This window comes from uncultured Clostridium sp. (assembly GCF_947036855.1).
Taxonomy (GTDB): Bacteria; Bacillota; Clostridia; order Clostridiales; family Clostridiaceae; genus Sarcina.
In genome coordinates, this window is record NZ_CAMQRY010000007.1 from 1 (window position 1) to 42,163 (window position 42,163).

At 27.6% G+C, this 42,163-nt stretch carries 36 protein-coding genes, 1 pseudogene and 1 other annotated feature; of the genes and pseudogenes, 29 read left to right on the forward strand and 8 right to left on the reverse strand.

Annotated features, from left to right (window positions below; translation table 11 throughout):
- The 4 genes from Q0V15_RS02075 to Q0V15_RS02090 form a co-directional block, all read left to right on the forward strand.
- A partial coding sequence (locus Q0V15_RS02075; RefSeq protein WP_297435513.1) for a hypothetical protein occupies window positions 1-231 on the forward strand: 231 nt, incomplete at its 5' end.
- A 446-nt stretch (window positions 232-677) separates the two neighbouring features.
- Complete coding sequence (locus Q0V15_RS02080; protein ID WP_297435515.1) at window positions 678-2,006, forward strand: recombinase family protein; 1,329 nt, start codon at window positions 678-680, stop codon at window positions 2,004-2,006.
- A 135-nt stretch (window positions 2,007-2,141) separates the two neighbouring features.
- Window positions 2,142-2,774 carry a hypothetical protein gene (locus tag Q0V15_RS02085; RefSeq protein ID WP_297435517.1) on the forward strand — a complete coding sequence of 211 codons (633 nt, stop codon included), beginning with the start codon at window positions 2,142-2,144 and terminating at the stop codon, window positions 2,772-2,774.
- Between the two features lie 263 nt (window positions 2,775-3,037).
- Window positions 3,038-3,925 (forward strand): DMT family transporter, encoded by an 888-nt coding sequence (locus Q0V15_RS02090; protein WP_297435519.1) that lies wholly within the window; start codon window positions 3,038-3,040, stop codon window positions 3,923-3,925.
- A gap of 109 nt (window positions 3,926-4,034) precedes the next feature.
- Here Q0V15_RS02090 and Q0V15_RS02095 read toward each other — a convergent pair whose 3' ends face one another.
- On the reverse strand, window positions 4,035-4,439 hold the full coding sequence (locus tag Q0V15_RS02095) for a hypothetical protein (RefSeq protein WP_297435521.1): 405 nt from the start codon (window positions 4,437-4,439) through the stop codon (window positions 4,035-4,037).
- A gap of 192 nt (window positions 4,440-4,631) precedes the next feature.
- Here Q0V15_RS02095 and Q0V15_RS02100 point away from each other — a divergent pair, with 192 nt between their 5' ends.
- From Q0V15_RS02100 to Q0V15_RS02120, 5 genes and pseudogenes are all read left to right on the forward strand, one after another.
- Window positions 4,632-5,309, forward strand: a complete 678-nt coding sequence (locus Q0V15_RS02100) for a 5'-methylthioadenosine/S-adenosylhomocysteine nucleosidase (protein WP_297435522.1) — start codon at window positions 4,632-4,634, stop codon at window positions 5,307-5,309.
- Window positions 5,310-5,582: 273 nt separating this feature from the next.
- Complete coding sequence (locus Q0V15_RS02105) at window positions 5,583-8,837, forward strand: hypothetical protein (protein ID WP_297435524.1); 3,255 nt, start codon at window positions 5,583-5,585, stop codon at window positions 8,835-8,837.
- Between the two features lie 384 nt (window positions 8,838-9,221).
- Window positions 9,222-10,223 (forward strand): phosphate acetyltransferase, encoded by a 1,002-nt coding sequence (gene pta / locus Q0V15_RS02110; RefSeq protein ID WP_297435526.1) that lies wholly within the window; start codon window positions 9,222-9,224, stop codon window positions 10,221-10,223.
- A gap of 100 nt (window positions 10,224-10,323) precedes the next feature.
- A pseudogene (locus Q0V15_RS02115) lies at window positions 10,324-11,286 on the forward strand (PhoH family protein); the annotation flags it as partial.
- Between the two features lie 87 nt (window positions 11,287-11,373).
- Window positions 11,374-12,051, forward strand: a complete 678-nt coding sequence (locus Q0V15_RS02120; RefSeq protein WP_297435528.1) for a site-2 protease family protein — start codon at window positions 11,374-11,376, stop codon at window positions 12,049-12,051.
- Between the two features lie 45 nt (window positions 12,052-12,096).
- Here the strand turns inward: Q0V15_RS02120 and Q0V15_RS02125 are convergent, their stop codons facing one another.
- Window positions 12,097-13,611: a Ppx/GppA phosphatase family protein gene (locus Q0V15_RS02125; RefSeq protein ID WP_297435530.1), complete on the reverse strand. Its 1,515-nt coding sequence runs from the start codon at window positions 13,609-13,611 to the stop codon at window positions 12,097-12,099.
- A 138-nt stretch (window positions 13,612-13,749) separates the two neighbouring features.
- Window positions 13,750-13,964: a binding site (T-box leader), on the forward strand.
- Window positions 13,965-14,036: 72 nt separating this feature from the next.
- Here Q0V15_RS02125 and argS point away from each other — a divergent pair.
- The gene (argS, locus tag Q0V15_RS02130) at window positions 14,037-15,728 is read left to right on the forward strand and encodes an arginine--tRNA ligase (protein ID WP_297435532.1); all 1,692 of its coding nucleotides are present in this window, start codon (window positions 14,037-14,039) and stop codon (window positions 15,726-15,728) included.
- A 56-nt stretch (window positions 15,729-15,784) separates the two neighbouring features.
- Here argS and Q0V15_RS02135 read toward each other — a convergent pair whose 3' ends face one another.
- Genes Q0V15_RS02135 through Q0V15_RS02145 form a run of 3 tightly spaced genes read right to left on the reverse strand, consistent with a single transcriptional unit; the run spans window position 15,785 to window position 18,020 of the window.
- Window positions 15,785-15,976, reverse strand: a complete 192-nt coding sequence (locus Q0V15_RS02135; RefSeq protein ID WP_297435534.1) for a FeoB-associated Cys-rich membrane protein — start codon at window positions 15,974-15,976, stop codon at window positions 15,785-15,787.
- Window positions 15,977-15,999: 23 nt separating this feature from the next.
- Window positions 16,000-17,766, reverse strand: a complete 1,767-nt coding sequence (gene feoB, locus Q0V15_RS02140) for a ferrous iron transport protein B (protein ID WP_297435536.1) — start codon at window positions 17,764-17,766, stop codon at window positions 16,000-16,002.
- Between the two features lie 32 nt (window positions 17,767-17,798).
- On the reverse strand, window positions 17,799-18,020 hold the full coding sequence (locus tag Q0V15_RS02145) for a ferrous iron transport protein A (protein WP_297435538.1): 222 nt from the start codon (window positions 18,018-18,020) through the stop codon (window positions 17,799-17,801).
- A 261-nt stretch (window positions 18,021-18,281) separates the two neighbouring features.
- On the opposite strand from Q0V15_RS02145, the gene Q0V15_RS02150 reads away from it, so the two are divergent.
- Window positions 18,282-19,046 (forward strand): ribonuclease H-like domain-containing protein, encoded by a 765-nt coding sequence (locus Q0V15_RS02150; protein WP_297435540.1) that lies wholly within the window; start codon window positions 18,282-18,284, stop codon window positions 19,044-19,046.
- 7 nt (window positions 19,047-19,053) lie between these two features.
- Here Q0V15_RS02150 and Q0V15_RS02155 read toward each other — a convergent pair whose 3' ends face one another.
- On the reverse strand, window positions 19,054-19,884 hold the full coding sequence (locus Q0V15_RS02155; RefSeq protein WP_297435542.1) for a ComEC/Rec2 family competence protein: 831 nt from the start codon (window positions 19,882-19,884) through the stop codon (window positions 19,054-19,056).
- Between the two features lie 126 nt (window positions 19,885-20,010).
- On the opposite strand from Q0V15_RS02155, the gene Q0V15_RS02160 reads away from it, so the two are divergent.
- Both Q0V15_RS02160 and Q0V15_RS02165 read left to right on the forward strand, forming a co-directional pair.
- Window positions 20,011-20,742 carry a 1-acyl-sn-glycerol-3-phosphate acyltransferase gene (locus tag Q0V15_RS02160; protein WP_297435544.1) on the forward strand — a complete coding sequence of 244 codons (732 nt, stop codon included), beginning with the start codon at window positions 20,011-20,013 and terminating at the stop codon, window positions 20,740-20,742.
- A 303-nt stretch (window positions 20,743-21,045) separates the two neighbouring features.
- Window positions 21,046-22,788: a phosphoenolpyruvate carboxykinase gene (locus Q0V15_RS02165; protein WP_297435546.1), complete on the forward strand. Its 1,743-nt coding sequence runs from the start codon at window positions 21,046-21,048 to the stop codon at window positions 22,786-22,788.
- A 127-nt stretch (window positions 22,789-22,915) separates the two neighbouring features.
- Here the strand turns inward: Q0V15_RS02165 and Q0V15_RS02170 are convergent, their stop codons facing one another.
- Window positions 22,916-23,383: an Lrp/AsnC ligand binding domain-containing protein gene (locus tag Q0V15_RS02170; RefSeq protein ID WP_297435548.1), complete on the reverse strand. Its 468-nt coding sequence runs from the start codon at window positions 23,381-23,383 to the stop codon at window positions 22,916-22,918.
- 235 nt (window positions 23,384-23,618) lie between these two features.
- Here Q0V15_RS02170 and Q0V15_RS02175 point away from each other — a divergent pair, with 235 nt between their 5' ends.
- From Q0V15_RS02175 to Q0V15_RS02185, 3 genes are all read left to right on the forward strand, one after another.
- The gene (locus Q0V15_RS02175) at window positions 23,619-23,960 is read left to right on the forward strand and encodes a hypothetical protein (protein ID WP_297435549.1); all 342 of its coding nucleotides are present in this window, start codon (window positions 23,619-23,621) and stop codon (window positions 23,958-23,960) included.
- Between the two features lie 68 nt (window positions 23,961-24,028).
- Window positions 24,029-24,838: a GTP pyrophosphokinase gene (locus Q0V15_RS02180; protein ID WP_297435551.1), complete on the forward strand. Its 810-nt coding sequence runs from the start codon at window positions 24,029-24,031 to the stop codon at window positions 24,836-24,838.
- 148 nt (window positions 24,839-24,986) lie between these two features.
- Window positions 24,987-25,616, forward strand: a complete 630-nt coding sequence (locus Q0V15_RS02185) for a TerD family protein (protein WP_297435553.1) — start codon at window positions 24,987-24,989, stop codon at window positions 25,614-25,616.
- 93 nt (window positions 25,617-25,709) lie between these two features.
- Here Q0V15_RS02185 and Q0V15_RS02190 read toward each other — a convergent pair whose 3' ends face one another.
- Window positions 25,710-26,714, reverse strand: a complete 1,005-nt coding sequence (locus Q0V15_RS02190; RefSeq protein WP_297435555.1) for a CehA/McbA family metallohydrolase — start codon at window positions 26,712-26,714, stop codon at window positions 25,710-25,712.
- A gap of 195 nt (window positions 26,715-26,909) precedes the next feature.
- Here Q0V15_RS02190 and Q0V15_RS02195 point away from each other — a divergent pair, with 195 nt between their 5' ends.
- From Q0V15_RS02195 to Q0V15_RS02255, 13 genes are all read left to right on the forward strand, one after another.
- Window positions 26,910-27,776 (forward strand): S1 RNA-binding domain-containing protein, encoded by an 867-nt coding sequence (locus tag Q0V15_RS02195; protein ID WP_297435559.1) that lies wholly within the window; start codon window positions 26,910-26,912, stop codon window positions 27,774-27,776.
- Window positions 27,777-27,864: 88 nt separating this feature from the next.
- The gene (locus Q0V15_RS02200) at window positions 27,865-28,293 is read left to right on the forward strand and encodes a YaaR family protein (RefSeq protein ID WP_297435561.1); all 429 of its coding nucleotides are present in this window, start codon (window positions 27,865-27,867) and stop codon (window positions 28,291-28,293) included.
- A 59-nt stretch (window positions 28,294-28,352) separates the two neighbouring features.
- Complete coding sequence (locus tag Q0V15_RS02205) at window positions 28,353-28,784, forward strand: hypothetical protein (RefSeq protein ID WP_297435563.1); 432 nt, start codon at window positions 28,353-28,355, stop codon at window positions 28,782-28,784.
- A 265-nt stretch (window positions 28,785-29,049) separates the two neighbouring features.
- Complete coding sequence (alr, locus tag Q0V15_RS02210; protein ID WP_297435565.1) at window positions 29,050-30,096, forward strand: alanine racemase; 1,047 nt, start codon at window positions 29,050-29,052, stop codon at window positions 30,094-30,096.
- A gap of 165 nt (window positions 30,097-30,261) precedes the next feature.
- The gene (locus Q0V15_RS02215) at window positions 30,262-33,993 is read left to right on the forward strand and encodes a phosphoribosylformylglycinamidine synthase (protein ID WP_297435567.1); all 3,732 of its coding nucleotides are present in this window, start codon (window positions 30,262-30,264) and stop codon (window positions 33,991-33,993) included.
- A 97-nt stretch (window positions 33,994-34,090) separates the two neighbouring features.
- A complete protein-coding gene (gene purE, locus Q0V15_RS02220; RefSeq protein ID WP_297435568.1) occupies window positions 34,091-34,570 on the forward strand; it encodes a 5-(carboxyamino)imidazole ribonucleotide mutase in 480 nt (159 codons plus the stop codon).
- The gene (purC, locus tag Q0V15_RS02225) at window positions 34,570-35,274 is read left to right on the forward strand and encodes a phosphoribosylaminoimidazolesuccinocarboxamide synthase (protein WP_297435570.1); all 705 of its coding nucleotides are present in this window, start codon (window positions 34,570-34,572) and stop codon (window positions 35,272-35,274) included. The genes purE and purC overlap by 1 nt, the downstream gene beginning before the upstream one ends.
- A gap of 48 nt (window positions 35,275-35,322) precedes the next feature.
- Window positions 35,323-36,738, forward strand: a complete 1,416-nt coding sequence (gene purF, locus Q0V15_RS02230) for an amidophosphoribosyltransferase (protein ID WP_297435573.1) — start codon at window positions 35,323-35,325, stop codon at window positions 36,736-36,738.
- Between the two features lie 19 nt (window positions 36,739-36,757).
- Window positions 36,758-37,759: a phosphoribosylformylglycinamidine cyclo-ligase gene (gene purM, locus Q0V15_RS02235; protein WP_297435575.1), complete on the forward strand. Its 1,002-nt coding sequence runs from the start codon at window positions 36,758-36,760 to the stop codon at window positions 37,757-37,759.
- Window positions 37,747-38,355 carry a phosphoribosylglycinamide formyltransferase gene (purN, locus tag Q0V15_RS02240; protein WP_297435576.1) on the forward strand — a complete coding sequence of 203 codons (609 nt, stop codon included), beginning with the start codon at window positions 37,747-37,749 and terminating at the stop codon, window positions 38,353-38,355. The genes purM and purN overlap by 13 nt, the downstream gene beginning before the upstream one ends.
- 19 nt (window positions 38,356-38,374) lie before the next feature.
- Window positions 38,375-39,874 (forward strand): bifunctional phosphoribosylaminoimidazolecarboxamide formyltransferase/IMP cyclohydrolase, encoded by a 1,500-nt coding sequence (gene purH / locus Q0V15_RS02245; RefSeq protein WP_297435578.1) that lies wholly within the window; start codon window positions 38,375-38,377, stop codon window positions 39,872-39,874.
- A 59-nt stretch (window positions 39,875-39,933) separates the two neighbouring features.
- Window positions 39,934-41,178, forward strand: a complete 1,245-nt coding sequence (gene purD, locus Q0V15_RS02250; protein ID WP_297435580.1) for a phosphoribosylamine--glycine ligase — start codon at window positions 39,934-39,936, stop codon at window positions 41,176-41,178.
- A gap of 218 nt (window positions 41,179-41,396) precedes the next feature.
- Window positions 41,397-42,137 carry an MBL fold metallo-hydrolase gene (locus Q0V15_RS02255; protein WP_297435581.1) on the forward strand — a complete coding sequence of 247 codons (741 nt, stop codon included), beginning with the start codon at window positions 41,397-41,399 and terminating at the stop codon, window positions 42,135-42,137.
- Window positions 42,138-42,163: the final 26 nt, after the last annotated feature.

The following is a 42,163-nucleotide window of genomic DNA, read 5'->3' on the forward strand; positions in this document are numbered from 1 at the left end:
AGTTTAGTTAGTAGGATAAGTGATGTTTTAGAACTTGATATTTATTCTGTATGTGGAAATAGCTTTTATAATAATAAATACAGTTATAAAGACTATGATAAGTTTTTTGAGAATATATTAGATTTTCTTAAGACTAACAGAACTGATATAAATAGTATTTTTATAGAGAAAGTAGAAGCAGAAATAAAAACTATAAATAGTGTGAAAAAGGTGATTAGTAATAACAACTAATCATCTTTTTTTGTTTTTATTTAATTCAGATGCCCGAAGAGTATATTATTCTGAATAACAATTAAATTATTGCGCATACTAAATTTGAAATAACTGGGATATAAGATATAATCTGCAAGGTGGTTTTGAATAAGTTTTGTAAAGGAGGCAATTGACATATGGAGAGCAAAGAAAAGATAAGTAAAGAAGCTGTTGATGAGTTTATCAAAGAAATAGCAAAGTTATATAGTAAATACATATCTCCAAAATAGAATAAAACAATCCCTTATTTAATAATTATTATATTAAGTAGTAATTATTAAATAAGGAATATTGTTATGAGTGAAAAGAAAGTAAATGAACCTAGTAAAGAGGCAATAGCCAACTTTACTAAAGAAATTTTAAGACTTTTTTATAAATACAAGTCAATTAAACAAAATGAAGAATGATGTGAGTAGGTGTATAAGGTGAAAAAGGTTGCTATTTATTTAAGAAAAAGTAGAGGAACACTAGAAGATTTACAAAAGCATGAAGAACAATTAATATCACTATGCGAAGGTTATGACTACACATATGATATATACAGAGAGATTGCAAGTTCGGATACAATGGAAAGGGCAGAACTTACAAGGCTTTTAGAGAATATAAAGGATTATAGTGGTATTGTAATTACAGCAATTGATAGACTTTCTAGAAATGAGTATCATCAAGCCTTGATTACTCAAATGTTAAAAGAAAATAATATTGAGATTATAACTCCAAGTAGGAATTATAATTTTTCAAATGAAACAGATATTATTACAAGTGATTTTGAAAAACTTCTTGCTAGGCAGGAGTTTAGAATTATAAAAAATCGTCTAAGGGTTGGTAAGTTACATAGCTTTAATCAAGGTAATTGTATAACAACACCACCTTTTCCGTATAAGTATAACTCTAAAACTAAGAGTTTAGATATAGAGGAGGAGAGTTATGAAAAGTATAGATATATTGTGAAACTTGCAGTAGAAGGAAATTCACCAGCTTATATAGGTGAGAAAGTTGGTATGAAGACTTTAAGGGTAAGGAGAATGCTTTGTAATAAGGTTCATAGAGGATATGTAAGATATGCTGATGAATATGTTAAAGGGAAACATAAGCCTGTAATAACAGAGGAAGAGTTTCAGATTATTGAAAAATATAAATATGGAAGGTTATGTGGAAGACGAAAAAGAAGTAAGCATCTTTTTAGCTTATCAGGTATTGTAAAATGTCATACTTGTGGCTACACAAGAGGTGTTAAAGTTAGAACTGATAGAAAAATAGCAGAATCTATTCCAAAATGTCAGTATTGTGGTGATGGTGGTTTTGTAACAACAGGTGTTCATAAAGAAATAAAGGTAAGATTACAGAAGTATATAGAGAAAATAGAAGTTGGATTAAGTAGCTTTGATTTTGTTTTGAAGAAAGATGAGTTAGAACGGGATTTAAAAGTAAATAATAATGAAATAGTACGGTTTGAAAAACAATTAGAAAAACTTAAAGAGATGATATTAAATGATATTATATCTATCGAAGATGGGAAAAAGAAAGATAAAGAAATAAAAGCTATAATTGAGCGTAAAGTTGAATATCAAAAAGAATTAGAAACTGATATAAGAAGTTTGGGAAATATAAAAGTTGATAAGGTTTCGCTTGGGAAAACTTTAGAAATTTTAGAGTTTAATATAACATCTGAAGAGTTGAATGGATTATATAGAACAATCATAAATAAAATTACTGTTAAAGATAAAGCAGTAATTGATATTGAATGGAAGTAGGCAAAAGAGCTTACTTCTATTTTTTTGAGGTATTTTTAAAAAACATTAAGTTTATAATTTTTAGATAATAAAAAGGATTATAGATAGTAGTAAAGAATATAAATAGTAGTAAACATAGGCAAATGGGGGAGTTATATGATTGATGAAATGATTTTAGAAACAGAACGAGATAGGAAATATATTATGAATAGAGTTAAGAATATTGCAGCAGGATATGCAACTTTAGAAACAAGTGAGGGAATAACTCAAGGTGGGGATACAATAACATCAAAAATATCAGATGTTGGGAAAGTGCATTTAATAAAAACTAAGATTCCAAATGAATTTGGAAAGTTAGTTGGTGCTTATACAATACTTTTGCAGGATAAACTTGATAGAGTAGCTTTAGAAAAATTAGAGTTATATGGTGAAGATGTTAAAGAAAAGTATTTAAAAGAAAAAAGTCTAAGGGTTTTAGATAAGATAGAGATTAGCTCTACAAATTTTGAGTATTCAAATAAAGCTAGTACACTAGGCTTTATTTTAGTTATAATATCATTTTTTATACCAACATCTATTAATAAAACTCAGGTAAGTTTTAAGATTATATATATTGTAATAGCATTTATTATATATAAAATCGTAAAGATGGATGAAGAAGGAAATGCAAATCAAAGTATTAGAGATTATTTTGATAAGTTAGAAAGCGCACTTGAAAGATATACTGAAGATTATTGCTATACATATGAAAAAAATATGATGAGAATATTAGAACGTATAGAAAATTAGAATATGAAATATATATTTTAAAAGGTTAATAGCATATTCTATATGTAAAAAAATGAGCGTTTATATATAAAATTGTATTTATATATGGTATCAAACAATGAAATTTTTATAAGGTATTTTACCAATTAAATAAAAATAAACCTAAATAGTTATTTAATATATATATTTAAAAAATATAGTGAAAAAAGTATTGTTTTTACTTAAATATACTAATATAATCTAGTCGTTTAAGAAAAAAATAAATAAAGTGAGGGTCAAAACAAATGAAGAATAGTCGAACTAAAGGTATTATACTTATATTATTTATGGCACTTAGTTTCTCTATAACGGGAGCATTTATAAAAGGTGTACATGGAGTACCAGAGCAAGAAGAAGTTTTTTATAGAAACTTAGTTATTTTTGCAACATCAATTATTATGATCCTTAAGAGTAAAGCACCAGCTTTCGGAAATAAGGGAAATAGACTCGCACTTATCGGTAGAGGTGCTTTTGGGACACTTGGAGCATTCGCAAGTTATTATGCAATAACACATATGATATTACCAAATGCGGTTATCATAAGTAATCTTTGTCCATTCTTTATAATAATATTCTCAGCAATATTCCTTAAAGAAAAATTAAAATCAGTACAAGTTATAGCAGTTTTAATAGCACTTAGTGGAATGATATTTATTGTTAATCCAGGTGGAAAACTTGCTCTTATACCAGCAGGAGTAGCACTTCTTGGAGCTATCTTTAATGGGATTTCATATGTACTTGTTAGACATCTTGGGCATAAAGAAAAACCAGAAACAATTATACTTGTTATGGCAATAACATCACTATTCTTCACAGTACCAAGTATGGTGGCTCACTATGTACCACTATCTACAAAAGATTTATTATTACTACTTGGAGCTGGAGTAGCTTACTCAGTTGCAGAAGTTTTAGGAGTCCTTGCATATAAATGTGCACCTGCAAGAGAAATATCAGTATTCAGTTACTCTGATGCAATATTCTCAGCTGGATTATCATTCTTATTATTTGGACAACTTCCACATCATATTCAATACATTGGATATGTATTAATAATAATCGGAGCAATTATATTATATGGATTTAATACTAAAAAACAGATACCAGTAGAAGATAATGAAGTGGTAATAAATTAATTAGATGTATTCCTATTTAAGGGATAGATAAAATTTTTTTTACCCAAATGCAAAAAGGTTGATTATAGGCAGCACTTAGAAGTGCTATATATAATCAACCTTTTTTTATTTATAAGTAAGAGATATCTCTTGTAGATATAACTTCATTTAAAATTTCTAAGTTAGATTTGAATTTTTCAAACATACTATCAGACAAATAGTAAAGGTTATACCCAAAAGCAATTCTATTTCCACTTGATATACTAACAATGGAAATGATATTTTTAAGTTCTTTTGCAAGTTTCATACTACCATCAAAAGCATCTAATATAATTATAGTATCAGCTATAACATTTCCAGTGAAATCAATATTAATTTTTAGAGTTTTTAAATATATCATGTCAGATGGTCGATAAATTTTAGGCTTATTTTTATTCAAAGAAATAAATTTATCAATTTTTTCAAATAGTAAATCCATTTTAATAAGCATATCTATATTAGCATTATTTTCAAAAAAATTTATTCTAGTTTTCATTAGTTTATCCTTTACTCAAGTAATTTAAGCGATAAGCGATAATAGTAACTATTAAAGTTATTATCACACAATAGTTTACTATAAAAGATATAGTAAATAGCAAAGAAAATATGTCATTTAATAAATATTTTAGGGAAATGATAAATTGAATTATAATTAAAAATAAAAAAATAGAGGGAGGTAATACGGAAAATGAAGAATATAGGAATGATTGTAGCAGTTGAAATAGAGGCAGCATTAAATGAATTTGGAATACCAATTGAAGAGTTGAAATTTATAGGATATTCAGTATATCAATATAAGCTAGGAGAACATAATTTATTTGTTATTGATAGTGGTGCTGGGGAAATTGCAGCGGCTATGACAACTCAGTTTTTAATAACGAAGTTTAATGTAGATTTGATTGTGAATTTTGGTGTTGTAGGTGGATTGACAGATGAAATGAAATTAGCAAAAACATGTATTGTTGAAAGTGTTGTTCATTATGATTTTGATACTTCTGAGGCTGATGGGTGTGAAGTTGGAAGATATATAAATTATCCAAGTCTTTATATAAATGCAACAAAAGAAATTGTGAGTAAAGCTATTGAAATTGAGCCGACATTAAAAAAGGTTATTTGTGCTTCAGGTGATAAATTTATTGCTAAAAAAGATAAAAAAGAAGAGTTACACAACCTTTATAATGCAGATATTTGTGAAATGGAGGCTGCTGGGATTATACTAACATGCAATAAAAATAATATTCCTTGTTTATTGATAAAAACTGTATCTGATAGTCTTACTGGTGGCGTAAATGAATTTAAAAAATCTACTAATGAATTAGCGAGGATTTGTATAGAGATAACAAATAAAATCCTTAATAATATATAAAATCAGATAAAGAATATAGAATAAAGGTAAAAAGTTTAAATGTGGAATTTTGTGGAAACAATAAGACTGGAGTAGAAAATACTTTGGTCTTTTTAGTGTTTATGTGAGTATAAATATAAACATTCATTAACAAAACAAAATTTTTGCTTAATTTATAAAGCTAAAAGGATTTTATTATAGTAATAAAGAATTTAATGCAAGTAAGAGAGTTTTGAAAAATAGAATTTAAGGTGAATAAATATTTTGAAGAGAGTATGTAACAAGGAGGTAGTTATGGAAGGAGATTTAAAAGCATTATTAAGAGAACAACAAGAACTTACTATGAAAATTAATAAAGAACTGATTAATTCAACAAATTTAAATTTAGAAATTTTAAAGGCATCAACTAGTAATACAATATTTAATTCTGAAGCATTAGAAAATAACATAGCTAGAATATATGCACTGTTAACTGACAAATCAAAGTCGTTTAGTAAAGAACAAAGAACAAATCTTTTTGATTGTCGAATGGAACTTATTGCACTAAGAGCTAGATTAAATTTGCTTTTATCTAAGAGTCAAGATTTTATAAATAAAGCAGAAAAGTCTAGTCAAGGGAGTATATCTAAAGTTGAAGATATAAGAGGAATAACTAAAAACTCTCATGTTGAAATGCAGGATATTAGCAAAATAGATAAAAGTAGTGAAATAATATCTAATGCTAATGAAATTAAAAAATTATCTGAAATTAAGGATCCAGATAAAATAGTAGTAGATGAAAGAAAGTGTGTTATTAAAGAAAATATCAATCCTGTTATTGATAATAGGATAAAGAATACTCATAATATTCCACGCCAAAAGCGTGAAAAGAGTGCAATAGTAAAGAAAATAGAAGCTAATCTAGGATTATATTTTATGATAGCTATTGGAACTTTGCTTTGTTTATTTGGAATTTCAGTATTTGGAAAGTATGTTTATGTAAATATGCTTGGAGATGCTGGAAAAGGCATACTAATGTATATAATATCAGGGATAGTACTATTTATAGGGCAGTTTATACTTAAAAAGGTTAAAGATATTGTTATCGTCAATGAATCAGTTATAGGGCTAGGACTTGGATTACTATATCTGAGTACAATAGTGAATTTTATGGTGTTAGATAATCTGAGTTATATTATTACACATTGTTTACTAATTGTTATATCCTTATATGCTTTGTATTTAAGCCGTAATAGTGATTTTGATATTATTAGGATAGTTGGGGTGGTTGGAATTTATATTGCATTAATTCCTGTTACTGCACCAACACTTGGAAGTTCAATATATATTTTATCATTAGGATATCTTTTCACAATTCTAAATATGGTTGTACCACTTAAGAACTCTAAATATTTTGAAGTTTTAAATATAGCAGCAATTATTATATTTAGTATTTTAGTTAATATATATACTTCTATTTTAATTGTAAATGTATTAAATTCTTTAATTGCAGTTGCTTTAAATTTATATATATACCATAAAAGTACTGTTAAATCAGCAGAGTTATATTTATTTTCTTTTGCTGCAAACATTATAATTCTTGCGAGAGTAGTAAGTGATTCTGAAATATTATCGATATTAATTGCGGTAGTAGTGATATGTTATATACCACTGTTAAATGATATTAGTGATATGAAAAAACAGATTAGATATAAGATGGTTGCACTTGGAATAAGTACATTATTGTTATTTGGAAGTGTAGAAAGTGAAATATTATTGATATTACTGCTAAATGTAATATACTTTTTTAATATTTACTACTCCATATTATCAAAGAATATTTATGAGCATAAGTTTGAATTTATATCATTAACACTTTTTAATTTTGTTTTAATATTAAGTGATTCATTACCACTAATATACTTAGCATCGGGATTAATACCAAGTATATATACGCTAGCTAGGTGTAATTATAGAAAAGATATTAATTATATAATAGCTTTTGGTCTTGAGATACTTTCATTTAAAATATTTTTTAATGCTTTTGATATAGATAGTGTATATATGATAGATATGCTTACGCTTATATATGCTGTATGCATGGCATTATATAATTTAGTTATATTCAAAGATAGCAAAACAAGAAAAATTAATATAGCAATATTCTTCTTGTTTTCAATAATATTATTTAAAAGTTTTATATTTATTTCAATAATATTAATATTATTGGTAGTTATTTTATTCAAGCGAAATATTTCAAGCAATATGACAGTGTATATCACAATGCTCTCTATATTAAAATTGTCCCTTATATTTTATTTTTCAATTGGAAATAGCTATGATATAGGACTGTTTATGATAACAGTATTCTTAGCATTTATTTATATATATAAATATTATATTGATTCTCAAGATGTAAATATATTAATAGCTTTAGTAATGAGTTTTGTAATTGTTAGCTTTGTGATTGAATCACCGATATTGATAGTTATATTAACTATTGCTATTCAAGGAGTATTTTATAAAAGGTCAAAGTCATTAGTAGATATGCTTATCATATGTATTACAACTGCATTTGTCGTAATTTCTAGTTATGATAATTCATATATGATTTATGTCTTACTAATCACATTATTTATAATTATAAGTCTTTTAAAATGGAGTGAGGTAGAAGTATTTAATATTACTTACTATATAGTAGCTATTTGTATCACTGGGATGGCTTTATGGAACTCTGAAAAGTGGTTTGTATTTATATTTATAGCCATTAATATATTACTATCACATCCTACGTTAAAGAGTTTAGAAAAATATTTTAAAATAGGAGATTATGCTTATTTAGTATTTTCAATAATAGGCTTAGCTATATTTGGATTTGTTTTAAAAGATATTTACCTTGTATATGCTTTAACTATATTTTATATAGGGTGTATAGTAGCTTGTAGTGAAGAAGATTCAGAACTTATATCTATGGTCTTAATAATTGCATTTATTACACTAGTATTGAATGTATCAGTATATATGATACCAGTATTTTTAATAGTTAGTTTAAATTATAAGAAGTTAATTACTTCAAAAAACATAGATTATATTATAGTAGTATTTTTAGCTTTAAGTATAGTAAAGGCTGCTATTTACAAAAATCCAGTAGTATTTATTTTAGCTATACTAATTACTTGTACATCAAGATATATTTATAATATAAGTTTTATAAATGAAAATGCTTATAAAGAGTATAAATATTTTAAGGTTACAGAGCTTACACTTATTTGTGGGCTAAGTATAATTGTTAGAATGTTTATCTATATTTATTCATTTGATAATCTTATTGGAATATTTATATATGCTATAATTTCTAGCTTTGGAATCATTGTAATAGGATTTTATATAAAATCTACTTGGTTTAGAAAAATAGGTCTAGGTACTGCTATGGCAACTTGTGCTTCTATATTAATTTTTATAAATGGAATGAACACAATTCAAAAAACATTTATTTCTTGTGGTGTAGGTATTACATGTATTGCAATTGCGATTGTATATTCTAAACTTGAGAAAAAATATATAAAATAAAGATAGCAAAATAAAAAATCCTCTATGATATATAGATACTTCTAAAACTATATATCATAGGGGATATTATTTTCTATTAAAATATAATATTTTGGCATTAAAAATCTTTATAAAAAAATATATTTACAATAAAAAGAGAGTTATAGAATTATGAACATCAATAAATAAACATCTTATTAAATAATAAGATAATTTAGATATTTGCAAATGTTTTATTATTATAATATGCTTTTAATTGTAAACGTTTATGAATTGTTTTCACTTTGCTTTTTTTATCAGTGCACTTTTAGAAGAAATGTATAAGAGTATACTGATAAAAAAAGAAGATGTAGTTAGAAATGTTATGAATAGTTTATATTAAAAGAAATATAGGAGGAATGAAAAATGCAACTTATGAAACAAATATGGGAAGCAGCAAAAACTAATAATAAAAGAATAGTATTACCAGAAGGTGATGAAGAGAGAACTTTAGTAGCAGCTGCTAAAATAGTAAAAGAAAAATTAGCTAAGGTAATTTTAGTTGGGGATAAAGATAAAATAGAAAGTAAAGCGAAAAAATTAAATGTTAATTTAAATGGAGTTGAAATAGAAGATTCAAATAAATCTGATAAGTTAGCAAGTTATGTAGAAGAATTTTATAATTTAAGAAAAAATAAAGGTATGACAATGGAAAAGGCAGATTTGATAGTTAGAGATCCATTGTATTTTGCAACAATGATGGTAAAACTAAATGATGCAGATGGAATGGTATCAGGAGCTGTTCATACAACTGGTGATCTTTTAAGACCAGGTCTTCAAATAATAAAGACAGCACCAGGAGTATCTGTTGTTTCAAGTTTCTTTATTATGATGGTACCTAATTCAAAGTATGGAGAAGAAGGATTACTATTATTTGCAGACTGTGCTGTAAATCCAAACCCTTCAGCTAGTCAATTAGCAGCAATAGCAATAGCTACAGCTGATACAGCTAAGAAATTATGCAAGGTTGAAGCAAAAGTAGCAATGTTATCATTCTCAACAATGGGAAGTGCTAGTCATGAAATGGTTTCAAAAGTTACAGAAGCAACAGAAATTGCTAAAAATTTAAGACCAGACCTTGATATAGATGGAGAATTACAATTAGATGCGGCTATAGTTCCAAGTGTTGCTAGTCAAAAAGCACCAAATAGTAAAGTAGCAGGAAAAGCTAATGTTTTAGTTTTCCCAGATTTACAAGCAGGAAATATAGGGTATAAATTAGTTCAAAGATTTGCTAATGCAGATGCAATTGGACCTATTTGTCAGGGCTTTGCAAAACCTATAAATGATTTATCAAGAGGATGCAATTCAGATGATATAGTTAATGTTGTGGCATTAACAGCAGTTCAAGCACAATCTAATGATTAGAATTAAATTAAATAGATAGAAACAAGAGAACTCATGTGAATTAAGCATGGGTTCTTTGTTTTAGGTGTATGATACTTGGAACAAAATAGTATCATTACACTTTTATGAAGAGGAAGTACCAAAATTTGAAGAGCAGTATACAGCAAGAAGAGATGTTTATACATCAAATGAAAATTTAGAAAAATTCTTTAAAAATAAGCATTTAGAGTTAAATGATGTATTATATTATGATGAAAGTAAAGAAGAGTATATAATTCCAAATTTAGAAGTTAATGAATTTTTGATTATACATTCTAATGATAATAATAAACAGACTGGACTTGGTAGATTTGATGGCAAAAAAGTATGTCCACTTTATTATGGTAAAAGCTATAATGTTATGGGGATATCACCAAGGAATGTTGGACAGAAATTTATGCTTGAATGTTTAAGTATTGAGGCAAAGAAAGCACCGCTTGTAATTATTAAAGGACCAGCAGGAACAGCTAAAACTCTATTCTCACTAGCTGTTGGACTTCAAAAAATATTAGAAGAGGATAAGGGGGAGTATAGGAAAATATTGGTATGTAGACCGAATGTAACAATGGATGAAGAAATAGGTTTTTTACCAGGAACAGAGCAAGAAAAGATAGCTCCATTTATGCGTCCTATATATGATAATTTAGAAATACTTGTAGATTCAGATGAAACTTCAAGATATAATAATGAACTTGAACTTCATGATAAAATCGAGGAATTATTTGAAAGGAAAATTTTGACAACTGAAGCTGTGGCATATTTAAGAGGTAGGAGTATTGCAAAGTCTTGGGTTATTATAGATGAAGCTCAAAATTTAACTCCAAAACAAGTAAAATCAATAGTAACAAGAGCAGGTGAAGGTTCTAAGATAATTTTAATTGGTGACCCAGAGCAGATAGACCATGCTTTTTTAACAGCTAGAAGTAATGGCTTATGCTATGCTTCAGAGAAAATGAAGGGTAGCTCATTATGCTATCAAGTTACACTTGAGTATTCAGAGTGTGAGAGAAGTGACTTAGCTTACGAAGCAGCTAAAAGATTGTAAATATTTTGATAAACCTTGTGAATAAGCAAGGTTTATCATATTTTCCCCATAATTATGTGATATAATAACATTATTAATTTTAGGAGGATGAGATTATTGGGTATAGGTATGGGCTTCTCAAGTATGGATATATTAGGAATGTTTTTAAGTATTCCAGCAATTCTGATAGTATTTACTGCTAAAGAATATATTAGAGCTAGAATGGCATATAAACTGGGGGATAAAGCACAAAAGTTACAAGGTAGAATGACACTTGATCCATTTGCACATATAGATATAATGGGATTTATATTGATAATAGTAACTGGATTTGGATGGTCTAAACCTGCATATGTAAATAGAAATGCATTTAAAAAACCTAAAGAAGATAGTGTAAAAGTAACACTTGCAGCATTTTCATCATATTTGATAGTTGCTATAATGGGTGTAATATTAAAAGTTATATTAATATTTGTAGTTGTAAACTTTGGAGTTACTGGATTGATAATGGAAGCTTTAGGCTTAGTTATAAATTATATAATAAGTGTTAGTATAAGTTTATTTGTATTTAATCTTATACCAATGCCAGGTCTTGAGATGCATAATTTACTTAAAGAACTTGCACCAGGATTTGCATATAGAGCAGCAGAAATAACAGCTCAGTATAATTTTATAATACTTTTAGCTATAGTTATAGGAGCAAGATTTATAATAAGTCCACCAGTGGGAATGATTTTACATTGGTTAGATAAGTTAACATTTTTATTAGTTAATATAATTTTATAAAATAAAAAGGAGTAGAATTTACAAAATTCTACTCCTTTTTTAGTATTAATTTATTCTGGTTATAACTAAATTCTTTTTATAGAAAGTCTTAAAGGCATCAGCTGATCTATAAGCTTCTTGAAGTTCAAGATCAATATTTTTATCTGATTTTAAGACAATTTCTACTGTTTCATCATTTATTCTTACATCAGAAATTGATACTGCACTACATAAACTTCTATCAAGTCCTTCTGCAATTCTAATAATTACTCCAATATGCTCAATATGTTTAGCATCTAATGTGTTTATTATAGATGAATATTTAGCAACTGGAATAGAGAATAAATTATTTCTATGCATAGCAGCGGCAAAGGCACTCATTAATAACTCTTTATGACTAAGTCCATTAATATTAGCATTAAGTATTACGTAAAAAGAATGCAAGTGATGATTATAATGACGAATACTATCACCAGAATCATGTAGTAATGCTGCTGTTTTTAAAATTCTTCTAAAGTTTGGAGTATTTATTTTGTGTAAACTCTCTAAACCTTCAAAAAGTTTAAGTGATAAATCTAGTACTTGATTTGCATGTTTTTCATCAATATTTAAATTATCCATAACGCCAAGTAAACTTGATGATAAAATATCTTTTTGAGTTTCAAAATGTGTTTCAAGATAATCAAATAAAACTCCCTCACGAAGTCCATTTCCACATAAATCTATTTCAGCAGTATCTGTAAAATTAGATATAAGCTTTAAGATAGATGTAGATGCAAGGATAGAAGATACTGATTCTTCAGGTAGTCCTGCAATTTTTTTTCTGTTATCTAGATTTTTACTTTTAAGTAAATTATAAATTTCTTTTACATCCTCAATATAAAATTTATAACCATGTGAAACATGAATAGGATATTTTTTTCTAGATCTATCAATTTTACCAAGTGATAATATAGAATCTCCAATACCTATTATAGAATCGAATTTTATATTTTTTAGCCATTCATATTCAGATAATCCTTCTTCAACAAAAATTTTAAGGTTATCAAATGTTTTAAATTCAATATTATTATTCAAGTCAAATTGCTTAGAAATATCAGTAAAACCAAATGGTAAGAATGCTTTTTCTTTTAATATATTATTTTCTATAAAGGCAATGTTAGTTGAATAAGCATTGATTGATACAAGGAGAGATTTTTCTATAAACATAGAATTTTTAGCTCCAAGATAGCTATAGTATAAGTCATCATCACTTGATAAAATTTTATAATCAGTATCTAAAACTTGTGTTAATTTATTTCTAAAATTTATTTGGTTTTTAGATTCTCTAATTTCTTCAGAAGCAACAACTATTAAGTCTGTAACTCCAGCATTTAAGCACATATTTTTAAATGTTTTAAAAATTCGTATTGTTTTATCAATTTTTTCATGTGACATCTCACAACAAGATATAGCATCTGAACCAAAATCAACAATTTCCTTTAATTCATCTATTATTTTAAAATACCCTTTTTCACTAGTCTGCGCTAATATCATATCGATAGATTCAGCACTAATATCTATAATACCTACTTTATTCATGTTAAAAATCCTTTCACTTTTAAATAAGATATCTATATATTAAATAAAAAAACAATATTTTTCAATAGCAGTAGCAATTTGTTACAAAGTGTTGACATAAGCAAAGATTATTTGCTATAATAAGCACAAATCAAATACACAAAATCAGTGATTAGGGAAGTAGTTTAAAAGAGGTCTTAAAGCGAGTAGGAGTAGAGTGGAAGTCCTAAGGAATATTTTAAATGAAATAGAAACCTATGAGATGCTATAAGCTTATATGATATAAGTTTTTAAATAGCCGTATATATGCGTTAATTATTAAAGTGGATGTTACATCAATTAGAGTGGTACCGCGGATTATATTCGTCTCTTATTTATTTTTTAAGTAAAATAAAATAAGAAGGCGTTTTTTTATACAAAAAAATAGTTAGGAGGAAGTAGTTTTTATGAATTATAAAGAATTTGTAGCAAAAAGACTAAAAGAGTTAGTAGGTTTAGAGTTAGATAAAATAGAGGGATTAGTAGAAGTCCCACCAAAAAGTGATATGGGTGATTTTGCATTCCCATGCTTCCAATTATCAAAGGTTATGAGAAAAGCTCCTAATATGATAGCAGCAGATCTTGCTACTGAGATAAATAAAGAAGGATTTGAAAAAGTTGAAGCTTTAGGACCATATATAAACTTCTTCTTAGATAAAACATCATTTAATAAAACAATAATAGAAAAAGTTTTAAATGAAGAGGATCAATATGGTTCAGGTACAGAAGGAGCAGGTAAGAAATATATCGTTGAGTATTCATCTCCTAATATAGCAAAGCCATTCCATGTAGGACATTTATTTACTACTGCAATTGGTAATTCATTATATAAAACTTTAAAATTTGATGGATATGACCCAACAAGAATAAATCACCTTGGTGACTGGGGAACTCAGTTTGGTAAGCTTATAGTAGCTTATAAAATGTGGGGAGATGAAGAAGCTTTAGAGAAAGATCCAATAAGTGAGCTTTTAAGAATATATGTTAAATTCTATTATGAAGCAAAAGAACATCCAGAACTTGATGATGAAGGAAGAAGATACTTCAAAAGACTTGAAGATGGATATGAAGAAGAAGTTGCTTTATGGAATAGATTTAAAGATTTATCATTAAAAGAATTTAATAAAATATATGAAATTTTAAATGTTGATTTTGATTCATGGGCAGGAGAAAGTTTCTATAATGATAAACTTGAAGATGTATCTAAGTTCCTAGAAGAAAGAGGAATATTAGAAGAGAGTAATGGTGCTAAAGTTGTAATGCTTGAGGATTATAATATGCCTCCATGTCTTGTTGTAAAATCTGATGGAGCTTCAATTTATGCTACAAGAGATTTAGCAGCAGCTAGATATAGAAAAGAACATTATGACTTTGATAAATGTATATATGTAGTTGGTAAAGATCAAATACTTCACTTTAAGCAAGTATTTAAAACTTTAGAACTTGCAGGAGAAGAATGGGCTAAGGATTGTGTTCATATTCCATTTGGAGTTGTTAAGTTTGCTGATAAAAAACTTTCAACAAGAAAAGGTGATGTAGTTCTTTTAGAAGAATTATTAAATAATGCTATTGAGAATGCTAAAGAACTTATTGAAGAAAAAAATCCTACTTTAGCAAATAAAGAAGACGTAGCTAAGAAAATAGGTATAGGTGCTATAGTATTCACATATCTTAAAAACTCAAGAGAGAAGGATATAACTTTCAATTGGAAAGAGATGTTAAGCTTTGATGGAGAAACAGCTCCATATGTTCAATATGCTTATGCAAGAGCTAAAAGTATAGTAAGAAGAGCAGGAGAAGTTTCAGTAGAAGCTGATTTTACAAAGCTTACAACTAAAGAAGAATTTGAACTTTGTAAGACATTAGAAGGATTCCATAAAGCAGTACTTGGTGCAATAGATAAACTTGAACCATCAATTATTACTCGATATTCAATTGATGTAGCTAAAGCTTTTAACAAGTTCTATAATGCACATAGTGTATTAAATGTTGAAGATGAATCATTAAAAGCTGCAAGACTTGCTTTAATTAAAGCAGCAGCACAAGTTATTAAAAATTCACTTTCATTAATAGCAGTAGATGTTGTTGAAGAAATGTAATATGAATAGATAATAAAAATCCCACTTAGAAAGAAATTTTCTAAGTGGGATTTCTTTTATTTATGATTTAAATCATTTTTAGGTTTCATCTGAATATTTGAACTACAATTTGAGTTTTCTTTTTTAGGACATTTAGCGGCACATGTACCATTACATGCACAATCTCCTTTAGCTGATTTTTTTATATTTTTGAATAATATATATATTACAGCTAATGCGATGATGATAGTTACTATAATTTGTATCATTTAAATTACTCCTTTATCTTTAGTTAAAGTATCATTAATCCAATATTATAAATTAAGAAAGCACAAACCCAAGCAAGTACTATTTGGAATACAAATGAGATTAATGTAAATTTAGTTCCAAACTCTTTTTTCATAACACCTATAACACTTACGCAAGGTGTGTATAAAAGTACGAATATCATAAATGAATACGCTGAAAGTTCTGTAAAGTGGTGAGCTAACATTACATGTAGGTCACCTTTATAGATAACTTCCATTGTTGAGATAACTGTTTCTTTAGCCATTATACCAGCAAGTAATGAAACAGAAGCTTGCCAATTTCCGAAACCAAGTGGTGCAAAGAATGGTGATATAAATGCTCCAATTGATTGAAGGAAGCTATCCCCTACATTTGTAGTTAAACCTGAGAAGTTAAAACTTTGAAGGAACCATATAAGAACACTCATTGCAAATATGATAGTTCCGGCTTTAACTAAGAAAGATTTACTCTTACTAGAAATTTGTTTATATACATTTTTAGCACTAGGAATTTTATATTCAGGAAGTTCAACAATGAATGGTTCATCATCTTTTCTAAATACTGTATTTTTAAGGGCTAGTCCACATAGGAAAGCAACAACTATACCAATAATGTACATTGATACAACTACAAGACTACTATGTAGTGGAAAATAAACTGATGCAAAGATTACATATACAGGTAATCTTGCGTTACATGACATAAGTGGCGCAAGTAGTGCAGCTAGTTTTCTATCTTTTTCACTTTCAAGACTTCTAGCAGATGTTATAGCTGGAACAGAACAACCAAATCCCATTGTCATAGTTATAAAAGCTTTACCTGAAAGTCCCATTTTTCTCATAAGACCATCCATAAGGAAAGCAACTCTTGCCATATATCCACTTTCTTCAAGTAAAAATATACAGAAGTATAAAGATACTATAAGTGGTAAGAATGCAATGATTCCACCAACACCTGAGATGATACCATCAACAATTAGTGATGTGAACCAACTAGAGCTTCCAGCAAGCATGTGAGTTACAAATGGCATAATACCACTATCAACCCAATTAGCAAGCATATCAGATAGAGGTTGTCCAACCCATGTAAATGTAAATTGGAATACTACATATAATATTAATAAAAATAGTGGATATGCAAAGAATGGATTTAAAACTATAGAATCGATATGTTCTGTAAGTTTAGTAGAACCTTTGCTAGTATCTCTAATATAACTATTAGAAAGTTTTTTTTCTATGTACTTATATGTATCTTCTTCATCTTTAAAATTATAAGTTTTTGTATCTAGGTAACTAGAAAAATCAGTATTTTTAAATTCAGTTTTTAGTTCATTAATTCCAATAGTTTTTGTAAGTGACATAGGAATAACTTTAACATTAAAATTCTCTTCTATTTTTTTAAAATCAATAGAAATCCCTTTTTTTTCAGCTACATCAATCATATTAATAACTAATATAATAGGTTTGTTAAATTGTTTGAGTTGAAGTGTAAGATATAAGTTTCTATCAAGATTAGATGCATCAACTATATTAACTAGTACATCTACATTACCTTCTTCAATAAATTTTTTAGATATTTTTTCTTCATTAGAAAATGCATCCATTGCATAAATACCTGGTAAATCAATTATTTTATTATCCTCAAAGAAACCTTCTTTTTTATCAACTGTTACCCCTGCCCAGTTCCCTACATGTTGGTTTGAACCAGTAAGTGCATTGAATAAAGTAGTTTTCCCAACATTGGGATTACCTATCAGTGCTATTGTCTTCATTTGTTAAATCTCCTTAAATTGAATTATTTAGATTATTTTAAAAAAATGCTTTTAGCATCTTGCTTTCTAATGGCGATATCAAATCCTCTTATACTAATTATTATAGGATCACCACTAAATGGAGCTTTTCTTTTTAGTTTGATGCTTGTCCCATTAACAAACCCCAAAGCTAGTAGTCTTTTTGCAAGTTTTTCATTTCCATTAACATGACTAACTTCCCCAATTTCCCCAATTTTAAGTTTTGTTACATTCATAATAACCCCTCCTTATTGAAACTAATTATCAGTAAGTACATAATATCAAATGAAATTAAATATGTCAATTTGTTTAATAAAATAAAACAAATGATAATATTATTTTAACAAAATGTATACAAGTTATTGCTAGAAGATTAAAATAAAGCATAGGATTTTATTTATATTGATAATAAATAAAATTAATTGACGACTATTAAAGAATATAGTGTTATAATATCTTTATTAAGTCCTAAATTTGAATCGGAAAAGAGTGATAAGGTGATTATAAGAGAGAGAGATGTAGAAGTAGGAGATTTTAATACTGAGCTTTCATTAAAATTTGGTAAGCATGAAGAAATATATAAGAATGCTATTTATTTTGATTTAGAGCATTATGTGTATAAAAAGCCAAAATGTGTTGGTGTTTTTGGAGCTTGTTATTATGATGAAAAAACTAATGTTATAAAAGTAACTCAATATATGATAGAAAATAAAAGTGAAGCTAAAGATGTTTTATATTTAGCTAAAAAGTATTTTATAGATGTATGTGCTAATAAAAAGAAAAAATATATAGTTACGTTTTCTGGTAATAATGACTTTACTGTCATAAACTTTTTATTTGAAAAATACGGAATAAACTTTAATTTTAGTGATTATTTCACTTCAGTAGATATTCAGAAGGTTTATGAGAGTACATTTAAGAAGGGTGTTGGATTAAAAGCACTTGAAAAGAAGTTTGGAATTATAAGAGAAGGTGAACTTATATCAGGTTCTAATTTAGCTAAAACATTCCATAAAGTTTTAAAGGATAAAGAATACTTTAAAAGGATGCCAAAAGAGAAAATTGAAAAAATATTAATATATAATGAGCAAGACGTTGTGAATTTGTTCCATATATTAGTAGGGTGGAATGCTATAATTGAAATTGAAAGAAAAGAAGCTTTAAGACTTGCAGAAGAAAAAAGGTTGCTTGAAGAAAAAACATTAGAGCTAAATGATATAGAAAAAAATAATAATTTCATTAATAATGAAGATAAGCACTAAAAATATATTAGTGCTTATTTTTTTCACTTATTTTTAAGCCATCACTAATTAATAAGATAGTGCCATCTTCATCAGTTCTATAAATTTTGGAGTTTATATCAGTTAGGCTTTCTAATGTTTGTTTATGTGGATGAGAAAATTGATTTTGTATGCCACAGGATATTACTGAAATTTTAGGTGTTGTAGCATTTAAGAACTCTGTTGATGAAGAAGATGAACTTCCATGATGTCCAACTTTTAATACATCAATATCAATATCAAGATTCATAACTTCTTGTTCAGCCTCAATTTCTGCATCACCTGTAAATAAAAAAGAGTTATTTTGATGAGTAAGTTTAATCATTGGTGAGAAATTATTTGTGTTTTCATAGTTTTCTTTTGAGGGAGATAGTATTTCTATATTAATATTTGAATCTATAATTATTTGATTGCTCCCTTTTCTTAAAATATCTATCTTTAAATTATTATTTTTAATTTCTTTTAGCATATTATAAAAATCTTCTGTTTCATAAATAGATTTTGGAGCTAAAAAATTTTCAACTTCAATACTTTTTAAAATAGCATCCATATTACCTATATGATCTTCATGGGGATGGGTTGCTATTAAGTAATCAATTTTATTTATATTATTTAGTTCAAGGTATTTTAGGAGTTTTTCTTCAGATGAATTTGGACCAGAATCAATTAATAAATTAATATTATTATATTCTAGTAAGGTTGCATCTCCTTGTCCGATATCTATAAAGTGTACTTGTAGCAAATTATTAGATTTAGAGCAGGATGTTAAAGATAAAGATATAGATAGAAAAGTAAAAATTAGAATAAAAAATTTTATCATACTATCACCTCATTTTACATTTACAAATATTGTAAATGTAAAATAACATTTAGTAAAGTGTGAAATTATGAAAAAAATATAAAATATGAAGTATAATATAGATATATTGATAAAAGGAGAATGAAAATGAATAAAATTTTTCAAAAATTAAAATATGGTATATTGATAGTAAGATATTTAATCTATATGGTTTGGTTCTTTATAGAAAGTTTAATGGTTCCTATGGTTACTAAATTTAAAGGTCAAGCAGCGGCAGAAGAGTACAAGCATAAAGCAGTTCAAAATTGGTGTGCATTTACTTTTAAAGTTATTGGATCTGAAGTTGAATTTATAGGACAAGAGAACATTCCAGATGAACATTGTTTATTTGTTGGAAATCATCAAGGAATATTAGATATACCAGCATTGATGCTTGGAGCTAATAGAACAATTGGGTTTATTGCAAAAAAAGAATTATTTAAAGTTCCTATAATGGGAAGATGGATAAAGTTATGCCATAGTGTAGGTATAGATAGGGAAGATCCAAGAGATGCTGTAAGAGTTATAAAAGAAGGTGTGCAGCATTTAACTAATGGATTTTCACTAGGTATATATCCAGAGGGGACAAGATCTAAAAATGGAAAAATACAAGAGTTTAAGTCAGGAAGTTTAAAACTTGCTATAAGAGCTAAGGTTCCTGTTATTCCAGTTACAGTTGATGGTACTTATGCAGCTTATGAAGAAAATAAAAAATTTAAGCAAGTAAAAATAAAAGTAATATATGGAAAACCTATATATGTTGAAAATCTCAGCAAGGAAGAGCAAAAAGATTTAGCTGTAATAATACATGATCAAATAGAGAGAAATTTGAATAATTAGCATAAAGCGCATACATTTTTAAAATGTATGCGTTTTAATTTTAATATAATAAAGACAAATATTAAGAAAAAATAAGAAATATAAGGGTGCATGTCAAAAAAACAATATTTGCAATAAGTTAATATAATAAAATCACAAATTTGATAAAAAGTTTGATAAAAGCCCAATAAGTTTAAAAAATAAAAAGAAAATGAAAAAAATATTTTGAAAAATTGCAAAAGTAATGTTATACTTATAAAAACAAAACAAGAATGAATTTTTAGAAAAAAAATATAATGTTTGGAAAATAGGGGGTAACAGGTTATGAGAAAAGAATTTTCTTTAAGTAATGATAAGGCAACAATTAACTTCACAGCAAAATATTGTGATAGTTTTGAGTCGATAATGAATAGCCATGGGTTTACAAGAATTGTAGAGGCTTATTTAACAAAGACAAAGGATAAAAATACAAATAACTTTAAATTTTTAAAGGAAGCATTTAAAACTGAAGACATAAAACTAATTAGAATGGAATTAATAGGGGCATTTAAATTATTAAGTATGATGAAATCAGAAGAAGTTATATCAGTTAATTCTAAGTATGAGCAGTTATTAGAAGTTGAGACAAAACTTTTAGCTGTTATAGAAGATATATATTCATTTTGGAGAAAATTAGAAAGATATACTGTTATGCATAATAATAAAGTTAAGGCTGGAATTGCAGCAGTAAGTTTTGCAGAAGCAAATACTTCATTTTCACAACTTATATTAAGATTTTATAGAAGAATAACAAAAAATCTTTTAAATGAGAGTCCAAGAGTTTATAGACAGGTTCCAGCTGGTGGAAATGCTTGTATAATGCTTAATGATGTTATATGGCCAATACCTACAGGATATGAAGTTTTAGAAAAAATAAACTTTATAGATTCTATATCACTTGAAACACCATTTATAACATATCCTAAGAGAAATACAAGAGATGGAATGTTTAGTGAAACTTTTGAAAATCCAATAAAAGGTATGAGTATAAATGAAGAGCATTGGTTCTGTTATCCAATAAAAGTTGGAGGACTTCTTGCACATGTCTACTTCCATAGAGATCTAATGTCACATGGAATAACTTTATGCAACTTATTTGAAATGGCAAAGCCATCAGAATATAGAGGTAAAAAACCTGATATTATTTATGCTTATGGAGATAAAAATGGTGGAGAAAACAGAAATGTATTCTATAAAGATACAAAAAATGATTTAATGGTTGGATATGTAAATTATAGTGAAGATGTAGATTACTTTGGATATATGAAAAAGATGATATTAACACTTCATAACCTTATGATGCTGGAAAGAGGTAATTTACCAATACATGGTGCAATGGTTAAGATACTTCTTAAAACAGGAAAAGAAGCAAATATTATCATAATGGGTGATAGTGGAGCTGGTAAATCAGAAAGTTTAGAGGCGTTTAGAACACTTAGTGAAGATTATATTAGTGAAATGACAATTGTTTTTGATGATATGGGAAGTATTAAAATTGAAAATAATGAAGTTATAGGATATGGAACTGAAATTGGAGCATTTGTTAGACTTGATGATTTAGATCCTGGATATGCTTTTAAAGAAATTGATAGAAGTATATTTATGAATCCTGATAAAATTAATGCAAGACTTGTAATACCAGTAGCTTCATATGAGGAAATTATGGCAGGGTATAAAGTAGATTTATTCTTATATGCTAATAATTATACTGATATAAGAGATGGTAAAAAGTCTATTAGTTACTTTAATACAGCAGAAGAGGCTATTGATACATTTAGAAAAGGTGCTAGAGTAGCAAAAGGAACAACTACGGAGCTTGGTCTTGTAGAATCATACTTTGCAAATCCATTTGGACCAGCACAAAAAAGTAAAGAATGTGATGTTCTTTTAGATAGATACTTCAATAAAATGTTTGAAAATAATATTAAAGTTGGAGAAATTAATACATGTCTTGCTATACAGGGACTTGAAAAAGAAGGACCTAGAAAAGCAGCGTTAGAGTTATTTGATATCATAAAAGAATTATAATATGAGTTTATGCTAAGTGTTTTAAATACTTAGCATAATTTTTTTGAAAATGGATAAACTAAAAAAAGCGAATAAAAAAAATAAGCATAGTACAAGTAATTTGTACTATGCTTATTTGGAGATTATATTAAAGTCTAATATTTCTATCGATTGGTTGAGATAATGAGATAAATGTATCAGTTCTGTTGATACCATCTATTATATTAACCTTATTTAATAAAATATCTTGTAAATCTGAAATACTTTTGCAAACTAACTTAGCAAAGATAGTGTAAGCACCAGTTATTAAGTGAAGCTCTACAATTTCTTTAATTGCTGAAAGTTTATCAAATATTTCGTTGTAAGATGACGTACAGTCAACATATATTCCAACAAAACAAGTAACATCGTAACCTAGTTTTGAAAGATTTAAAAGGATTCTAGTTCCTTTTATTATGCCAAGATCCTCCATTTTCTTCATTCTAACATGAATTGTACCACCAGAAACGTGGCAGATTCTTGCTATCTCAAGATATGGAGTTCTACAATCTTTGATCAGTATATCTAATATTTGTAAGTCTAGTTCATCTAAGTGCATTGAATTTGATAAAGACATAAAATCACCTCGTATATAATATTTTTTGACATTATTATTCTATCAAATATTTATGAATTTTTAAAGACAAAGTTATAAAAAACTCGAAAAAAATTAATAAAATTGATAAAAAATTAATAAAATTTAAAAAATAACCTAGATATTGGTAAATATAATGTGGAAAAATAAATTTTTTGTTGAAAATAATAGCAAATTCATCTAAAATTAAGATAAGAATAATTAAGGAGGGGACAATATGTTTGAAATGTTAAAAGTTATACTGATAACGGTTGGGTTTGCTATTTTAATTTTTGTAGCGTATATGTTACTTAGTAGATATGTATTTAGTAAAATAAGAGTTAATAAATGGATATTGTTAGCAATAGCAGCAATATTTTTAGCAGCATCATTTTTAGTTCCAGGAACAGGTGGAGTTATAGATTTAATTAAGATGCCTTTAATGGGAATAGCAGCAATACTATTCTTCTGGTTCTTTGATGTTCATAAAGATGGTAATCCAAGTATTAAAAAAGCAGAGAAAAAAGTAGTAATTAAGTCAAAAGCTAAACCTAATAGGGTTAAAAATAATAAAAAATAAAAGAATAGCCCTTCAGGGGCTATTTTTTATATTATGAAATATAGTTTCTAGCATAAGAGGAGATAATTATGGAGAGAATTTTAAAATTGCAAGAAGTGTTACAAAAATATCCTAGCACTGAAAAAATTATAGAAGAAAATAATATAGATCTAGAAGAACTTGGAGAAATTTATATTAATTATATTAATTCACGAAGCTCATATGAAAATCAAGCTGAATTTATAGCTAATATATTAAGGGGCAATCCTAATATTCATACGGTTAAATCTAGAATTAAACAAAGTGATAGACTTGTTGAAAAAATAATTAGAAAGACAGTGGATAGGAAAAATAAATATGGAGATAATTTTAAATTTACAGTAGAAAATTATAAAGAAGAAATAAATGACATAATTGGTGTTAGGGTAATGCATATTTTTAAAGATGAATGGGAACAAATTCATAACTTTATTAATGATACTTGGAAGGTTATAGAGATTACAGCAAATGTTAGAGCAGGAGATAATACTGAGAAGTTTAATGATTTAGATATTGAAGTAAGATCTAGACCGTCAGGATATAGGTCAGTTCATTATTTAGTGGAACTTAATTATACTAGAACTAATAAAATTATAGCGGAAATACAAGTTAGAACAATATTTGAGGAAGGTTATGGAGAGATAGATCATAGGCTTAGATATTCACATGATAATATTCCTGATATATTAAAATCTAATATTTTGCTATTTAATAGAATTATAGGTAGTGCTGATGAGATGGCATCACTTATAAATAGTTTAAGTAATGAACTTTTGGAAAAAGATAAAAAACATATAGAATTATTAGATGAAAAAGATTTAGAGATAGAAAGATTGAAAAAAATATTAGAGGGAAAATAACTTTTTAATTAAAATATATTTAATGGGTAAACTAGTAAAAGGATTTTTAATATGCTGTAGTTTTAAAAAATTAAAGATTTTATGAGTAGGAAATATAATGGTATAATATAGACATATAAATATTAAATTAGAAATGGAGGCAATATAGATGGGAATTAATTTAGGAAGTGGTTTTGGTGGAATGCAACAGCAACAACAATCAATGGGTTCTGCTATGCCGATAGTGAACTTACAAAAAAATGATATATTAGATTTAACAAAAAGAGAACCAGGACTTACAAACGTTATTCTAGGGGCAGGATGGGATGTATCACAGCATGGTGTAGGTTTTGATGTAGATATATCAGCAGTTATGTTAAATAGTAATGGTAAGTTACAAAATGGTGGAAGTGATGTAATCTTCTTTAATAATAAATCAGTACAAGGGGTACAACTTGGTAGTGATAACAGAACAGGTGCTGGTGAGGGTGATGATGAAGAAATTAAAATAGATTTATCACAGGTAAGATCAGACGTACAAAAAATTGTATTTATAGTAAATATTCATGATGCAGCAAATAGAAGACAAACATTTGGAATGATTAATGATTCATATGTTAGACTTATGAATGGTGCTACTAACTCAGAATTATGTAGATTTGTGTTAAAAGATGATGCTTCAACAGCAACTTCAATGATATTTGCTGAGTTATATAGACAAGGGTCAGAATGGCAGTTTAGAGCTATTGGAGAAGGTAAGATGGCTGATCTTAACGGAATACTTGGTATGTTCATTTAAGAGTTGAAACTGAATATAATTATTAAAAAGATTAAAAAGATTAAAAAGATTAAAAACATGATTTTGAGCAAAGTTGCTTAAAATCATGTTTTTTTAATTGAAATCTATAAATATTGGAGAAGTTATGCCTTCTCGTTTATCATTTAACACTACTTTAACCACATACCATAATTCTGTTTGTGAAGCTTTTTTCTCAAACATAAATTTTACAGTGTGAAGGTCAATGTTTAAAAGTTCTTTTACAATGGTATTATTAGAAGTAATAATTTGTAGTTTGGAAATTTTTCTATTTACATCAAGAGTGTTAATGAAAAAGTTTAAAGTTTCATTTTCAGTTGATTTTAAAGTACTACCCATTATATTCATATTAATTGTAAAAAACATTTTGAGTGATTTAGATTCTGTAGAAAATGAAAAATGATTTTTGAGTGAAGATACTATATCTTTATTAGATAGTGAATTTGCTATAACACAAGTTAAATTTTCTTCTTTACCTATATTAAGTTTATGATTATCTTGACTATTTATAGCAGCAAGTTTCCAACCTCTATCAAGCATTGAGTAGTAGATCTTATCATGTTTAGTATATTTTTTATTGAAGATACCATTTCCAAGTTCAATTGTTTTAATAAAATTATTATTTGTTTCTGAATATGGAATTGAAAGTGCTGAGTTATTTGGATGATTTATAGCAACAATAGTATCGGTATCTTTAGAACACCAAATAATTAAAGATTCTATAGAATCAATAGTACCTAGAAAATAGTTTGGTGAATTTATAATATTAAGATGTCCAAATGACTTAGTATGAGTTTCAAAACCTTGTAAAATTAAAAAATTTGAATATTTTTTATTATATTTAGTTATTAACTTATTTAAATTAGACCATTTATTAAGTTTTATATTATCAGCAAAATATGAGTTGTGGTCAGTAATTATAACAAAATCTAAATCATTTTTATATGCAAGTTCAATACACTCACTTGGAGAAGCTTTACCAGTTGATAAAGTGGTATGGCAATGAGGAACTCCATAAAAAAACTTGAGATTTTCTATATTAAAATTATTATTTACATCAGTAGAATTTTTTTTGTTCAAATAGTACACCTACCTTTGAGGTTATTATTGTTTTAAAACTTTACATTTTAAATAAACAAGGTTAATATTATATGATAGATATTTAAAAGCACATATGAAAACTTGTTTATTTGGGTAAGTCTTATATATAAGTTTATTCAAATAAAAATTATCTTATAACTTAAGAATAAAAATGTGTTTAAACAGGAGGATTTTATGATAAAAATCGGAGATTATAATAAATTAGAGGTTGTTAGACAATCTGCATTTGGAATGTTTTTAGGAGCTAAAACATCAAGTACTGATGATGATATATTAATACCTAACAATAACATACTAACAAACGATGTTAAAATTGGTGATGAAATAGAAGCATTTATTTATAGAGATTCAGCAGATAGATTAATTGCAACAGAGAAGAAACCACTTGCAGTAGTTGGTGATTTAGCTGTACTTACTATAAAAGAATTAAATGAGAAAATAGGAGCTTTTGCAGATTTAGGTTTAGAGAGAGATATTTTAATTCCATTTAAAGAGCAAAAGTATACTTTAGAAGTAGGGAAATCTTATTTACTATACATATATGTTGATAAAACAGGAAGACTTGCAGCAACAACTGATGTTGATAGAGATTTAGATTATATGGAAGATGCAGAGCTTAATGCAGAAGCTACAGGAATAATTTATGGGTTCCAAACAAATGGATCACTTAGTATTGCTATAGATAATAAGTATAAAGGTGCTGTACTTACTAAAGAGTTCTATGAGAATTTTAAGATTGGTGATACAGTAACAGGAACAATAAGCAGAATATATGAAGATGGTATTGTAACATTAAGATTAAGAGCTAAAAAGCTTGAAGAAAAAGGGAAACTTGAAACTGAAATTTTAGAGTATTTAAAAAATAATGGTGGTCAAATGAAATTATATGATAAAAGTTCACCAGAAGCTATTAAAGATGTATTTAAGTGTTCTAAAAAATACTTTAAAATGTCACTTGGTGGTTTAATGAGAGCTAAATTAATAACACAAGATGAAACTGGAACTAAATTAATAGTACAAGGTGAAACTGAGTTAGTTTAAGATGTCTGAAAAGACATCTTTTTTTTATTTGATGAATTTAATTAATTGATGTAATATTATTTATAAGAAATGTATTTGGAGGGGAAATATGGAGATTAGAGGTACTGAAAGAAATCAAAGAACAGAGTTTAAAAAAGAAGATTCAAAAATAAATGCAAAAAAGGAGTTTTCACAAAATTTTAATGATGCAAAAGATAGAAAATCAAATGAAGAGTTACAAAAAATGATAAAAGATATAAAATCTAAGGGTGATAGATTAATTTTAAATAAATCATATGGAGATGTAAGGGCATACAAAAGGCTCATAAAAGATTATTTAAAAGAAGTTTTAGCACATATGTATAAGATAAAAAATAATACAAGTTTTTGGCAAACTCAATATTTTATAACTGTTGAGACAATAGATGAAAAACTGGAAAATCTTACAGTTGAATTATTAAAAGCAGAAAAAGATAATTTGAAGGTAGCAGGAACTGTAGATGAAATACAGGGAATGATAGTAGATATCTATAAATAGGTTATCTTTTGTATACATTGATACATATAATTAATGATATCAATTTAAAGAGGTAGCTTATGAATAATGATGGATGTTTGGTTTTGTGTATAAGCAGTGAAATAGGAACTCCAATATATAATGCAAAAATAGAAATAAAAAATGATGATAATTTCTATGTGCTAAGAACAAATTTCTGTGGAATTGGAAGTATTAAAATAAATTATGGTGAATATATACTTAGAATATCAGCAAATGAATTTAAAAATAGAAAGTTTAAAATAAAATTTAATGAAAAATGTTCATTTTTATCATTAATATTAAAATCAATAGAAAATATGATATATGGCTATATAATAGAAGAAAATAAAGCAAATATAAATATTAATCTTCTATATGAAATTGTTGATGGGACTTATGTTAAGGTTAAAGAAACAAAGTCAGATGATACTGGTTTATATAAATTTGAAAATAATCCAAGAGGGAAATATAAAGTTCAAGCAGAAGAATAAAGTATAAAAGTATATTTGTAGTAGAAGTTTCTATTACAAATATACTTTTTTGAGTTAATATTTAAAGGTGAAAATATTTTAGAGATTTTTAATATATAATAAGTAAAAAGAAATATGATTAAAAAAAGTTTAAATGTTAAAAATTAATAAGATGATATAAATTTAGAAAATAATATCAAAATTGAGGATAATGAAATTTTTTTCATGGTATGCTATAATTATATTAAATAATACTAATGAAAAAGAGGTTTGAAAGGATTAAAATATGAATTTTTGGTGTGAAGTTTATCTAAATAGATTAGAAAAAAATATAGAAATTATAAAAAAGATAATTGGAGAAAAAAAGTTAATAGGAGTTGTTAAAGGTGATGCATATGGTCTTGGTTTAACTGAAGTTGCAAAGTTTTTAGCAGATAAGGTTGACATAATAGCAGTAGCTGATATGGAAGAGGCAAATAAGATTAGCAGTGATACTGAAGTTCTTATATTATCTCCATTATGTCAGGAAAGTTGTTTTAAGGCTAATAGAAAAAATTTGATTTTAAGTATAGATAATAAAGAAGTTTTAAATTTCATAGAAAAAGATGAGGAATATAGGGTTCATATATATATTGATAGTGGTATGAATAGAATGGGAATAAAGCCTACAGAGTTGGATGGCTTTATTAAGGAGTTAAAGGATAATTATAAAAATATTAAAATAGAAGGAATATACACACATTTACATAAGACTGCTGATGAAGAATATACATTAAAGCAAATTGAGGTATTTAGAACTTGTTCAGAAAAGTATATAGGAGAAGTTGAATATATTCACTGCCTTGCATCTAGTGGGATAATAAGTAATAAATTAAGAGGTGCAGCTAGTTTTACAACTGCAGCTAGGGCTGGAAATATACTATATGGTTATATTGGTGCAAGTGTTGGCATAAAGAAAGTTTTTGATTATTATGCTAAAGCAGTTTCAATATATCAAGTTAAATCAGGCGATACGGTTGGGTATGGAGCTAAGTATAAAGCACATAAAGATATGACAGTTGGAATACTTCCAGTTGGAAATGTTCAAGGGCTTGGAGTAACTAGAGAAATTCATAAAAATGTTATATATGATGTAGCTAGAGCTTTTATTAGGTCTTTTAAGGAAAGACCAATAATATTTAATGAAGCAAGACCGGTAGGAGTAGTTGGAAAACCTAATATGAATGTTACTATTATAGATTTTGAAAATTATGATAAAGAAGATAAATTTAAATTAGAAATGTCACCAATAATCTCTAATAGTTTGGTAGAAAAGAAATATATAATTGAATAAAAACATATAATTAAATAAAAAAGAAAGCATATAATTCAAAACACGAATTATATGCTTTCTTTTTGCAAAAAACGTTTGACCTTAAAGGAAGTAAGTGGTAATATGTATTTATAACACGAACAATAAGTATAAAAAATATTTTAAAATTCGTGAATGGGGGTTGCTATGTTAAGTTTATTTTATGTTGAAAAGAAAAAAGGGTTTGATATTGAAGCGAAAGGGTTGTTAGAAGATTTTAAAAAGAACCTAGCAATAGATAAACTTTTAGAGGTTAGGCTTTTAAATAAATATATTGTAAATGGTCAAGATGTTGATAGTATAGAAAGTATTTTATACGAGCCTACGGTAGATACACTAAATAAGGAAAAGATATTTTTAAATGATGATGAAATTGCATTTGCAGTAGAATATTTACCAGGGCAGTATGATCAAAGAGCTGATGCAGCAAGTGAATGTTTTGCAATTTTAAATAAGGGAAGAAAAATTAAAATTAAAAGTTCAAAAGTTCTTATACTAAAAGGAAGTTTAACATCAGATGAAGTTGATAAAATAAAAAAATATTATATCAATAATGTAGATTCTAAAGAAGTTGATTATTTAAGTAGCGAGTTTGAAGAAAATTATTTAGTTCCAAATTCAGTAGAAATACTAAATGATTTTATAACTTTAGATTTAAAAAGTCTTGGAGATTTCCATAAAGAGTTAGGACTTGCTATGAGTCTTGAAGATATAAAAATGATTCAAGATTATTTTAAATCAGAAAAAAGAAATCCTACTATAACAGAAATAAAGGTTATAGATACTTATTGGTCGGATCATTGTAGACATACAACATTTGAGACAAGCATAGATAAAGTTGAGATAGAAGAAAGTAAATATACAGAGTCTTTAAAAAAATCGTTTGAAGATTATAAAGTAAGTAGAAGTTTTGTATATGAAGATAAAAATAGAGATATGACATTTATGGATATGGCAGTTATATCAATGAAAGAAATGAGAAAAAGAGGAATATTAAATGACTTAGATATTTCAGAAGAGATAAATGCATGTTCAATTAATATAGAGATAGAAACAGATAAAGGGATGGAAGAGTATCTATTAATGTTTAAAAATGAAACTCATAACCATCCAACAGAAATAGAACCATTTGGTGGAGCAGCTACTTGTCTTGGTGGAGCAATAAGAGATCCACTTTCAGGAAGAACGTATGTATATCAAGCAATGAGAATAACTGGATGTGGAGATCCTACTGTTAAGGTTAGTGATACGATTGATGGTAAGTTATCACAAAGAAAGATAACTCTTGGAGCAGCTAATGGATATAGCTCATATGGAAATCAGATTGGTCTTGCAACAGGTGAGGTTAGAGAAATTTATCATAATGGATATATTGCAAAAAGAATGGAAGTTGGGGCAGTTCTTGGAGCAGCACCAAAAGAAAATGTTTTAAGAGAAGTTCCAGTTGCTGGAGATGTAATAATACTTCTTGGTGGAAAAACTGGTAGAGATGGTTGTGGTGGTGCAACAGGTTCATCAAAAGAACATAGTGAACTATCAATAGAACTATGTGGGGCAGAGGTTCAAAAAGGAAATGCACCAACGGAAAGAAAGATACAAAGGTTATTTAGAAATAAAGAAATAACAAGGCTTATAAAAAGGTGTAATGATTTTGGCGCTGGTGGAGTTTCAGTTGCAATCGGAGAACTTTGTGATTCATTAGATATTAATTTAGATTTAGTACCTAAGAAATACGCAGGGCTTGATGGAACTGAACTTGCAATATCAGAGTCACAAGAAAGAATGGCTGTAGTTGTTAAAAAAGAAGATGCAAAGAGATTTATAGAAATTTCAAATGCAGAAAATTTAGAAGCAACAGAAGTAGCGAAAGTTACCGATACAGGATACATGAGAATGTTCTGGAATAATGAAAATATAGTTAATTTGAAAAGAGAGTTTTTAAATACAAATGGCGCAAGACAACATACTGATATATATGTTAAAGCTCCAAGTGATAATTTTGATTACTTTACTCCAAGCTCTGATTTAGAACTTAGAGAAAGAATAACAAATTCACTTAAAGATTTAAATATATCATTACAAAAGGGTCTTGTAGAAAGATTTGATAGTACTATAGGAACAGGAACAATACTTATGCCGTTTGGTGGAAAGTATCAGCTTACTCCAGCAGAAGGAATGGCTTGTAAAATACCATTAATGGATGGATATACGAATGATTGTTCAATTATGACATCAGGACTTAATCCAGAAATAGCTAGTTGGAGTCCATATCATGGAGCGTATTATAGCATAATAGAAGCAGTGACAAAGGTTGTTTCTATTGGTGGAAGTTATGAAAAGGTTAGACTAACACTTCAAGAATATTTTGAAAAATTAGGAACTGATAAGGCTAGATGGGGGAAACCTTTTGCAGCATTAATGGGAGCTTATAAAGTTCAAAAAGAGTTATTAATACCAGCTATTGGTGGTAAAGATTCAATGTCAGGAAGTTTTGGAAATCTTGATGTACCTCCAACTCTTGTAGCTTTTGCAGTAACTACTGATAAAGCAGAGTTTATAAAATCTCCAGAATTTAAAAATGAAAATTCTAAAGTTATAGAATTAAAAGTTAAAAGAGAAGAAGATAGTCTTTTAAATATGGATGAATTTAAGAAAATGCTTATAGTTGTAGAAAGTTTAAATAAAGCAGGGAAAATATTAGCATTAAATTCAATTAAAAGTGGTGGAATGCTAGAAGCTTTAGTGAAAATGTCTATAGGTAATAAAATTGGATTTGATATAAATGGTGAGATTACTTCAGATGAGTTATTTGAAAGAAATTATGGATCAATGATTATAGAAGTAAGCAAAGATTTTAATTTAGAGAGTATTAAAGAATTAGAATATAAAGTTGTAGCAACAACAAATTCAGAGATGAAAATTAATATTTTATCAGAAGTTTTTGAAATTGATGAACTTATAGGAAGTTTAAGTGAAAAATTAGAAACTGTATTTAAATCAGAAACTAAAAAAACTGAAACTTTTGCAGAAAATATAGAATTTGAATCGGTTAAGAAGCTTAAAGCTAAAAATAAAGTTTTAATCCCAAGAGTTTTAATTCCGGTATTCCCTGGTACTAACTGTGAATATGATAGCAGAAAAGCTTTTGAAAAAGCAGGAGCTTGTGTAACAGAACTTGTATTTAGGAATTTAACACCAGAAGCATTAGCAGAGTCACTTGAAAATCTTGAAAAAGAAATAAGAAAATCTCAAATAGTAATGTTACCAGGTGGGTTCTCAGCTGGGGATGAGCCAGATGGTTCTGCAAAGTTTATTGCAACTATTTTTAGAAATGAAAATATTAAAGAGGCAGTAACAGATTTACTAGAGAATAGGGATGGATTAATGATTGGTATATGCAATGGATTCCAAGCTCTTATAAAACTTGGACTTGTACCATATGGAAAGATAGTTGAGCTTGATGAAACTATGCCAACTTTAACTTATAACAATATAGGAAGGCATATGAGTTCTATAGTTAGAACTAAAATATGTTCAAACAAATCACCTTGGCTTTATAATACTGAAGTTTCAGATACTTATAACGTAGCAATTTCACATGGTGAAGGAAGATTTTTTGCAAGTGAAGATGTAATAGCTAAGCTTATTGAAAATGGACAAGTTGCAACACAATATGTTGATTTAGATGGAAAGGCAAGTTTAGATATGCCATTTAATCCTAATGGATCAGTTATGGCTATAGAAGGTATAACAAGTATTGATGGCAGAGTTTTAGGGAAGATGGGACACTCAGAGAGAATTGGAGAGAATCTTTATAAGAATGTTATAGGAGATTTCGATTCTAAAATATTTGAAGCTGGTGTAAATTACTTTAAATAAATAATTAATCTACATTTATATTATGTTAAGTAATATAAATGTAGATATTATATAAATTTTTCAATTAATCAATTAATTTTATTAGGAGGAATCGTTAATGAAAGTAGCAATATTTTTTGGAAGTAAATCAGATACTGAAGTTATGAGAGGTGCAGCTAATGCTTTAAAGGAATTTGGGGTAGAATATAAGGCATATATATTATCGGCACATAGAGTTCCTGAAAAGCTTGAAGAAACTTTAATAAATGCAGAAAAAGCAGGATGTGAAGTAGTTATAGCTGGAGCAGGGCTTGCAGCACATCTACCGGGAGTAATTGCATCAAAGACTACTATGCCAGTTATAGGTATTCCAATAAATGGAGCAATTGGTGGACTTGATTCTTTATATTCAATAGTTCAAATGCCAAAAGCAATACCAGTTGCAACTGTAGGTATAAATAATAGTTATAATGCAGGAATGTTAGCAGTTCAAATGCTTTCTATAAAGTATGAGGATATAAAAGAAAAGTTGAATTTATATAGAACAAATATGAAAGTTAAATTTATAGAAGAAAACGGTGAAGGAGTAGATTTATAATGGTAGCAAGAGAAATGTTATATGAGGGAAAAGCAAAAAGAATATTTAGTACAGATGACGCAGATAAGGTAATAGTATATTACAAAGATGATGCAACAGCATTTAATGGTGAGAAAAAAGCTGAGATTGATGATAAGGGAATTCTTAATAATGCTATAACAACTGTTATTTTTGAAATGCTTAAAGAAAATGGAATTAGAACTCATTTTATAGAAAAATTAAATGAGAGAGAGCAACTTTGTGAAAGAGTAGAAATTATACCTTTAGAAGTTATAGTAAGAAATGTAGCTGCTGGAAGTATGGCAAAAAGACTTGGTCTTGAAGAGGGCTTTGCTCTTAAAACAACAGTTTTAGAACTTTCTTATAAAGATGATAGCCTTGGAGATCCTCTTATAAATGACTATCATGCTGTAGGAATTGGTGCTACAACTTTTGAAGAACTTGAAGTTATTTATGATATGACAAGAAAAATAAATGATTTATTAAAAGCATTCTTCAAAAAACAAAATATAAACTTAATAGACTTTAAAATCGAATTTGGTAGAACTAAAACTGGTGAAGTTGTTTTAGCAGATGAAATTTCTCCTGATACTTGTAGATTTTGGGATGCTACAACTGGTGAAAAGTTAGATAAAGATAGATTTAGAAGAGATATGGGAAATGTAAAAGACGCATATGTAGAAATTTTAAATAGAATAAAGTAGTTTAAAGGGAATTTGGAAAAATATTTAATTTAAAGGAGTGTTTTATATATGTACGATGCAGTTAATGATAAATTAAAAGACGAGTGTGGAGTTTTTGGTGTGTATTCAAAGAGTGGAGCTAATGTAGCGCAGTATGCGTATTATGCATTATATGCTCTTCAACATAGAGGACAACAAAGTGCTGGAATTGCAGTTTCTAATGGTGAGGAAATGAAAATTCATAAAGGGCTTGGACTTTTAACAGATGCATTTGAACTAAAAGATTTAGATAAATTAAAAGGACATATAGCAATAGGACATGTTAAATATGCAGCTGAGGTTGAAGCAAGAATAGAAAATGCACAACCACTTCTTGGTTCAAGTAAGCTTGGTGATATTGCAATAGCTAATAATGGTAGTATTGTTAATGCTGATGTTTTAAAAGAACTTTTAGAAGATTCAGGATATGTTTTCCACACTGATAGTGATGTAGAAGTTTTAATGAGTATAATTGCAAGAAATGCAAGAAGAGGAATAATTAAAGCTATCTACGGAGCAGTACAAGCTATAAGTGGTGGATTTGCTGTAACTATAGCTACAAAAGAGCAATTAATAGGAATAAGAGATCCTCATGGAATAAGACCATTATGTATTGGTAAAATTGAGGAAGATTATATATTAGTTTCAGAAAGTTGTGCACTTGATGCAATTGGAGCTGAGTTTATAAGAGATGTAATGCCAGGGGAAATTGTAGTTATATCTGAAAGTGGAATAGAAAGTATTTCTTATTCAGAGAGAACTCAATGTGAAACATGTGCATTTGAATATATTTATTTTGCAAGACCAGATAGTGTAATGGATGGTATGAGTGTTCATCAATCAAGAGTAAATGCTGGTATTAAGTTATTTGAACAAAATCCAGTTGATGCTGATGTAGTTATTGGAGTTCCAGATTCAGGACTTTCTTCAGCTATAGGATACGCTAAGGCATCAGGAATTCCTTATGATATAGGATTTATAAAAAATAAATATATTGGAAGAACTTTTATAGCACCAGATCAAAAACTTAGAGAAAGAGCTGTATCAGTTAAATTAAATCCATTAAAAATAAATGTTGAGGGTAAAAGAGTTATTTTAATAGATGATTCAATTGTTAGAGGTACAACTTCAAGACATTTAGTTGAATCTTTAAGAAGAGCTGGAGCTAAAGAAGTTCACTTTAAGATAGCATCTCCAATGGTTAAGTATCCTTGCTATTTTGGAATAGATACACCATATAGAAAAGATTTAATAGGTGCAAATAAATCTATTGAAGAGATAAGAGAAACAATCGGAGTTGATTCATTAGATTATTTAACAATAGATAATTTATTAGATAGTTTATCAACTGGATGTAAAAATAAAGGATTCTGTTTAGGATGTTTAAATGGAGTATATCCAGTATCTACACCAGTTGAAAAAGGCAGTAACGAATATTTAGATTAAATTTTAAGGGGGACTAATAATGATAACATATAAAGATGCCGGAGTTAATATAGAAGAGGGTTATAAGTCAGTATCACTTATAAAGGATTATGCAAAGAAAACTTTAAGTGAGTATGTTTTAAGTGGGCTTGGTAGTTTTGGAGCATTTGTAGAACTTCCAGAAGGATATAAAAAACCAGTTTTAGTTTCAGGAACAGATGGTGTTGGAACTAAGCTTGAGATAGCTTTTAAAACTAAGAAATATGATACTGTAGGAATTGATTGTGTTGCTATGTGTGTAAATGATATTTTATGTCATGGAGCAAAGCCATTATTTTTCCTTGATTATATAGCATGTGGAAAACTTGATGCAAATGTTTCTGCAGAACTTGTAAAAGGTATATCAGATGGGTGCCTTATGAGTGAGTGTTCACTTGTTGGAGGAGAAACAGCAGAAATGCCAGGTTTTTATTCAGAAGGTGAATATGATATGGCTGGATTTGCAGTTGGTGTGGTTGATAAAGAAAAAATTGTTGATGGTGGAAAAATTGAAGACGGAAATATTCTTATAGGAATACCTTCTTCGGGAATACATTCAAATGGCTTTTCACTTGTAAGAAAATTATTTACTGATCTGAATGAAGATTTTAATGGGCAAGAAATTTGGAAAACTTTAATAGAGCCAACAAGGATATATGTAAAACCTGTTTTAGAACTTTTGGAAACAATTGATGTAAAAGGTATGGCACATATAACAGGTGGTGGATTTATTGAAAATATTCCAAGAATGTTTAAAGCGGATAATTTAGTTGCAGTGATAAATAAGGATTCTTATGAGCTTCCAGAAATATTTAACCTTATGATAGAAAAAGGTGTAGATAAAAACCATATGTATAATACATTTAATATGGGAATTGGTTTTGTATTATGTGTAGATAAGAATGATAAAGTAGAAACTATGAAAATATTAAAAGAACTTGGAGAAAACCCAGTAGAACTTGGATATGTAGCTACTGGAGGTGAAAAGATTTGCTTAAAATAGCAGTCTTGATTTCAGGTGGTGGGAGTAATCTTGAGTCTATAATGAATAGTATAGACTCAGGTTATTTAAATAATATTGAGATAGTAAGTGTTATAGCTGATAGAGATGCAAGTGGGCTTTTAAAAGCTAAAAGCAGAGGATATAAAACTTTATTATTAGATAGAAAAATATATAAAGAAGATTTAAGTAATCAAATACTTAAAACAATAGATGGAAAAGTTGATTATGTAGTTTTAGCAGGTTTTTTATCTATTATAGGTAAAAATTTAATTAATAAATTTAGAAATAGAATAATAAATATTCACCCATCATTAATACCAAGTTTTTGTGGAGCAGGAATGTACGGTATGAAAGTACATGAAGCGGCTATAGAAAAAGGTGTTAAATATTCAGGCTGCACAGTTCATTTTGTGAATGAAGAAGTTGATGGGGGAGCTATTATAAGTCAACAAATAGTTGAAGTTTCTTTTGAGGATACAGCAAGTATCCTTCAAAAGAAAATTTTAAAAGAAGAACATAGAATTTTACCAAAAGTTTTAAAAGAACTAAGTGAATTAAATCTAGAAATAATAGATGGTAGAGTTAAATTACAATAAAGATACTTTGGAGGGGAATATGATTAAAAGAGCTTTAATTAGTGTTTATGATAAAACAGGTATACTTAATCTTGCAAAAAGTCTAGTGAAAAAAAATGTTGAGATAATTTCATCAGGGGGAACTTATAAATATTTAAGTGAAAATGGAATTTCTGTAAAAGAAGTTAATGAAGTTACTGGTAGTGATGAAATGCTTGATGGTAGAGTTAAGACATTACATCCTGTGATACATGGTGGAATACTTGCTATAAGAGATAATAAAGAACATATGGAAACTTTAGAAAAAAGAAATATAGGGATGATAGATTTAGTTATAGTTAATTTATATCCTTTCTTTGAAAAAGTTAGAGAAGATTTATTATTTGAAGAAAAAGTTGAGTTTATTGATATTGGTGGACCTACAATGCTAAGATCAGCAGCTAAAAACTTTAAAGATGTTGTAGTTTTAAGTGATGTTTCTGATTATGAAGAGTTTATAAAAGGTTTTGAATCAAATGAAATAGATTTTAAATTTAAGAAGAAAATGGCAGCTAAAGTATTTAATTTAATGAGTGCTTATGATGGTGCTATATCAAACTTCTTATTTGAGGAAGATGAGTATCCAGAGTATTTATCAGTATCATATAAAAAATTACAAAGTTTAAGATATGGAGAAAATCCACATCAAAGTGCAGCATATTATGGTGCAACAGAGTTTGATGGCGCTATGAATAGCTTTGAAATTTTAAATGGAAAAGAGTTATCATATAATAATATTAAAGATTTAGATATTGCTTATAAGGTAGTATCAGAATTTGAAGAGATAACATGCTGTGCATTAAAGCATAATACACCTTGTGGAGTTGCTATAGGAGAAAATCCTTATAAAGCTTATAAAAAAGCACATGATTGTGATCCAATTTCAATATTTGGTGGAATAGTTGCACTAAATACTAAAGTTGATGCAGATACAGCAACAGAAATGCTTAATACATTTTTAGAAGTTGTAGCAGCACCAGAATTTGATATAGAAGCTTTAGAAATTTTAAAAACTAAAAAGAATCTTAGAGTAATAAAATGTAACAATAAACCTTGTGCTAAGAAATTATTAGTATCAGTTGATGGTGGAATACTTGTACAAGAAGAAGATAATAAATTAGTAGAAAAACTTGATGTTGTAACAAATAGACAAGTTAGTGATGATGAAATGAAAAATATGATGTTTGCTATGAAAGTAGTTAAATATGTTAAATCTAATGCAATTGTAGTAGCTAAAGATATGAAGGCTATTGGAATTGGTGGTGGAGAAGTTAATAGAATATGGGCAGCTTGTCAGGCTTTAGAAAGAGGAACAGGGGCAACAGTTATGGCATCTGATGCATTCTTCCCGTTTGATGATACTGTAAAAAAAGCAAGTGAATATGGAATTAAGGCAATTATTCAACCAGGTGGTTCAATGAGAGATAAGGATTCAATAGAAGCTTGTAATAATAATGATATGAGTATGGTTATAACAGGAATAAGACACTTTAAACATTAGTATTAATAAATTTAGAGATGCAAATAAGCATCTCTATTATTTTAGTAGGGGGATTAGGGATGAAGTTATTATTAATTGGGTCAGGTGGAAGAGAACATGCGATTGCTAGAAAGCTTGGTAAAAATGAGAGCGTAGAAAAAATATACTGTGCACCAGGTAATGGTGGAACTGCTTTAGAAAATAAGTGTGAAAATATAGATATAATAAAAATTAATGAATTATTAGTTTTTGCAAAAGAAAATAATATATATATAACAATTGTAGGACCAGAGCAACCACTTATAGAGGGAATTGTAGATTTGTTTAAAGGTGAAGGATTAAAGGTATTTGGACCAGCAAAATCTGGAGCTATGCTTGAAGGAAGCAAAGGTTTCTCTAAAGATTTTATGAAAAAGTATGATATAAAAACTGCAAGATACGAAATTTTCTATGATGATAAAAAAGCTATTGATTATATAAAAAATGAAGAATTTCCTTTAGTTATAAAAGCTGATGGACTTGCAGCTGGAAAAGGGGTTTATATTTGTGAAACTTTAGAAGATGGAATTAATGCTATAAATGAAATTATGGTTGATGATATATTTAAAGGTGCTGGAAGCAGTATTGTAGTTGAAGAGTTTTTAGATGGTGTAGAAGCATCGATATTATCTATTACCGATGGAAATGTAATACTTCCATTTATATCAGCAAAAGATCATAAGCAAATTTTTGATGGTGGAAAAGGTCCTAATACTGGAGGGATGGGAGTTGTAGCTCCTAACTTATATGTTACTGATGAAGTTAATGAAGAGTTTATATCAAAAATAATGAAGCCAACACTTATTGGAATACAAAAAGAAAAATTTGATTTTATTGGAATAATATTTTTTGGAATTATGATAACTAAAAAAGGGACATACCTTTTAGAGTACAATGTAAGAATGGGTGATCCAGAAACTCAATCAGTATTAGAACTTATGGATTCAGATTTATTAGAACTTATAGAAAGTGCTTTAAATAAAGATTTGAAAAATTTTGATTTAAAATGGAAAGATGAATTTAGTTGTAATATAGTTTTAGCATCTAAAGGATATCCTGCTAAACCAGAAGTTGGGTATATTATGAATGTGGCAAATGAAGTTAAAGAAAATTTATATATAGCAGGAGCTAGTATGAAAAATAATAATCTATATACGACTGGTGGTAGAGTTGCATCCGTTGTTGGTAGAGGTAAAACATTAGAAGAAGCTATTAAGAGTGCATATAATAAAGTTAATTTAGTAGAGTTTAATGGGAAATATAATAGGACAGACATAGGAATGTAAAAAGTAGAATCTGATGAAAGTGCTATATCAGGATGTAGATAACTCATATCTCGATATAGCTTTTTTATAGCATGTAAGCTCTTAAATAATATACTCGTAAATGATTTTTATATATATAAAAATTAATTAAAAGATATATTCAATAAAAAGTTACAAAAATATTGGTTATACTGTAAAATAATATTAAAGAAGTATTTATTTTATGGAGGGATATTATTATGTTAAAAAAAATTACGAACAGAGTTTATTATATGAATTATGATAATCAAAAAAAACATTCATTAATTGGTTTAATTATAGGTGATAAATTTAGTTTAATAGTTGATGCTGGAAGTTCAAAAGAACAATCATTAGAATTTTTAAACATTATAGAAAAAATGGACATACCATCTTTGAAATATCTTGCATTAACACATTCACATGATAATCATGTACTAGGAGCTATTAATTTCGATTTAATAAATATAGTTAATGGTATGACAAGTGATAAATTAAAAAGAAATTCTAAAAATGAATCTTCTTTGTTCTCACATATCATATATGATGAGTTTTTAAAAGTTGATTTAGGTGGAATAGTTGTAGAACTTGAAAGAATTCCTAGTGATCATTCAAGAGATTGTTCAATTATTAATATTCCAACTGAAAAAGTTGTTTTTTTAGGTGATATATTATATTCAAATCGAAAAAGTGTTGAACCTTGCTTTAGTAAAGATTTAATGATTCCTTTATTAAAAGAACTTCAATGTTATGAAGCAGATTTTTATATAGCATCTCATAATGATGTGTATTCAAATGAAAGTTTTATGGAATATTCAAAGTTTTTAATAAACATTGGAAAAGCAGTTAAAGAAAATAATGACTTTAATGATATTAAAAGCAAAATAACTCAGAATAAAAGTTTTAATGATGATACTCTTGATATGTATATTAAAGCATTTATATTAGGTAATAAAGAATAAAATATAAAAAAGCCATGCGAATTTTG

Coding starts and splice junctions, on each gene's coding strand:
- Q0V15_RS02125 (WP_297435530.1), bottom strand. CDS start 13,611: ATGAATAAAGTAGGTATTATAGATATTAGTGCTGAATCTATCGATATG.
- Q0V15_RS02155 (WP_297435542.1), bottom strand. CDS start 19,884: ATGATAAAATTTTTTATTCTAATTTTTACTTTTCTATCTATATCTTTA.
- Q0V15_RS02090 (WP_297435519.1), top strand. CDS start 3,038: ATGAAGAATAGTCGAACTAAAGGTATTATACTTATATTATTTATGGCA.
- Q0V15_RS02145 (WP_297435538.1), bottom strand. CDS start 18,020: ATGAATGTAACAAAACTTAAAATTGGGGAAATTGGGGAAGTTAGTCAT.
- Q0V15_RS02180 (WP_297435551.1), top strand. CDS start 24,029: ATGGAGAGAATTTTAAAATTGCAAGAAGTGTTACAAAAATATCCTAGC.
- alr (WP_297435565.1), top strand. CDS start 29,050: ATGAATTTTTGGTGTGAAGTTTATCTAAATAGATTAGAAAAAAATATA.
- argS (WP_297435532.1), top strand. CDS start 14,037: ATGAATTATAAAGAATTTGTAGCAAAAAGACTAAAAGAGTTAGTAGGT.
- purE (WP_297435568.1), top strand. CDS start 34,091: ATGAAAGTAGCAATATTTTTTGGAAGTAAATCAGATACTGAAGTTATG.
- Q0V15_RS02100 (WP_297435522.1), top strand. CDS start 4,632: ATGAAGAATATAGGAATGATTGTAGCAGTTGAAATAGAGGCAGCATTA.
- Q0V15_RS02105 (WP_297435524.1), top strand. CDS start 5,583: ATGGAAGGAGATTTAAAAGCATTATTAAGAGAACAACAAGAACTTACT.
- purH (WP_297435578.1), top strand. CDS start 38,375: ATGATTAAAAGAGCTTTAATTAGTGTTTATGATAAAACAGGTATACTT.
- Q0V15_RS02160 (WP_297435544.1), top strand. CDS start 20,011: ATGAATAAAATTTTTCAAAAATTAAAATATGGTATATTGATAGTAAGA.
- Q0V15_RS02170 (WP_297435548.1), bottom strand. CDS start 23,383: ATGTCTTTATCAAATTCAATGCACTTAGATGAACTAGACTTACAAATA.
- Q0V15_RS02165 (WP_297435546.1), top strand. CDS start 21,046: ATGAGAAAAGAATTTTCTTTAAGTAATGATAAGGCAACAATTAACTTC.
- purD (WP_297435580.1), top strand. CDS start 39,934: ATGAAGTTATTATTAATTGGGTCAGGTGGAAGAGAACATGCGATTGCT.
- purF (WP_297435573.1), top strand. CDS start 35,323: ATGTACGATGCAGTTAATGATAAATTAAAAGACGAGTGTGGAGTTTTT.
- Q0V15_RS02215 (WP_297435567.1), top strand. CDS start 30,262: ATGTTAAGTTTATTTTATGTTGAAAAGAAAAAAGGGTTTGATATTGAA.
- Q0V15_RS02175 (WP_297435549.1), top strand. CDS start 23,619: ATGTTTGAAATGTTAAAAGTTATACTGATAACGGTTGGGTTTGCTATT.
- feoB (WP_297435536.1), bottom strand. CDS start 17,766: ATGAAGACAATAGCACTGATAGGTAATCCCAATGTTGGGAAAACTACT.
- Q0V15_RS02085 (WP_297435517.1), top strand. CDS start 2,142: ATGATTGATGAAATGATTTTAGAAACAGAACGAGATAGGAAATATATT.
- Q0V15_RS02195 (WP_297435559.1), top strand. CDS start 26,910: ATGATAAAAATCGGAGATTATAATAAATTAGAGGTTGTTAGACAATCT.
- Q0V15_RS02205 (WP_297435563.1), top strand. CDS start 28,353: ATGAATAATGATGGATGTTTGGTTTTGTGTATAAGCAGTGAAATAGGA.
- pta (WP_297435526.1), top strand. CDS start 9,222: ATGCAACTTATGAAACAAATATGGGAAGCAGCAAAAACTAATAATAAA.
- Q0V15_RS02185 (WP_297435553.1), top strand. CDS start 24,987: ATGGGAATTAATTTAGGAAGTGGTTTTGGTGGAATGCAACAGCAACAA.
- purM (WP_297435575.1), top strand. CDS start 36,758: ATGATAACATATAAAGATGCCGGAGTTAATATAGAAGAGGGTTATAAG.
- Q0V15_RS02200 (WP_297435561.1), top strand. CDS start 27,865: ATGGAGATTAGAGGTACTGAAAGAAATCAAAGAACAGAGTTTAAAAAA.
- Q0V15_RS02095 (WP_297435521.1), bottom strand. CDS start 4,439: ATGAAAACTAGAATAAATTTTTTTGAAAATAATGCTAATATAGATATG.
- Q0V15_RS02120 (WP_297435528.1), top strand. CDS start 11,374: ATGAGATTATTGGGTATAGGTATGGGCTTCTCAAGTATGGATATATTA.
- purC (WP_297435570.1), top strand. CDS start 34,570: ATGGTAGCAAGAGAAATGTTATATGAGGGAAAAGCAAAAAGAATATTT.
- Q0V15_RS02135 (WP_297435534.1), bottom strand. CDS start 15,976: ATGATACAAATTATAGTAACTATCATCATCGCATTAGCTGTAATATAT.
- Q0V15_RS02255 (WP_297435581.1), top strand. CDS start 41,397: ATGTTAAAAAAAATTACGAACAGAGTTTATTATATGAATTATGATAAT.